Origin of the sequence: Corynebacterium sp. KPL2680 (genome assembly GCF_040225675.1) — a bacterium.
Classification (GTDB): domain Bacteria; phylum Actinomycetota; class Actinomycetes; order Mycobacteriales; family Mycobacteriaceae; genus Corynebacterium; species Corynebacterium rhinophilum.
Genome location: NZ_JBEHFM010000003.1, coordinates 114379 through 164817, shown reverse-complemented (window position 1 = coordinate 164817; position 50439 = coordinate 114379). Strand labels below are relative to the sequence as shown.

Here is a 50439-nt window from a genome sequence, read left to right as displayed (position 1 = left end):
GCAACACGACGATTGGATCCAACAAAAACGCTACATGTCACTGACCGCACTCGAACACACCAAACACCTCATGCACCGCACAGGAGACGCCAATGGTGACCACAACCAGCTAACCGCCTGACCTCAAACACAGAACTGAATACCGAGCCGAAAGCACAAACGGCTACACCACTACACGGGACTTGACCGGAGTTCTGCTTCCAGTGTGTCTATGACCACCGAACCGAGTTCTCGGTCAAGCGGATGTGCCACGTGTTGAAGCTGAATCGTTCCTCGTTCTATAAATGGGTACAAACCCGTAAAAATCGCAGGATACAATGATGTATTCTGACGGTCTTATTGGTGCGAGGATCGCAACCATCTTTGATGATGAGCTTGGTCTTTACGGCGCTAAACGCATCGCTGCGAGCCTTAAAGCCGATACGAGCTTTGGCCCGACGAATCACAAGAAAGTCGCACGAATTATGAAAGCCATGGGGCTTAGAGACTTTACCACACGTCGCCGATGTACCACCACTAGGCGTAAGCCTGGCCACCGAGTCATGCCGGATTTGCTAGGCCGCAAATTCGCAGCTAACGAGCCGAACCGCGTTTATGTCGGCGATATTACCTACTTGCCATGTAAAGGAGGAAAAACATGTATGTGGCCACTGTCATTGACACTTCATTCACGCAAACGTGCAGGTCATGCACTCGCAGACCACATGCGTGTCTTACTGGTCGTCGATGCTCTATCCCACGCGCATGGTGTGCGTGGCAGTCGTGACGGGGCTATATTCCATTCCGATCACGGCAGCGTGTACACCTCACAGGCCTTTAGGAACTATTGCTCGTCGTTGGGGGTGCGCCAGTCTATGGGGGCGGTAGAAACGAGTGCTGATAACGCTCTGGCAGAATCGTTTAACGCTACTTTAAAGCGGGAAGTGCTGCGTGATAGGAAAGTCTTTGACAATCCGATCGCCTGCCGCCGGGAAGTCTTTAGGTGGTGCATGCGCTACAACACGCGCCGGCGGCACTGCGGGTGCAATCTTGTAGCGCCTGATGTCTTTGAAGCCGAGACTTCAGCTACACTGACCAAAGCAGCATAGCTAACCCCCGATGTGTCCACTTTCCGGGGGTCGGGCCCGTGCGCATCCATCTCTGCCTGTAGACCAGCGTTGATCGACACCTGTAGCAAGCCTTTGACCAGCTCGCTTGCATCATCAGCAGAAGCCGACAGCTCGCTGATCAAGCTGGCGAGCTTAAGGATTTTCCATCAGCTTCTCGCTGATCTCGTTGACCCTCGCCGGGTCATGGCTTTTCTTTGGTGACACCGTAGTCATTATCGGTGAAACTCCTTCTAGATCAGAGCCTCACACACAAACTTCCTGACCCCTCGCAGTTCACCAACGATGAATCCGCGCTGAAAACGCTGTGGTTGATGATCTGCACTATTGAAGACAAACGAGCCGCCAAAAGAGCAAAGCAAGGCGAACGAGTCTCCGCGACAGCCGGCAGACTCATGGAAGGAGCCCGAGTTTCCGGCTGGAAACAAGCCATCAACCAAATGGCCGTGGCCTTTCCCGACCGCTTCGACAAATACCTATAAACCTAGCCCCACACACAAACAACTTGACACGCTCGATTGCGCTGCCACAAGCCAAGCTCAATACCAATGCGGTACACAACGCTGGTTCCTACATTAAGCCGCGTTGAAATATCTGACGGCTTCACACCCTGCTTCCATAGCGCTTCAATGCTTTCTGTAACCGAAGCAGAAGTCGACTTCTGAACACGCACAGGAAGTTGATACTCACGAGCCAGCCGATACGCAACACTCAAGCTAAGCCCCAGTTCCAACGCCGCACTACGAACACTACGACCGCCTGAAACCAAGCAACACAGCTGCTCCACCACATCCGGCGAAGGATCCCAACGACTCGACACCACAAACACCACCAATCAAGGTCAGGTGTTTCCACGATCCTTAGAATCCGGGCTTAACCCAAAAAATAAAACCCCCCTCACCAGCGTTTTTGCTGATAGAGGGGGACGTGGAAAAGCTTCCCCACCAGGACTCGAACCTAGAATGGCGGTACCAAAAACCGCAGTGTTGCCGATTACACCATGGGGAACCACAGCGATCGCTGTAGCTATAGCGTACCTGATGCCCCCGGGTAAATAACAAATTACTAGGTAAGGGTGGGGCAAAGGATAGGGTAGAAGGCATGGTTCGACAGAGAATGACCGGACGCGAGCGCCGCGAGCAATTGATTTCCATTGGACGCGCCGCTTTTGCGGAATTGGGGTTTGAAGGCACCAGCGTTGAAGAGATTGCGTCGCGCGCCGGAGTATCGAAGCCGGTGGTCTACGAGCATTTTGGGGGCAAAGAAGGCCTGTATGCGGTGGTCGTGGATCGGGAGATGCTGGCGCTAGAAAAAGTCATCAAGGATTCTTTAGAAGAGGGCAGCTGGCGCGAGCGCATTGAGCAGGCCGTGATGGCACTGCTGAATTACGTCGAGGAAGAAACCGATGGTTTCATCATTCTGGTACGCGATTCGAAGCCGGGCGAGGAGCGCAGTTTTTCTACGCTGCTCAATGCAGCGGTGGGGCAGGTGGCCTATATCTTGGGTGAGGCCTTTGAGCACCGCGGTATTAATCCGGAGCTGGCCAATATTTACGGGCAGGCCCTCGTGGGCATGGTCTCTACTACGGCGCAGTGGTGGTTGGATGAGCGCAGCCCGGAGAAACCGGATAAGGAAGTCGTCGCTACGCATATAGTCAATCTATGCTGGAATGGTTTGTCCGGTATGGAAATTAAGCCCAAATTAGGAGGCAGGAAGTAAATGGCGACGCCAATGCTGGCAGGTCTGCTTAAGGTCGCGGCCACGGACCCGAAGCTCAAGGGGCTTGTGGCCAATGTGGGCCAGGACCTGCACATTACGGGTATCGATCAGGCGCGCCCTTGGGCTCTTGGAACTTTGGCCCACCACGCGCCGGTGCTGGCGGTCACGGCCACCAGCCGCGAGGCCGAGGATCTCACCGCGGAGCTTACCGCGATGATGGGCGATAAGGTCGCGATGTTTCCCTCGTGGGAGACGCTGCCGCACGAGCGCCTGAGCCCAGGCGTGGATATCATCGGCAAGCGCGCGCAGGTGCTGCACAACATTGATGACCTGCGCATTATTGTCACGGCCGCGCGCGGGCTGTCCCAGCCCATCCTGCAGGACATCGAGGGCCGTGCCCCGGTGCATCTGGAAGAAGACCACGAATATAACTTCGATGATGTGGTGCGCAGCCTGGAATTTCGGGCGTATAAGCACGTGGACATGGTGGCCAAGCGCGGTGAGTTTGCCACCCGCGGTGGCATTATCGATGTCTTTCCCACCACTTTGGATTACCCAGTGCGCGTGGAATTTTGGGGCGATGAGGTCACCGATATCCGCCAGTTCTCTGTTGCTGACCAGCGCACCATCCCGGAAATCGAGGTCGGCCGCGTCGATATCTTTACCGCCCGCGAGCTGCCGATTACGGATGCGGTAGCGCAGCGCGCGGCCACATTGGCGGCGACGCACACCGGCAACCCAGCGCTGGTGGAGCTGCTCACCAAAGTCAGCGAGCATATTCCGGCAGAGGGCATGGAAGCAGTATTGCCCGTGCTTTCCGATGCCCCACTGATCACCCTTTCCGAGTTCCTCCCCGCCGCCACGCACGTGGTGATGGTGGCACCGGAAAAGATCAGGCGCCGCGTGGAAGACCTGGAAAAGACCGACGCGGAATTCCTCGCTGCCGGCTGGGAGGCTGCTGCCATGGGTGCGGATGGACCCTTGTCCACGGAAGGGCTCGATACTGAGGGATCGAGCTACCGCTCCTTTGAGTCTTTGGAGGTCTCCATTCGCGAGGCCGGTCAGCCGCTGTGGACATTTTCCCCACCGGGCATGTTGGCCGGGCCAGAGGAGGAAACCCTGCCGCTCGAGTTTGAGCCTGGGCCCACCCCGCGCGGTGATATCAAAGAGATCGATGCCATGATGGCCCAGCTGCTGGCGCATACAAACGCTGGCGGGCGTGCGGCATTTATCGCGCCTGCCCAGGGTGCTATCAAGCGCATGGTGGAGCGTTTTGCCGAGCAGGGCATTCGCACCAAGGTGGCCACCCCCGGCTGGGAACCCAGCGCGGGCGAGGTCACCCTGTATCAGGCCCTCAGCCATGCGGGCTTGGTCTTTCCCAAGGTGCGCAAGCTCAAAGACGCCGAGGCACTGCCGCTCGTCGTGGTGACGGAAACGGACCTGACCGGTAACCGCGTCGGCGATATTGCGGACGCCAAGCGGCGGCCGGCCAAGCGCCGCAATAAGGTGGACCCGCTGGCGCTCAAGCAGGGCGATTTTGTGGTGCATGAAACGCACGGCATCGGCAAGTTTTTGAAGATGGCCGAGCGCACCATCCAATCCGGCGATGAGACCAGCCGGCGCGAATATATCGTGCTGGAATATGCGCCCTCCAAGCGCGGGCAGCCGGCGGACCAACTGTGGGTGCCGATGGATTCGCTGGATCTGCTCAGCAAATACACCGGCGGCGAATCGCCCCACCTATCCAAGATGGGCGGCTCGGACTGGAAGAACACCAAAAAGAAGGCGCGCGCCGCCGTGCGCGAGATCGCCGGCGAATTGGTGGATCTCTATGCCAAGCGCCAGGCCGCACCGGGACACCAGTTCGCGCCCGATAATCCCTGGCAGGCGGAGATGGAGGACAATTTCCCCTTCGTCGAAACCGAGGACCAGATGCTGGCCATCGACGCAGTGAAAGAGGATATGGAATCCACGGTGCCGATGGACCGCGTGGTCGTCGGTGACGTGGGCTATGGCAAGACCGAGGTCGCCATTCGCGCCGCCTTCAAGGCCGTGCAAGATGGTACCCAGGTCGCCGTCCTAGTACCCACCACACTGCTGGCGCAGCAGCACTACGATACCTTTAGCGAGCGCATGGCCGGGTTCCCCGTCAAGATGGCGGTCCTATCGCGCTTTACCTCAAAGAAGGAAGCCACGGAGATCTTTAAGGGGCTTGCCGATGGCTCGATTGACATCGTCGTTGGCACGCACCGCCTGCTGCAAACCGGCGTGCACTGGAAGAACTTGGGTCTCATCGTGGTCGATGAGGAGCAGCGCTTCGGCGTGGAGCACAAGGAACACATCAAGGCGCTGAAAGCCAGCGTCGACGTGCTAACCATGTCCGCGACGCCGATTCCCCGCACGCTGGAGATGTCCATGGCCGGCATCCGTGAAATGTCGACCATCCTCACCCCGCCAGAGGATCGCCACCCGGTGCTGACCTATGTCGGCGCCTACGAGGATAAGCAGGTCGCGGCCGCCATTCGGCGCGAGCTTTTGCGCGATGGTCAGACCTTCTTTATCCACAATAAGGTTTCCGATATTGAAAAGAAGGCGCGCGAACTGCGCGACTTGGTGCCAGAAGCACGCATCGTCGTTGCCCACGGCCAGATGAATGAGGACCTGCTAGAAAAGACCGTCCAGGGATTCTGGGACCGCGAGTATGACGTTTTGGTGTGTACCACCATCGTGGAAACCGGACTGGATATCGCCAATGCGAATACGCTCATTGTGGAAAATGCCCACCACATGGGCTTGTCGCAGCTACACCAGCTGCGCGGGCGCGTGGGCCGCTCCCGCGAGCGCGGTTACGCCTACTTCCTGTACCCCAAGGGCGCCACGCTGACTGAGACCTCCTATGACCGCCTGGCTACCATCGCCCAGAATAATGATCTGGGCGCAGGCATGGCCGTGGCCATGAAAGACCTAGAGATGCGCGGTGCTGGCAACGTGTTGGGCGCCCAGCAATCCGGTCACATTGCAGGCGTGGGCTTCGATCTCTACGTGCGCTTGGTCGGCGAGGCCGTCGAGGCCTTCAAGTCTTTGGCCCGCGGCGAGGCACCCGCGGTGACGGACGAGGGGCCGAAGGAAATCCGCATCGATCTTCCCGTGGATGCCCACATCCCAGAGTCCTATATCGATTCCGAGCGCCTGCGCCTCGAGGTCTACCGCAAGCTAGCGGCCTCGCAGGATAATAAGGATCTCGCGGCGGCGCGGGAAGAAATGGAAGACCGCTTCGGCCCCTTGCCCAAGGAGGTCGAGCGCTTGCTCGCCGTGGCGCGCCTGCGCCACCAAGCCCGCCGCGCCGGGGTGGCAGACATTACCGTGCAGGGAACCCGCGTGAAATTCCACCCGGTCGAGCTGCCGGATTCCAAGCAGGTGCGCCTGAAGCGCCTGTACCCGGGTTCGAGCTTCCGGGCCGCGGCCAAGGCCATCAACGTGCCTTTCCCCAAGGCTGGGCGCAATGTCACCTCACCCAAGCTGCGCGATGAGGAGCTTATCCAGTGGGCCGCGGACTTCTTAAGCGCGCTTTTTGATGTCCAACCCATCAACGTCTCCGGCGAGAAAGCCGGCGCCGGATCAGTCATCAGCGTAGGCGAGTAGCCGATGGGCGCGTAGCCCCTCGGCACATAGCCGATCGGCGCTTAGGAGAAGTCCAGGCCGATATCCAGCACGCGCACCGAGTGGGTGAGGGCGCCGACGGCGATATAGTCCACGCCCGAGGTGCCGTACTCACCGGCGTTCTCCAGCTGCAACCCACCGGAGGCCTCCAGCGCCGTGGTTGGGCTGAGGGCTTGCCGGCGATGGACGGCGGTGTGGACATCGGCAAGCGCGAAGTTATCCAGCAGCACCATATCCGGATGCAGCGGGAGCACTTCGTCGAGCTGATCCAAGGTATCGACCTCGACCTCGCAGGCGATGTCCGGGGCATGTTCGCGCACGCGACGCAGGGCCGTGGCCACGCTGCCGCCCACGGCGAGCACGTGATTGTCCTTAATCATGGCGGCATCGCCCAAGCCCATCCGGTGGTTCGCCCCGCCGCCGGCGCGGACGGCGTATTTCTGCAGCGCGCGCAGGCCAGGCAGGGTCTTGCGGGTATCGCGCACCTGGGCCTGTTTAACGCTGCCCGGCGTCCCCGTGTCCTCTGCTGCTGCTGCGATGGCATCGACCCAACGCCGCGTCTGCGTCGCAATGGCGCTTGCGTGCGAGACCATATTGAGCATGGTGCGCTCAGCGGCTAGCACGAGGAGGGTAGGTGCCTGCACCGTGGCGGTGACCTGGCCTGGGGTAACGCGGTCGCCGTCGGTGGAGTGGAGGGTGATGGTGGGGGTCGGGGCATCGGCAAGCGTGGGGCCTGTAACCACGCCCCACTGGCTTAAGCGCTGGGCGGTAGCGTCAAGAACCTGTTCGATAAGGCCCAAGCCTGCGATGGTGCCGGCCTCGCGCGCGGTGAACTCCGCCGTGCAACGCGCCTCACCCGGCACCGTGGCAAGCGAGGTGTAATCCGGCCCGTAAGCGAAATCCTCATCCAAGCCCGTGGAAATGAGCGCGGAGCAATCCGGCAGGTGCAGGTCTTCCATTTACTCGCCCCCGCCGGGGTTGCCAATGGAAATCATGGCCTCGAGGGACTTGCGCGCCGCGTTTGCGATGTCTTCTGGCACCGTAACCTCATCGGTTTCTTCTATCAGGCAGCGCTCCAGGGTCTCTGGGGTGATCATCTTCATGTACTTGCACTCGGCGTGGTCATTGACGGCCTGGAAATCGATGTCCGGCGCGGCCTGGCGCAGCTGGTGCAGCATGCCGGTCTCCGTGGCAACGAGCACCTTGTTCTGCGGCTGCTTCTGGGATTGGGTGATCATCTGTCCGGTAGAGAGCATGTGCACGCGTTCTTGCGGCACCAAGCCCTCGTTGGCTAGGTACAACGCGGAATTGGAGCAGCCGCACTCCGGGTGGATATATAAGTCCGCGTCCGGGTTATCTTGGGTTTGTTGGGTTAGCTGCTGGGCGCTAATGCCGGCGTGCACGTGGCACTCACCGGCCCAAATGCGGATATTTTCCCGGCCGGTCTCGCGCTTGACGTAGGCGCCCAAGAACTGGTCGGGGCAGAAGAGGATTTCTTTATCCGCCGGCAGCGAATTGACCACGTCGACGGCATTGGAGGACGTACAGCAGACATCGGTCAGCGCCTTGACCTCGGCGGTGGTGTTGACGTAGCTGACCACCAGGGCATCGGGGTGCTCGGCCTTCCATGCGCGCAGCTCATCGGCGGTGATGGAATCTGCCAGGGAACACCCAGCGCGCTCATCGGGGATGAGGACCTTCTTATTCGGAGAAAGAATCTTCGCGGATTCCGCCATGAAGTGCACGCCGCAAAAGACGATGATATCTGCATCAGTTTCCGCTGCCTTGCGGGACAGCGCCAGGGAATCGCCAGTGTGGTGGGCAACGTCTTGGATCTCCGGGATCTGGTAATTATGCGCCAGGATCACCGCATTGCGCTGTTCCGCCAATTCTTTGATCCGCTCCGCCCAGGCCTTTCCTGCCGCGGGGTCCGAACCAGCAGGAGTGGCAGAGGGCATGGCGCTAACATTGGTTTGAGTCACAAGTGCTCCAAAGGTGATAGTCACAGAAATTAGTGGGGTGTTATAACCGTACTAAACTGTCTGTGTTCAAGACCACTTGCGATGCCAGGTGAGTGCACCGACCCAGCCCTTTTGGTGGGGTAGGGAGGACTAGAGCTCCAGCGATCCTTGGGCGAGGCCGACCGCGGCGATGGTGGCGGCCACCAGTACCACGATGACGATTGACCACTCAAATCCATTAAAAAGCTTTTCGCGGCGCGATAGGCGGGTGAGCACGTACGGGATAAGCCCTGGCACTACGGCAAGAGCGCCAAAGAGAATATAAACCGGGTCGGCGGCATAAATTAGCCACAGAGAGTACACAAAGGCCACTAGCGCGATGCCAAAGTGGCGCCGGTTTTCGCGTCTGGGAATATCCGGCCCGGATAGATCGAACCGCGTTCCGGCGTGCGGGTGGGTCACGCCCTTTCCCCGTATCGCTAGCAGCAATAGGTACAGCGAGGAGAAGATATAGGGCAGGAGGTACATGATGGTGGCGAGCTGCACCATCGCGGCATAAGAAGCTTCATTGACGTAAAAGACGACGATGAAGATCTGGATGGCAGTTGTAGAAATCAGCTGGGCTACCCACGGGGCGCCGGCCACATTGATGGTGCCGATGCGGCGGGGGATAAGGCCATCGATGGCCATCATGACGATGGGCTCAGCACACAACATTTGCCAGGAAACGTAGGCGCCGAGGACCGAAAGGCACAGACCGATGGAAATCAGCGCCCCGCCCCACGGGCCGACGACCTCCGTGAGCACCGAGGCCATGGAATTATCCGGCAGCGCGGCTAGCTCTTCTTTCGTCATCACACCAAAACTCAAGGTGGAGACGGAAACCAAGAGTGCAAGCACGGAGAAGAAACCAATGACGGTGGCGCGGCCAACATCGGTGCGCTTAGTGGCCTGCTTGGAATAGACGGAGGCGCCTTCTACGCCGATAAAGACCCAGACGGTAAAGAGCATGATGCCCTGGACCTGCTCAAAGACGCTGGCATTGGAATTTCGGCCCCAGAAATCCAAGGTGAATTTATCCCAGCTAAAGCCGATGAACGCGACTAAGACGATGAAGGCCAAGATGGGGACGATCTTGGCAATCGTGGTCACCAGGTTCATGAATGCGGCTTGCTGCACCCCGCGGGCCAAAACGGCGAAGATGCCCCACGATAGAAGGGAGACGGCGATGGCAGACGGCCATTGGTGGTCGGCATCGAAAAGCGGCAGGTAATGCCCAATCGTATTGAAAAATAAGGTGGCATAGCCCACCTGCGCCATCACCGAGCCCAGCCAATAGCCCCAACCTGAGGTAAAGCCGATGAAATCGCCCAAGCCGGCGCGTACGTAGGAATAGACGCCGGAATCCAAGTGGGGCTTGCGATACGCCAAAATCTGGAAGACAAAGGCAACCGACAGCATGCCGATTCCCGCCACCAACCAACCGATGAGCATGGCACCTGGGCCCGCCACGGAGGAAATATTTTGGGGTAGCGAAAAGATGCCCGCGCCGACGGTGGATCCGATAATCAGCGCGACAAGCGTCCACAATGACACCGAGTGGGACTTATTTTGGCTGGAGGTCATTGGCCTAAAGTACCGCGCCCGCCCCGTTAAAGGGAACTTGAGAAAATACACGGGATAGACTTTGTAGCTATGACAGTCCTGTTGCTCGATGAACGCTGGCCCACCATGATTCCCATGCGCGCCTATGGCAGGTTATACGGACCCGTTCAGTTCACCGGGGAAGTGCCGGTATCAGTGCGGTGGAACTTCTCGGATCTACTTAGCGGCGATGATGCCACCGGCACCTTGGTGACCACCGATGAACACGATCCAGAAACCCAGGCGCGCATTGCCACCGGCGAGCAGGTCATTAGGGCTGAGTCGCTTGACGATCCCGTGATGCAGGCGCGAAGCGCTATGGCAACGGCCCGCCGCATCGGCGAATGGGAACGCGAACAGACCCATGAATCCCTCCTGCCGTACTTAGAAGAGGAGGCAGGTGAATTTGCGGCGGCCGTGCGCCAGCGCGCGCCCGAGGAGGAATTGCTCAAAGAGCTAGGGGATATCTTCCTGCAGGTGCTTTTTCACGCCGAGATTTCCACTTTCTCGCTAGACGATGTCGCCGACAGCTTCGTGCGCAAGATGCGCTCCCGCGCACCATATCTCTTTGACGGAACGGCGGACATAGTAGGCGTAGAAGAACAAAACCGCCTCTGGGCGGAGGGGAAATCGCGGGAGTAAAAGCGACGTCAAAGTCTCAGGGACTTTTACGCTTGGCGGGCGCGTGTAGTTATCCGGCGGGGTGAATTTCACTTAGTAGGATGGCTACTCATGAACAGGCTGCTGCGAACAATCGGGGGCTGCGGACTAGCCGTAGTAATCATCATTGCGCTGGTAATGGGGCTATTTGTGTCAAATTCCGCCGATGATTCTTCGGTTCCCAATGCCACCCCGCCCGTGGGTGGAAAAGAGGTGGCAAATATCGATGTCAACGCGCCGGGACGCACGGCCGATAAGCTAACGCACTGGGCATCGGATTTGGCAGAAAAGACCGATATTCCGCCGCAAGCGCTGCGCGCCTATGGCAACGCGGAACTTATCGCACGGCAGCAGCACCCGGGCTGCAATTTGCGGTGGAATACCCTTGCGGGTCTGGGCTTTGTAGAAACCCGGCACGGTACCTATAACGGCAACTGGTTTAAGTCCTCCAAGTTGGATGACAACGGCTACCCGCAGCCGCCGATCGTCGGCATTACCCTGGATGGCACGAATAACACCGCGCACACCCCGGATACCGATAACGGCGAAATCGACGGGGATACGGAATTTGACCGCGCGGTGGGGCCATTGCAGTTCATCCCTACCTCGTGGGAGTCCGTGGGCGGCGATGCCAATGGCGATGGCAAGGCCGACCCGAACCAGATCGACGACGCCGCCCTGGGCGCGGCGAACCTCTTGTGCTTTGGTGATAGGGATCTCAGTGACCCGGATCAGTGGGAAGAGGCCATCTTAAATTACAACCAGTCCAGGGAATATCTGGACAAGGTAGCCCACGCGGCCAATGCCTACTCGGTACCGCAACCGGCTCGGTAGCATCACGCGTGGCGGTTTTCTGGAACAATTGGGCGTGTAACTGAACTAAGTGGCTCAGCGACGAACATCATCTATAAGGAGTGAGTTACAGCATGGCTGGTATCATCCACGCATTTGGACGCGAGATTCTGGATTCCCGCGGTAACCCGACCGTAGAGGCCGAGGTCTTCTTGGAGGACGGCGCCCACGGCGTTGCCGGCGTTCCTTCCGGCGCATCGACCGGTGTGCACGAGGCGCACGAGCTGCGCGACGGCGGCGACCGCTACCTGGGCAAGGGCGTGCAGAAGGCCGTAGAGAACATCAACGAGGAAATCGGCGATGAAATCGCTGGCCTCGAAGCCGATGACCAGCGCCTCATTGACCAGGCGCTCATCAAGCTGGACGGCACGGATAATAAGTCCCGCCTCGGCGCCAATGCCATCCTCGGTGTTTCCATCGCTACCGCTAAGGCTGCGGCCGAGTCCGCCGCGCTGCCGCTCTACCGCTACATCGGCGGCCCAAACGCTCACGTTCTTCCCGTTCCCATGATGAACATCCTGAACGGCGGTTCCCACGCTGACTCTGGCGTGGACGTGCAGGAGTTCATGATTGCTCCCATCGGCGCAGAGACCTTCACCGAGGCGCTCAGCGTTGGTGCTGGCGTGTACCACTCCCTGAAGGCCGTGCTCAAGGACAAGGGTCTGTCCACCGGTTTGGGCGATGAGGGCGGCTTTGCTCCATCCGTTGATTCCACCCGCGCTGCGCTTGACCTCATCGTTGAGGCCATCAAGAAGGCCGGATTCGAGCCGGGCAAGGACGTTGCCCTGGCCCTTGACGTCGCTTCTTCCGAGTTCTACGAGGACGGCAAGTACCACTTCGAAGGCGGCGAGCACACCGCCGAGGAGATGTCCAAGGTCTACGAGGAGCTCATCAACGAGTACCCCATCGTTTCCATCGAGGATCCGCTGCAGGAAGATGACTGGGAAGGCTACACCACCCTGACCGCCGCCATTGGCGATAAGGTCCAGATCGTCGGCGATGACTTCTTCGTCACCAACCCGGCTCGCCTGCAGGAGGGCATCGACAAGAAGGCAGCCAACGCGCTGCTGGTAAAGGTTAACCAGATTGGTACCTTGACCGAGACCTTCGATGCCGTAGAGCTCGCGCACCGCAACGGCTACCGCACCATGATGTCCCACCGCTCCGGCGAGACCGAGGACACCACCATTGCGGACCTAGCTGTCGCCCTTAACTGCGGCCAGATCAAGACCGGTGCCCCGGCCCGCTCCGAGCGCGTGGCTAAGTACAACCAGCTGCTGCGCATTGAGCAGGAGCTTGGCGATGCCGCCGTCTACGCCGGCCGCTCCGCCTTCCCACGCTTCAACGCTTAAGGCCTTGGGATCTAGCCTAGAAGCTGGACTCCGTTAGAAAGTTAGTCCCCGCGGCACCCCGGGAAGGTGTGGCGGGGACTTCCTCGTTGTGCCACTATTTTCTGCGCAGTGTGGCCGCGAAAAGCCTATTGCGCAGCACATGTTCCGAACGCTGAAACCGCCTGAGAAAGTTGGTGAATTTCCGCGCGTGCCACGCCCGTGTTACTGGTGTGGCGGCGCTAGGATAGTAATCCTATGGCACGTGAGAAGAAGACGGAGCGCCGCCGGAGCCGCACCAGGGTTCCGGTGGCCTCGCGTGCTGCGGATATCCGCAAATCCCAGCGGGCGCAGGAAAAGAAGAACCGCAAGCCCGATCGCATGAGCATCGTTGGCATGACCGTCATCGTTGTTTTCGTGCTGGTGGTGCTCGTCATCATTGCGGTGCCGCTGCGCAATTACTACCACGGCCGCTCTGAAATCGCCCGGCTGAATGAATCGATTGCGGCGAAGCAGGATGAAAAAGACGCCCTATTAGAAGAGATCGATAAATATAAATCCGAGGACTATATCAAGCAGGAAGCCCGGCGGCGCTTCGGCGTGGTAGAGCAGGGCGAGACCGCGTACCGCATCCTCGATCCTAATATTCAGCCCGATAACCAGGTCACTACCGATAGTCAGGCGCAGGAAGATTCGCGCCCGTGGTTTGAGGTGCTGTGGGATTCGGTGGCGCAGCCGCCGGAAGAAGAAGCCCCAGCGGGCGAGTCGCAGCACCTGCCGATCGAGCCAGCGCCTGAGGAAAGCGGCGATATGCGATAATTGTTCGCATGACCGTCACTGATGCAGATTTAGCCATCGTCTCCGAGCAATTGGGCCGCACCCCACGCGGCGTGCTGGAGGTATCTTTCCGCACGCCGGATGGCCAACCGGCCGTGATTAAAACCTCTCCCAAGTTGCCGGATGGCACCCCATTTCCCACGCTGTATTACCTCACCGATCCCCGATTGACCGCAGAGGCCTCACGGTTGGAGGTCGCCCACGTAATGAAGTGGATGGAGTCCCGCCTGGCCGAGGACAAGGAGCTCGCCGCGGACTATCACCAAGCCCACGAGCATTTCTTAGCCAAGCGCAATGAGATTGAGGACCTGGGCACGGACTTTTCCGGCGGCGGCATGCCGGAGCGAGTGAAGTGCCTGCACGTGCTCATTGCCTATGCGCTTGCCGAAGGCCCCCAACACTTCCGCCTCGGCACCGAGGCCGTGGCCATGGCGGCCGACCACGGTAAGCTGCGCGGTACGGCGATTCCACAGGATTGGCCCACGGTGGAAGAGCTGGGCATTGACCTGGCGGAGTTCGATTTTTCCAACGCGGAATAGGAGTAAGACATGACTCGCGTGGCAGCGATTGACTGCGGTACCAATTCCATTCGTCTGCTCATTTCTGAGATTGATGAAGACGGCAAGGTGCGCGATATCACCCGCACCATGGAAATCATTCGCCTGGGCCAAGGTGTGGATGCAACGGGTGAAATCGCGCCCGATGCCTTAGAGCGCGCCCGTGTGGCCTTGGAAGGCTATGTGCGCCAGATGAAGTTCGAAAAGGTCACCCGCGTGCGCATGGTGGCAACCAGTGCCACCCGCGATGCAAAGAATCAGCAGGAATTTTTCGATATGACTGCTGAACTTTTGGGCCAGATTGAATCCGGTGCCAAGGCGGAGGTTATCTCCGGCGAAGAAGAAGCACTCCTGTCTTTCAACGGCGCGGTAGCCGATATGGAGCCTGACTGCGGCCCCTTCTGCGTCATTGACTTGGGCGGCGGTTCTACCGAATTCGTCGTGGGTACCGCGGATGAAGAGATTCTAGGTTCGCACTCTGCGTACATGGGCTGTGTGCGCCTGACAGAACGCATCATGCGCACCGACCCGCCCACGGAATCAGAGGTTGAAATCGCCTCTGAATACGTAGCAGAGCGCATGGGCGAGGTAGAAAAGATCGTCCCCATGTCCAAGGCGCGCACCATTGTGGGCTGTGCCGGCACGTTCACCACGCTATCCGCCTTGGCACAGGGCCTAGAGCGCTATGATGCCGATGCGATCCATGGCTCGGAGCTGCGTTTCGATGCCCTGCGGGTGCTGCTCAAGCAACTCGTCAGCATCCCTTCCGAGGAACGCGCCCTGAATCCCGTCATTCACCCTGGCCGCGCCGATGTCATCGGCGGTGGGGCAGTAGCCGTTGAGGGAATCATGCAGCTTATCGAGCGAACCAGCGATGCACGCAGCTTCTTTATCAGCGAAAAAGACATCCTGGACGGCATCATTGCTGGTCTGGTTAGTGAATCTACCCCTCATTAACTCTTTTTAGGAATAGTGTTCTACACTATTCCTTGCACCCCGCCCCCATAGCCCAATCGGCAGAGGCAGTCGACTTAAAATCGATTCAGTGTGGGTTCGAGTCCCACTGGGGGCACCGTGTGAAGTCTCGAGACATCGTTCCTATGGTGTCTCGAGATTTTTCTTTTTTGCGGTGCCCAAAAATGTTCAAAACTTTAGGATCTTTGTGGCTTAATTTCCCGATTCATGGATCGTCGACGCCCGATGGAATCTGCCCGGGCGAAGGACTGTTCGGTGCGGAATGTGTAAGGCTTTGATGCAGGTTCTGCGGGCGCCAGAACTTTGCGACGAGGCACTTTTGGGCCTCTCGCGTGCCTGCTATCTTCGGTGGAAGCTGAGCTTAAGGTACGTGTAACTATCTGCTTGACGTTTACGCCCTATGACCTTGTTGGAACGATGTCTCGAGACATTCCTTTTTGCCCAGTTGGGGCATTTTTCATCCATGGGTTGTCTGCCGGATCGATGTGGTGAGACATTCTTGCAGGACGAACCGGAACGATCTCATGAGACATGCGGAACGATGTCATGGAACCAGACACCACTGGGGGCACCGTGTGAAGTCTCGAGACATCGCTCCTATGGTGTTTCGAGACTTTTCGTATGGCTGAGCCCAGCATTTGAACTGGCTGGGAGAGCCCAGCCTGTTCGCATGCCATTCTTGCACCTCATCTGCGAGCCAAAGACGTGTGCAGCCCAATCCCCGGCGGCTCACAGCTCCTTGTCTGGACCTGCGTCAGTAATTTTAGGCTGTACGGTTTTTCCTTTGTTGAGCGGTCGCTGTGGCTAGGTTGTAGCCGGATAGTGCAGCGAGCCCCACGACCAGGAGCCAGATGGGTGAATCAGCAATTATCGAGTACGCGGTGGCGACAACGATGCCTGCGACGGCGGAGGCCTGTTTCAATGTCACTGTAATGTCACTGTAATGTGTCCTTTCGGTAAATTTGGTGTGCCCCAGGGTGCTAGATAATAGGTCTATCCAGCGCTTTAGGAGTAATTTGTGGTGTTTCCCACCAATTTTACTGAGGCTATCCGATGGTTTGTGTATAGGCTCCAGACCTGTATAAGGAAATAAGCCAGCATGACTAGTATGACACGACGGAGTCTCGCTGATAATGCCAAATTGGCGCGGTCCGCTTGGACCATCCAATTTTCGCAGTTTGATTAGATATTCTCGGCACCTTCCAGGTTTTCCAATCCACGCAAACGGAAAAACCTGTGACGCTCCAGCTGCCCGAGCTACTGGGGTGTCCAAAAACTGTCCAAGTAAAGAACGCTTGCGTGTGCCTGCCCGGGGAATGGACACCCACTGTATAAATTTCCGAGAATCTTGAACAAATTATTCTAAATGAGGAACTTTGTGAGGCGTGATGACGTTGATCTAGATGAGAAAGATGATTCGTACATCACTGAGAAAGGACAACCGTGCGTTCAAGCAATCCGGTTATGACCTCGCTAACTGAAACTAGCCAGCAGCAGAACCCCGGCTCCGGCTACGCGAGCGAAGCCCCTCGCCCCATGACCGTGGATGACGTCGTCACCAAGACGGGCATCACCCTCGGCATCATTATCGTGGCCGCTGCTATCAACTTCTACCTAGGCACCATGAACCCAAGCACCGCCATGATGCTTATGCTGGTCGGTGGTATCGGCGGATTCATCACCGTACTCGTGGCCTCCTTTGGCCGTAAGTGGGGTTCTCCGGCTGCGACCCTCATCTACGCAGTATTCGAAGGCTTTTTCGTTGGTGGCTTCTCCTTCGTCTTCGCCAACAGCACCATCGGTGGTTCTAATGGCATGGCACTGATTGGTCAGGCAATCGTCGGCACCATCGGTGTATTCATCGGGATGCTTATTGTCTACAAGACTGGTGCAGTAAAGGTCACTCCAAAGTTCACTAAGATTTTGGTCGGCCTCATTGCAGGTGTCGCGGTAATGGCTCTCGCTAACTTCTTGGGTGCCATCTTCTTCGACTTCAACCCGCTGCGCGATGGTGGCCCCCTCGCCATCATCTTCTCCTTGGTCTGCATTGTCTTGGCTGCTCTGTCCTTCCTGACCGATTTTGACCAAGCAGACCGCCTTATCCGTGCCGGCGCTCCTGCCAAGCAGGCATGGGGCGTAGCCCTCGGCTTGGCCGTGACCTTGGTCTGGCTCTACACCGAAATCCTTCGGCTGTTGAGCTACGTTCAGCGCAACTAAGCCTCTCCGTGCTTTCGGCCCGCACTACGGTGCGGGCCATTTTTGTGTCCGCGTTTGGCTTACAGGCCTGTAATTATTGGGGTAATTCAGGGGGTATTAAGCCGTTCTTTAGCCTTTAAGCGGGTAGGAGAGGACATTCAGGCTTAAGACAGCTAATGAGCAGCAAATTTCACCATTTGGAAAGTTATAAATGTGGTGTGTGAGATAAATGAAATAGTTAAATAGTGATTAATTTGCGGGCTCGGCAAGAAATTTTTACGCGATTCATGCATGCTATGTGGCGGGAACGGGAAACCGGAAGGTAGAGAGTTCTCTCCTCTATTTTTCTCCTCGTTCCAGCTCGTCTAGAAGGAGTAACCGAGGGATTGTTGTGAAACGTCAGGCAACCGTAGCAGCGCTGGTAGTCAGCTCGGTCGCGCTGAGTGGCTGCGCTGCGGAAGTCGGCTCGAAGAGCGCATCAGAAGATGCCGCGATGACGGCAGAAACTGATGGCACTAGTTCGGTCGATGGCGCGGGTAATGCCAACGGGAGCCAGGGGGATGATGTGGAAGACAATCCGGGGGATTCGGAGCACTCCGAAGACGAGAATTCGAAGGCCGGCGCCGGTCTTCGGGGGGAGACCGGCGCCACGGGAGATGAGGATTCCGGGGTACTACCGCCTCCGGGAGAATTTGATCCTGCTGATCCAGATTTCGAGCTATTCGATCCATGTACGGAGATTCCACCGGACAGGCTGGAGGAAATTGGTTTAGAACCACGAATACTCGATTATCGAAAAGAATCGGGGCACTATTTTTGCAATTTTGCATCGAATGGGAGGAATTTTTCTGAAAGCATTCTAGTCTCTGCAGCTAGTGATTCAACTGCTATTGATGGGCTAGAGTTAAATGAAGATCTTCGACAAAAAGATGAAACAGCAGATATCGAAGGTATTCACCTATTTAACTCTGAGCTTTTTAAAGATTCCCAGTGTAATGGATATCTTTCTACCAGCCGAGGAACGATTACCGTCGGCATAAATGATGTCACACCACAGTCAAGTGCAATGAAGAGATGTCAATTGGCTGCTGAACTCATTACTAATCTCAAACAATAGTCGTGTTTTTGGGGGAAACATGCTTGTTAGTGTCAAAAATCTACAACGAAATACCAGCATAATATCTGATCTATACCGTCGAGCTCAGTCACTAAAGGACCGAGTAAATAGCCCGCTTAATTCGGGCTTTTCGAATGTGTCGGGAATTGATCACGTAGGGGGTGTGCACGAAAGGGCACTTACCACCGACCCAGGTTCGGCTAAAGGGACGCTCCTGGACTATGCCTCGCAAGTCGAATGGTTGTCGCAGGCTCTTTCCCGAGAAGCTCGAGGCTTTGAAGCCCAAGAAACTGCAAATAGTAGGGCGATGGATATCGCTGATGCGGGTGGTGAGATTGGTGTTGAATCGATGCCGATTATGGACCAGCCTGAGCCGGGGTATAGCCCCTTCGCCTTTACTCCTCCGGTAGTTAACGTCGGTACATCGATTACCAAGTTGGCGACGGACTTGATGTCAACGCAGATTTGGAGCGTGTCTGAAGCTAATGCACGCTGGGCGTCGTTAGGTTCTGAGGTTCGGGAGATCGTGAGTGGGCTTGAACAAGCCGCGGGGTCTTTGGAAAGTGAGAATGACAGCGAAACCACGTCCCGGGCGGCAGCGAAGATTAGGGAAGTGGCAGCCTCGGGGAAGCACTTTGTGGCCAATGCCGCAGCAATGGGAGAAAAGCTTACTGGGTTCCACTCGCGGTTGATGATGATTCAGCCTTCGGCGATGGCCATGGCGATGGATATTATGAAAATCCCTGACCCAGCAAAGCGAAAAGTCGCAGAGAAGGCGGCGTTGGCAAAGCTCCAACCGGATCTTCAGAGGTTTGCTATCGACGCAATGCCTAATCAACATCCGCTGATGGAACAGTCGCCGGCCTCTGGAGGAGGCGGCGTAGATGCTGGTTTGTCAGGCGTAGAGGGCGATGGCCAGAAATATAACACCGACAACGTCGTGTGGCCGCGTGCAATTCAGGAAGCTATTGCTCGCGGCGATGTGGGACCGGGAAACTTTGACGTGGCTAATGGTACGGTCCATGATTTGGAATCCGTCGGCATAACTCCGGAGGAAACTGCCGCGTTCCAGGAGCAATTGCATGCAGATGGCAGAAGGGCGCTTTCTGAGCTAGGTGTGGGCGACGGTATAGATATCAGCGGTCGCGATATCGCAACCAGTGGGGCCTCACTTCCTGGGGCGACGGCATCGCATGGCCACTTAGGATCTATGCCAACGGCAGGTGCCGCTCCCGGTACCGCGGGTATTGGCGCTGGAGCTGGCAGTGGTAGCGGTGGACTCGGTTCTACCGGGATGGGAGCACCGCTTGGTGCTGGACGTGGAACAGGTTCTGGTACCGGAGCCGGATCCGGGGTAGGCACAGGAACCGGTATTGCCGGTGCAGCGGGTGGTCCTGGCCTCGGCGGGCGAGCTGGAAGTGGAAATCCTGGCGCGCTCCGCGGTGGCGGATTCAATCCAACGGCCGGGCTCGGTAGCGGGGCCTTGGGCACGGGTGGAAGGCCTGGTTCTGGCGTAGGCGGAAACATGGGTGCACTCGTAAATTCCGCCCCAGGACTAGGTGCTGGCGGAACCACTGCGCGCGGCGGAGCAGCTTTGCGTGGTGGCTCCGGTGAGAGCGTCGGCGCTCGCGGTGTGGGAGGCGCGCTTCCTCGCGGGGCAGGCGAATCTGCTGGCAATAGCAGCGGTGGTAACGGTAGCCGGGGACACCTTGAAAGGGGAGCTGTGCGCGAAGCTGTGGTGCGCGGGGGAGGCGCCATCAATAACCCCGGTGCCAAATCTGGCGCCGCAAGGCCAGCAGCAGGTATGCGAGCCTTTGCGCCAATGATGGGAACCCGGGGTCAGGGAAATGACAAGAACCGGGTGAAGGCGGTAACGACTCAAGTTGAGCGCGATCCTAATAAGCGAGATCTGTTGGGAGAACCACCGGCTGTTGTGCCTGGGGTTATCGGCAATTGGGCGCGAGAATCCTAGGCAGCGAATCGGGAAAGGAAAGGCTGAAGGATAGTATCCTTCAGCCCATTTCTTTTATTGTGGCAGTTGCGTCGCGGTGGCGTTTGGCTGCTGCACAGGTTCCTCGACCCCGTTCTGCAGGCCCTCCGAATCCACCCCGGGTTCGGTGGTGACAGCAGATGAAGTCGTCTCGTCATTCTTCTGTGCCGGCGCCTCGCCGGTGAAGGTCGATGCGTTGTCGATCTTGCCGGATTCAGAATCCTGTTCGTTCGGCGGGTGGCATGCGGCCAAGGAAAGGCCGGCGGTAAAAACTAAACCAGCGGTGGCGAAACGGGAGAATTTCTTCATGGGGATGTGCTCTTTCTCCAGAGTAGTGAAGGCGGTAATGAGGTGGGAGGAGGAAATTAGGATTCGCGCGGGGTGGCGGCCTTGGCGGAATCGTATGGGGCAGCCGATTCGATGGTTACCGAAATGGTCTTTCCGTTTGGTGCGGAGTACTCGCGGGTTTCACCCTCCTGTGCACCGATGATGGCGGCGCCCAGCGGGGACTGCTCGGAGTAGGTCTCTAGGTCCTTGTTATCGGTCGCAGCGGCGCGGGTACCGATGAGGAAGGTTTCCTTATCGTTCTTGTCGCCGTTGTAGTACACGTGAACAACGCTGCCGGTGTAGGCAACGCCTTCCTGCATGGTGCCACGCTCGGTGGTGGAGTTGGCCAGCAGCTCAGAAATCTGCTTGATGCGGGCCTCTTCCTGGTCCTGCATCTCGCGGGCGGCGTCGTAGCCGGCGTTTTCTTTCAGGTCGCCCTCTTCGCGGCGCTCATTGATTTCCGCTGCCACCTCTGGGCGGTGATCGATGAGTTCCTGCAGCTCGGTCTCGAGCTTTGCCTTGGTTTCTGGGGTGATGTACTGCTTTTGCTGCTCAGCCATTCTAAAACCTTCCGTGCTGTGGAATAGTGGTCAAAGTCCTGCGATGATGGCGGGACCGAAGTTAAGTATGCAACCAGGCAATTGCCCAGTTCTAGGCTGTACAAATCCTAGCACATGGGGCTAGCGACTTTCCGCGTAGTCGGGATTGTCTATATCCAGGTAATCCGGGATATTGCCGGAGCAACCATAGGCTCCACCGGCGACGGCGCGGGCATTGGTGGGGACATCGACGGCAATGCGATGCGTCTCATTTCCGCCAGCGGGAACGGCAAATTCGCGGCGGCCTACCTCGGATTTGGAATAATCGTAAGCCTGCACGATGCAGTAAGCATCCTCATCGGTGTGATTGCGGGTTACGTCGACCCAGACGCGCGTGGTGTCATCGCTCAGAACCTCTTGAGTGACCATAGAAATCTGAGCATTGACGGATTCTTTTTCCCGAAAATACTGGAAGCCGTAGTAGAGAAGGGTGACGAGCATGGCGGCGAAAATTAACACCAGCGCCTTATTGGCCCAGCTACCAGAGTTCTTTTGTGATTTATCGCGCGAGCCGTAGCGCGCGGCGGAGCGAGAATTTCCGGCGGAAGTCATAGCCCTACTTTAACCGAGGAGTACCATTTTCCCATTATCTACTAAGATAGTGGTCTGTTCTAAAAGCTAGTTTTAAAGGGGATGGATTTTCAGTGAGCGACTTTCGCCTCCTAGCAATCCACGCACACCCGGATGATGAATCCTCCAAGGGTGCTGCGACAACGGCCCGTTACGCAGCAGAAGGTGCGGATGTAATGGTGCTGACCTGCACCGGTGGTGAACGCGGTGACATTATTAACCCGGCTATGGACCGTCCTGGCGTCAAGGAAAACATGGCTGAGGTGCGCCGCGAGGAAATGGCTAAGGCAGCCCGCGCGCTTGGGGTCCAACACCAGTGGTTAGGCCACGTTGATTCCGGCCTGCCAGATCCTGAGGAAGGCAAGAGCATGGAAGAGCTCTTGCCGGAAGGCTGCTTTGCCCTGATGGGCGATGATGCAGCGGCCCAGGAAATGGTGCGCGTTATCCGTTCATTCCGCCCGCAGGTCATCATTACCTATGACGAAAATGGCGGCTACCCGCACCCAGACCACCTCATGGTTCACCGAGCCTCCATGATTGCGTGGGAAAAGGCCGGTGACGCCTCTTACCACCCAGAACTGGGCGAGCCCTTCGAGCCGCTGAAGCTGTATTATTCGCATGGCTTTGTGTACCAGCGTATGAAGATGTTCCACGATCTTCTCCTTGAGGAGGGTAAGCCCAGCCCGTACGGTCCTATGCTGGCGCGTTGGGACACGGCTTTCGGCGATATTATGGCCCGCGTTACCACGCAGGTGGAGTGTGCCGATTACTTCCAAAACCGTGATGATGCGCTGCGGGCGCACGCGACGCAGATCGATCCTGCGGGCGCATTCTTGGCTACCTCCGTGGAGGTCCAACAGCGCTTGTGGCCAACGGAGGAGTTTGAATTAGCCAAGACCAGGGTATCGACCTCGCTGCCAGAAAATGATTTATTTGCGGGCATTGAAAAGAACGAGGAGACTTAAAGCATGAGCGTCTATGACTCCCTTTTCTTGGCTGCGCACAATGTCACTGTTCTTGCGCAAGGCACAGAAGGTGCAGAGGGCGGGCCGATGGGTCCCGAGTTTGGTAAAGCCTCGCCCATCGGGCTGCTTATCTTGGCCATCTTGGGCGTTGCCGTGCTGGTAGCGGGTTGGAATTTCCACCGTCGCTTTTCGCGCTTCCGTCGGCGCACTATGTTCGCTGAAGACCACGGAATCGATCCATTCGACGAAGAGGCAGTGGATGCGGCGCTCAAGGAAGCTGGCCTTTACGATAACCGCAAGAAGTCGATTTTCTAGCCGGTTGGAGTAATCAACGTGACATTTCTCAAGCGGCTGATGTACCCCTTGTATGAAGCACGCCTCGTGCGGCTTATCAAGGGCAGACCGCAGCCGAAGCACGTGGCGATCATGGCTGACGGCAACCGCCGCTGGGCGCGGGAAGCCGGTTTTACGGATATCAGCCACGGTCACCGCCAGGGGGCGAAGAAAATTGGGGAGATGATCGCGTGGTGCCGTGATACCGATATTGAGGTAGTCACCATCTACCTCTTGTCCACGGAGAACTTGAAGCGCAGCCAGCAGGAAGTGCAGCTGCTTTTTAACATCATCTCTGATGTGGTCACGCATTTGTCCCAGGGGGATTTGGATTGCCAGGTGCGCCTTGTGGGTAACTTAGATTTATTGCCCGCGCCGGTAACCCAGCGCATGGTTGACGCCGCTGAGGAAACCAAGGATAACCAAGGCGTCATCGTCAATGTGGCCGTGGGCTACGGTGGGCGCCAAGAAATCGTCGATGCCGTTCAGAAGCTGGTGCGCAGCGAGGCCGAAAAGGGCACGAGCGCGGCCGAGATGGCGGACCGAGTCACCGCGGATTCGATTACGGAACACCTTTATACCAAGGGCCTGCCGGACCCGGACTTGGTGATCCGCACCTCCGGTGAGCAGCGACTCTCCGGATTCCTCCTGTGGCAAGCAGCCTATTCAGAAATTTGGTTCACCGATACCTATTGGCCGGCGTTCCGGAAGGTAGATTTCCTGCGCGCGCTGCGTGATTATTCGCAGCGTTCGCGCCGCTTTGGCAAATAGCGGCTAGATTTTTCGCATCCGCACCTTTTCGACGAGGTGATGCGATCCCTTCTTCAATACCAGGGATGCGCGCACGCGGGTGGGCAGGATATTTTCCACCAAATTTGGCAGGTTAATGGATTGCCAAATCTCGCGGGCTTGGGCGCGCGCCTGCTCATCGTTCATATCGGCATAAGCAGCGAAGTGAGCATTGGGCCTGCGGAATTCGGTGTGGCGCAGCGTGAGGAAGCGGTCGATGTACCACTGCTCAATATCGTCCGTGCGGGCATCGACGTAGACGGAGAAATCAAAAAGATCCGCGATGGTTAAGGTGGGGCTGGTTTGGAGGACGTTGAGGCCTTCCAAGATTAAGATATCCGGCTGGTTGACCTCTTGATAGCGATCTTTGACGATGTCATAGGTGATATGCGAATACAGCGGTGCTTTAACCACGGGTTTTCCGGATTTGACGTCGGTAACAAAGCGCATAAGTGCGCGGCGGTCGTAGGATTCGGGGAAGCCCTTGCGCTTCATCAGTCCGCGGTCTTTAAGCGTTTGGGTGGGAAAGAGGAACCCGTCCGTGGTCACCAGGTCCACCTTCGGGTGAGAGTCCCAGCGCTGTAGGAGCACTTGGAGGAGGCGGGCGGTGGTGGATTTACCAACGGCCACGGAACCGCCTACGCCGATGACGAAAGGCACGTGCGTGGGAGGGTTGCCCAAGAAGGCTTCGGTGGCGGCGGTGAGTTGCTGCCGGGCGGTGACCTGCATGTGGATAAGGCGGGAGAGGGGGAGGTAGACGTCTGCCACCTCGTCCAAATCAATGCGATCGCCGATGCCGCGTAGCTCTTCTAGTTCGTTTTCTGTCAACACCTGTGGCATGGATTTGCGAAGATCACGCCAGGTTTCGCGGTCAAAGTCGAGGTAGGGGCTTGAATCCAGGTTGCGCGCCATAGCTTAATTGTCGCACGCGATGATAAGGGAATTAAAAATTTGCCCCCTGTAAGGTAGCCGAAAGGTTATGATATGTAATAGTTCATACTGCTTCCTACCGAGAAGAGGACTAGTCTTATATGGCTTCTTTCAATACTGACCTGCGCGATCTTGACCCCGATGTTTTCGGCGCTATCCAGGGAGAAATTTCCCGCCAGCGCGAAACTCTAGAAATGATTGCTTCTGAAAACTTCGTGCCGCGCGCCGTCTTGCAGGCACAGGGTTCTGTCCTGACCAATAAGTACGCCGAGGGATACCCAGGGCGTCGTTACTACGGCGGCTGTGAGCACGTCGATATTGTTGAGGATCTCGCCCGCGACCGTGCGAAGGCGCTCTTCAACGCGGAATTTGCCAACGTGCAGCCACATTCCGGCGCGCAGGCTAATGCCGCAGTCCTGGCCAGCATCGCGGAACCGGGCGATAAAATCCTCGGCCTGTCCTTGGCGCATGGTGGACACCTGACCCACGGGATGAAGTTGAACTTCTCCGGCAAGCTTTACGATGTCGCGGCGTATGGTGTGGACCCAGAGACCATGCGCGTGGACATGGATAAGCTGCGCGAACAGGCGCTAAAGGAGAAGCCAAAGGTCATCATCGGCGGTTGGTCCGCGTACCCGCGCACCCTGGATTTCGCGGCCTTCCGCGAGATTGCAGATGAGGTGGGCGCTTACCTGTGGGTTGACATGGCCCACTTCGCGGGTCTGGTTGCCGCAGGCCTGCACCCGAACCCAGTGGAGCACGCCGATATCGTCTCCACCACCGTGCACAAGACCCTGGGCGGTCCGCGATCCGGCATGATCTTGGCCAAGCAGGAATATGCAAAGAAGCTGAACTCCAATGTCTTCCCAGGCCAGCAGGGTGGACCGTTGATGCACGCGGTCGCTGCAAAGGCTATTTCTATGAAGATTGCGGCCAGCGAGGAATTCAAGGAGCGCCAGGAGCGCACCCTTGAGGGCGCCCGCATTCTGGCTGATCGCCTCTTGGCGGAAGATACGCAGGCAGCTGGCGTGGACGTTGTATCCGGTGGCACTGATGTCCACCTCGTCCTGGTTGATCTGCGCAATTCGCAGCTCGATGGTCAGCAGGCAGAAGACCTGTTGCACCAGGTAGGAATCACCGTCAACCGCAATGCGGTCCCGAACGATCCTCGCCCGCCGATGGTCACCTCGGGCCTGCGCATCGGCACCTCCGCCCTGGCCACCCGCGGCCTTGATGCGGAAGCCTTTACCGAGGTTGCCGATGTCATCGGCACCGCCTTGGCACAGGGCAATAGCGCCGATGTTGAGGCACTTCGCCGTCGCGTCGATAAAATCGCCGAGCACTACCCGCTGTATGAAGGCCTCGAGGACTGGAAGCTGGTTTAGGCCTTATCCTCTGCGGCGTCCTCGTTGACGTCGTGCCCGCGAGCCTGCGCCAGCGTGGCGCGGGCTTGCTGCAGCCACTCCGGCTGTTTTTCCAAAAGCTCGCTGATTTCCGCAGTGGTCAGCGGCTTATCCATGTCATTCTTCTTTAATGCGGTGACAGAAATGCCCAGCTTGTGGGCAACTTCCTGCCGGGGGTGGGGGCCTTCGCGGCGCAGCGTTTGCAGCCACTGTGGGGGATTGTGCTGCAATTCGCGCAGTTCTTCGTGGCTTACCGCGCTATTTTGAAATTCTTCGGGCGCGGCGGGCAGATAGATATTCAGCTTTTTAGCGGCGGTCTGCGCGCGCATTGCGGTACCGGACGGTTGCTGTTGGTTATGTTGTTCACTCACGGTTTAACCGTAGCACTTTCAGTAGACTGTGCTCCATGCTGCGCTTAGCCTTTGTGACCGGTACGGAACCTGGAAAATGGTTTCAGAGATTTCAGGACAATACTGCGCACGGCGGTTTATCTACCATCGATGCGGATGACGGCATGGCGGAATTGCTCGCAGGTCGCGTGGATCTGGCGTTAACGCGCCTGCCGGATGCGCGCGTGGATGACTCCTTCCACGTGGTCCGCCTTTATGAGGAGGCCCCCGGCATCGCGGTTCCAAAAGACTCCGTTTATGCGGAGGTGGGTGAGGAGCTGGCGCTTGCCGATGTCTCCGATGAGCACCTCAACTACCGCCTCACCGAGGCAGGTGAGGTCGATATCGCCGCCGTACGCGAAGCCCTGCAGGTGGTTGCAGCCAATGTGGGGATCGCCATCGCACCGCTGCCGCTATTAAAAATCCTCAGCAAGAAACAGGTGGTTCCGCTTGCGCTGAAGGGCAGCGAGGTACCGGTCACCGAGATCGCCTTGGTCTGGCGAAAGGCGGAGGATAGCGAGGCCATTCAGGATTTTGTGGGCATCGCTAAGGGCCGCACCGCCCGCTCCTCCAGGCAGGAAAAACCGAAGCGCACAGCCCGCGAAAAAGCTAAAGCCAAACAGTCTCGAAGGATTGTTAACAATCCGTTACAAAAGCAGAAGAAGCGCCCTAAGCAGCGCAAACGGCGATGAACTGAAAGCTGATCCGCTCAATCCCCGGTGCACACAGTGGCGCGGCAGTGCAGATCGCTATACGGTTGGTTGCGCTCGCCACAATGGCGGCTGAAAACTACAGTGAACTAGTTTTTCGGCTGAAAAGCGAAAGGTAGATTTAGAAATGCGCAAGATTACTCGTCGTATTGCAGGTGGCTTCGCGGCCGCAACCCTCTCCGTTGCTCTCGTTGCATGCTCGGACGCAGAGGATACCGTTGATGACGCCAAGGATACCGCTGGCTCCGTAGCCGCAGACGCATCGGATGCTGCCGGCTCTGCCGCAGCCGATGCCACCGACGCCGCAGGTTCCGCTGCCGCAGAGGCAACTGGCTCCAAGGACGATAATGCAGAGGGCGCCAAGGGCGATACCCAGACCGTCACTACTGCAAATGGCGAGGAAGAAGTTCCCGCTGACCTTGCAGCCGCCATCGAGGAAAAGCAGGCAGAGTGGGGCGACGTGCAGAGCGTAGAGTCCTCCGATAAGGGCACCTTGGCTACCTTCGAGGGCGGCAAGCACCTGGTCTACTCTGAGGAGACTGGTGCACAGCCGGTCATCGGCAAGATTGCTGAAACCTGGGTAAACGAGGGTGGCCTCGACTCTTCCGTTGGCCTGCCTACCAAGCCAGAGGCTGACGCAACTGAGGCAAACGGCTGGACCCAAGAGTTTAGCAACGGCACCATCTCCTGGACTGAGGGTGAAGACGGCCAATTCAAGGCTGATATCGAGGCCTAAAGGCTAAAATTCGGCGGCCGCATAAGCGGCACGCCGAACACTCTCGACACTTTCCCTGCGGGTTGTTCCGCAGGGATTTGTCGTTTTCTTAAAGTTCATCTTCCACCCATGTGATTTCAACCTTGGGTGCTTAGGTTGGGTGGCAGCCCCCAAGAGATCGCAGCACTAGCGGTATTGGGGGACAGACAAGGAAGAACAGCTTTCTACCGTTTCACAAAGGAAGATTCCTGCCATCATGACTCGCCCCTCTGTACTTTCTACTCCACCAGGCACCACCGATAATGACATCGCCACCAAGACCTATGTCCTCGATACTTCGGTCTTATTATCTGACCCGTGGGCGTTGCGAAAATTCGCTGAACACGAGGTCGTCCTTCCCGTCGTGGTTATCTCTGAATTAGAAGGAAAACGTCATCACCCGGAGCTTGGCTGGTTCGCCCGCCAAGCTCTTCGCTTTTTGGAAGAGCTGCGCGCTACCTATGAGGCGCTCGACCAACCCGTTCCGGTAAATGTAGCTGGCGGAACTTTGCGGGTAGAGCTTAACCACCAAGACCAGTCGCTCTTGCCGGCCGCATTCCGCGGGCCGGAAGGGGACCACCGCATCTTGGCCTGCACCTTGAACCTGGCGCACGAGGGCAAGGACACGGTCTTAGTCACCAAAGACGTGCCGCTGCGCGTCAAAGCCGGCGCCGTGGGCGTGCAGGCCGATGAATACCACGCCCAAGACGTCATTTTGACCGGGTACTCCGGTATGGCTACCGCCTATACCACCACAGATGTCATCGACGCCCTCTACAGCGATGGGGAAGTGCTGCTAGACGGGGTTGTCACGGACGATGACACCCCGGTTGAAGACTTGCCGGTGCATTGCGGCATCACCTTGATTGCCGGCGCGCAATCTGCCTTGGGGCGTATCATGCCGGACGGGGCGGTGCGCTTGGTGCGCGGCGATCGCAATACCTTCGGCGTGCAGGGGCGTTCGGCGGAACAACGCATTGCCTTGGATCTGCTGCTGGATCCGGAGGTTGGCATCGTTTCCATCGGCGGTAGGGCCGGTACTGGTAAATCAGCGTTGGCATTGTGCGCAGGCTTGGAGGCTGTCTTGGAACGCGGGGAGCACCGCCGCATTGTGGTCTTCCGGCCCATGTACGCCGTCGGCGGGCAGTCGCTGGGGTACCTGCCGGGCTCTGAATCAGAGAAGATGAACCCATGGGCTCAAGCGGTCTATGACACCTTGGAAGGCCTAGTATCTGACAACGTCCTAGAAGAGATTCATCAGCGTGGGCTCATCGAGGTCCTGCCACTGACCCATATCCGCGGCCGGTCCCTGCACGATGCCTTCGTTATCGTGGACGAGGCGCAGTCATTGGAGCGCAATGTTTTGCTCACCGTGCTCTCGCGCTTGGGGGAAGGCTCGCGAGTAGTGCTCACCCACGACGTTGCCCAGCGCGATAACCTGCGGGTGGGCCGCCACGATGGGGTACAGGCGGTCATCGAAAAGCTCAAGGGCCACGAGCTCTTCTCGCACATTACCCTTAAGCGTTCGGAGCGCTCCGCCATTGCGGAACTGGTAACCGATCTATTAGAAGGCAACGACTAAGTGAGGGCGGGATGAAAGCGATTTCGCAGACAGCGAATTTAATGAATTCTTTATAGAAAAAATCACCCAAGACCAGTAATAATGGTGCTTATGAGCGAGAACGCCAAGAAGACGTCTGCGGACGATAAGAAAAAGGATTTCCGTATTCGGCCCTTCACTTCGGCCGATTACCCGCAGATGCGGGAAATCTACGAGCAGGGCCTGCAAACCGGCCATGCCACCTATGAAACCCGATCCTTGACCTACGAGGAGTTTACGAGCTCCAAGATCATGGCCTCGGTGCACGTAGCCGTTGAGGCGGACGATGATTCCAAGGTATTGGGGTGGGTTTCGGCCGCCCCGATTTCCTCGCGCACCGTCTTCCACGGCGTCGTGGAGGATTCCATTTACTTGGGATCTGATGCCCAAGGCCGTGGCATTGCAGGGGCCTTGCTCGATTGCCTCATTGAAGTGTGCAAGGACCTGCACAAGTGGGCCATCCACTCTTGGATCTTCCCGGAAAATGAAGGTTCTGCGGGCCTTCACAAGTCCCGCGGTTTTGAAAAGGTCGGCACCTACTCACACATGGCCAAGATGACCTATGGTGAGTTGGCCGGTCAGTGGCGCGATACCGATGTCTACGAGCTCCTGCTTCCCAAGCCGGAGGAAAAGAACAGTTAAAGGGCACTCAGCCTTTTCGTCACGAAGGCCGTAGCGCTGCCGGGGGAATAAATCATCCTGGCGGCGCTACGGCCTTTATTTGTTTTCCCAAGCTAGGCGATCAACCAGTTGGGGAGAATAGAGCGCTCCTAGACTGCGGGTAGCTCCCAGCGCCCAAACCACTTCTGTGCCTGTGGGCGCATGAAATCGCTCAGGCGGCTAAACGGCGGCACCTCGATGCCTTGGCGCTCTGCCAAGGCCACGAGGTAATCGCGGGTGTGCCATACCTCGATGGGGCTTGCCTCAATATCGAGCACCTCCGCGAGGCCGCCAGCCTGGTAGCCGAGGGAGGAGTTGATGGGGGCATCGGCAAGCGGCAGGCTACCGCGCAGCGCATGGAGCTCCCTACTGGTGGCGGCGGTTTCTGCGGGGTTGAGCGACATTAATCGATCGTCTCCTTCAGGCGCTCTTCACGCAGGGGAAGCAGGACCAAGAGGGCGACGATGACGAGCGGGACCATCAGCGCGATGACCGGGGTGAGTCCGTCATTATAGGAATTTAATACTGCCTGCCTGAGCGGCTCTGGCAGGGAAGACACCAAGTCCGGGGTCAGGCTATTGGCATTGCCCTCGCCATTGCCAAACTTCTCGGCATAGGCCGCGCCCTCAGGTCCCAGCTGCTGGATGGCCTGCGGCAGGCGGTTGGCCATCTCATCCTGCATGTTGTTAATGAACATGGAACCGACCAAGGAAGCACCTAGGGCAGAACCGATCTGGCGGAAGAAGTTATTCGCCGCGGTTGCCGTACCCACCTGGGAGAGCGGGAAGGAGTTCTGGACGATGAGAACGAGCACCTGCATGACCATGCCCAGGCCGATGCCGAAGGCGAGGAACTCGAAGCCGAGTTGCGTGAGCGATGTGTCTACCGACAAGCGGGACATCCAAAAGAGTGCACCGGCGGTAATGGCCAAGCCGATAACGGGGTAGATTTTGTAGCGGCCGGTGCGGGCGATGATGAAACCGACGCCGGTGGAGGTGCCGATAAGGCCAATCATCATCGGAATCATCATCAGGCCTGCGTTGGTGGGTGAGAGGGTGTGGACCATTTGCAGGTAGGTGGGCATATAGCCCAGCACCCCGAACATGGCCAGGCCCAAGATGACGCCGGATAGGGTAGTCAGGGCCATGTTGCGGTTCTTGAAGAGGCGAACCGGGATAAGCGGTTCGGCAGCCCGCAATTCCACGATGGTGGTAATGATCGCGCCGACGAGGGTAATGGCGCCGAGAGTGAGGATCATGGTGGAATCCCAGTCGTACTCGGTGCCGCCCCAAGTGGTCATGAGGATAAGGGAAGCGGTAGTAATGGCGATGAAGGTGGCACCGAGCCAGTCAAAGCGCTTCATATCGGCCTGGCCCACGCGCAGGTTGAGCACCAAGATGCAGACCACCATGGCCAGCAGGCCGAGTGGAATATTCATCCACATGCCCCAACGCCAGCCAGGGCCATCAGTAAACCAGCCACCCAAGACGGGGCCGAGGACGGAGGACAGGCCGAAGACGCCGCCCATGATGCCCATGAACTTGCCACGCTCGCGGGAGGAGGTGACCTCGGCGATGATGGACTGCGAGGAGATCATCATAAACCCGGCGCCGAAGCCTTGCACGGCGCGGGCGATGATGAGAACTGTCATGGAATCGGCGAAACCGCCGATGGCGGAGCCCACGACGAAGACGGCGATGCCGCCAATGTAGAGCCACTTGCGGCCCAGCATGTCACCCAGCTTGCCGGAAATCGGCATGGCGATGGTCATGGTGACCAGGAATGCGGAAATTACCCAGCTCATGTGGTCAACGCCGCCAAGCTCACCAACAATCGTTGGCAAAGCGGAAGAGAAAATCATCTGGCCCAGGGAGCTCATCAACATGGTGAGCACCAGCGCAGAGAAAATGAGCCCCAGGTTATCCGCCCGCGACTGGCCCTGCGCAGGAGCCTTTTCGGCTGTATCTACCATCGGATTCCTTTCATAACATCATTAATCAACATCAGTGAATCATTCAGACGCGAACTCAGGGCGTCGCTGCAATCGCTATCAGGGGCGGCGATGGAAAGCCACAGGGCCTCGCGGACTACACCGGCGATGACCATGGCCTCCGTTGCCGCTGAATGGCCCTCGAGGATGCGCAATTCCGGTTCTTGGTTAAGGCGCTCCTCAATGAGCCCAATAAGCTCGATGGATTTCGCCCGCTTGCGGCTAATGGAGGCGGCGGCCGCCTCTGGGTCATTAGCAATGCGCTTGCGTCTCTCCCGAATCGTGGGATTAACGTGATGGCCCTCCATGTGCTGTTCCACCAGGTTAAGGACTAATTCCATGATGTTGATGGTGGGTTCATGGAGGAAATACTCGCGCATTTCCGCGGTGAAGTCAGCACTTGGTGCCCCAAGCACGGCGGATTCCTTCGAATCAAAATAGTTAAAAAACGTGCGCCGAGAAATACCGGCTAGTTCGCAGATCTCTTCAATAGTGACCTCGCCAAAGGAATGCTTGTCCACCAACTCGGTGGCAGCATCTTCGATGCGTAGCCGCGTTTCTAGGCGTTTCTGCTCGCGTAGTGATAGTTCTTCTTGCACAGAATGCAACTTTACACTCGGTGCAAACTTGCACCAAGTGCAAAATGGGTGATTTTGTAGATGTGTACGCCGAATCTATGTTGTAGGTCACAGCATACGCTTGCCGATGTCCCCTTTCTTTACCCGCGCTTACCATGCCTGGCAAGCGCGTCGAGGCATGCGAAAACCCCCGCTCAGAGGCGATTTCCGAGCGGGGGTCGTAGCGTTAAACGCGGACTAGATTAAATATTGTCGCGGTCGCGGTTGGTCATGCTCAATACGTCCAAGCGCTTGTCCAGCTCTTCCTCAGTGAGGTTCTCGCCGTCAACAAAGCCCAAGTCGATAACGGCCTGGCGGACTGTGATCTTCTCATTGAGGGCGTGCTTTGCGGCTTTGGCGGCGTTCTCGTAGCCGATGGCGGAGTTCAGCGGGGTCACGATGGAAGTGGAGGACTCCGCGAAGTGCTTCATGCGCTCCTCGTTGGCCTCGATGTGGTAGACGCACTTCTCGGCAAAGACGCGGGCGGAGTTAGCCAGTAGGCGAGCGGACTCGAGCACGTTGCGCGCCATCATCGGGATGAAGACGTTGAGCTCGAACTGGCCCTGCGCGCCGCCGAAGGCAACGGCAGCGTCATTGCCCACAACCTGGCCGGCCACCATGGTGACTGCCTCAGGGATAACCGGGTTGACCTTGCCCGGCATGATGGAAGAACCAGGCTGCAGGTCCTTCAGGTGGATTTCTGCCAGGCCGGTCAGTGGGCCGGAGCCCAGCATGCGCAGGTCATTGGCAATCTTGTTGAAGGATACAGCCACCGAGCGCATGGCTCCGGAGAACTCTACAAGGCCGTCGCGGTTAGCCTGTGCCTCGAAGTGGTTTTCAGCTTCCTTCAGGTTCTCAACGCCGGTGAGCTTCTTGAGCTCCTCGGTTACCTTGCCGCCGAAATCAGCGGAGGTGTTCAGGCCGGTGCCGGTGGCGGTACCACCGATGGCGAGTTCGCCCAAGCGCGGGAGGGTAGCCTCGATGCGCTCGATGCCGAGCTCCACCTGGCGGGCGTAGCCGCTGAACTCCTGGCCCAGGGTGATTGGGGTGGCGTCCATGAGGTGGGTGCGGCCGGCCTTGACAACGTCCGCGAATTCCTTCGCCTTCTTGGACAAGGACTCGTGCAGCACCTTCAGGCCCGGAATGAGGTCATTGACGGCTGCTTCCGTGGCCGCCACGTGGGTAGCGGTGGGGAAGGTGTCATTGGAGGACTGGCCCATGTTGACGTCATCGTTCGGGTGAACCTCTACGCCCTGCTTCTGTGCCAAGGAGGCGATGACCTCGTTGGTGTTCATATTGGAGGAGGTACCGGAGCCGGTCTGGAACACATCGATGGGGAAGGCATCGTTGTGCTTGCCTTCCGCGATTTCCTTCGCAGCGGCGATAATGGCGTCTGCCTTTTCCGCATCTAGGCTGCCGGAGTCCTTGTTGACCTGTGCGCATGCCGCCTTGAGCAGGCCGAGTGCGCGGATTTGCGCATCTTCTAGGCCGCGGCCGGAGATGGGGAAGTTGTCTACCGCGCGCTGGGTCTGTGCGCGCCACAGGGCATCAGCGGGAACTTTAACCTCGCCCATAGTGTCATGTTCGGTACGGTATTCGGTCATGAAAATCACCTCGGTTAATTGATTGTGTGCGTCTACCCCCAGTATGGCGAAAAGCTAAAAACTAGAGCACGAAAAGCCCGAGCCCGCCCCGCCATTTGGGGGTGAGGTTTAGTTCTTGGTGGGGTCCGAGTAGTCCACGACGGAGTATTCCTGCAGCTTTGCCAGCTTGTGGAAGGAATCGACGTAGCGGATGGTGCCGGACTTGGAACGCATGACCAGCGAACGGGTGGAGGCGCCATTATTGCGGTAGGAGACACCTCGCAGCATGTCGCCGTTGGTCACGCCGGTGGCAGCGAAGTAGCAGTTCTTGGAGGAGACCAAGTCATTGGTGCCTAAGACCTTGTCCAAGTCGTGGCCGGCGGCGCGGGCCTTTTCTGCTTCCTCTTCATCCTTTGGCCACAGCTTGCCCTGGATTTCGCCACCCATGCACCGCATGGCGCAGGCGGTGATGATGCCCTCAGGGGTACCGCCGATGCCCATCATCATGTCGATGGAATTGGAATCCTGGCAGGTGGCGATGGCACCTGCCACATCGCCGTCCATGATGAGGCGTACCTTGGCGCCTGCCTCACGGATCTCTTGGATGAGCTTATCGTGGCGCGGACGGTCCAATACCACCACGGTGATATCGGCGGTGCGCAGGCCCTTTGCCTTGGCAACAGATTCGATATTCCACTGCACGGACTGGTTGATATCGATGGATCCGACGGCTTCAGGTCCAACGGCGATCTTTTCCATGTAGAAGACTGCGGATGGGTCATACATGGTGCCGCGCTCTGCAGCGGCGATTACGGAAATGGCATTGGGGCGGCCTTCGGCCATCAGCCGCGTGCCATCTACGGGGTCTACGGCAATGTCCATCGCCGCACCCTCGCCGGTGCCGACCTCTTCGCCGTTGAAGAGCATTGGGGCCTCATCCTTTTCGCCCTCACCAATGACAACAACGCCCTTCATCGCCACGGAGTTAATCAGCTTGCGCATGGCATCGACTGCCGCGCCATCGCCCTCATTCTTCATGCCACGACCTACCCAGCGGCCAGAGGCCAGGGCGGCGGCTTCGGTCACGCGCACCAGCTCCATGGCCAAGTTACGGTCGGGCAAATAAGAAGTATTTTCGGACATGTGTAGTGGTTGCCTTCCATGTTTTCTCACCGTGGGGGTAATTCCCACGCGCTTAGTGTTCTACTTTTCCTATTCTGGCACTTTTTGGTGTCAATAGGTCCGATTTGGGGCCCCTTTTGTGGGGATTTTCCTCTCTCGGGGGAGCATTATCGGCGCGAATGTGCGCACGCGGGAGGCATGTGGCACTTTCACGGCGGCTCATGCGATACTAAGGCGCGTGGCAGCAGAACAAAGACCGAAGATTTTCGAAGGCGCTCGCGACATCATTTTGTCCCTTTCCATAGTGGTCCTCATGATGTTGCTTGTGGTGGGCGCAACCGGGCTTTGCTCGGTGAATCCGGAAACAGCGCAAGGCCCAGTCCAAGAGGTAGACGAGGAGACCTTCCTGGATACGCAGGCCCGCGCCGGTGTTGGCGCCATCCGAGATCCCCAGATGCCCGAAGGCTGGCAGGCCAATGCGGCCCGACGTTCGCAGCTAGGAGGCGAGACAGCCACCGTCGTCAGCTGGCTTACCGCGGATGGAAACTACGTGGAATCCACCCAAACCCAGGTGTCTGCAGAAGACGCGGGCGAAAAATACGACGCTAACTATCGCGGGCTGAACTCCACGCGCGAGGTAGCCGGCCACCAAGTGCGCGTGCTGGCAAGCGACGACGATTCGGTGCGCCGATTGTGGATCGCCGACTTGGGCGATGCCCGCCTCATCATCTCCGGCGCAGCCCCCGATGAAGAATTCGCCGCCGCCACCGAGGCCTTCATCAAGGCCAAGCCTATAAGCGGAAAGTAACCTCGCTGAGCCCCTCATCGTCTGCTTTCACCGTGATTCCCTCAGTATCACCGGCGGCTTCTTCCAAGGCAGCCGCATCTAGCCCGCTCAGGCGCGTCTTTTCTAGGTAGACGTCCACGCGCTCGCGCTGGGAACGCTGCGGGTAGATGGAAACTTGGACCACTTTGGCATCGGCAAGCAGCAGCACGATGGACTGGGAGAAGTAACTCAGTTCCTCCTCGGTGGCTGAAACCTGAGTGCTGGTATGCGCCGGCCCGAAAAATTCCTCCACCAACGCGCGGGAATCGCCGCCCATGATGGAGCCTGCCGATGCCGATTTGGATACGAAATCAATCCGCTTTCCCGGGTAACCATAAATCTGCATTACTCTTCCCCCTCTTCGGCCTGCTGCTCGTTGTTTTCCGCCTTTTCGAGGGCATCTTCCACGCGCTTGGAGGCGCCATCCAAGTGGGATTCGCACGTGCGAGCAAGTGCCTCGCCGCGCTCCCAGTACTTCAGGGACTCGTCCAAGCCCATTTGGCCGAGCTCTAGAATCTTGACGGTTTCAATGAGCTCATCGCGCGCCTGTTCGTAGCTCAATTCCTCTACGGGAGTAAAGGCATCCTGGCCCGGCTGGCCGGAACCAATGGTTTCATCTGACATCAGCAATTCTCCTACTATTTCTGGCTAATCGGCGGCCTGGGAGGCCATGGATACGGCGGTGATGGAACCATCGCCCACGCGAATGCGCAATTGCGCGCCGGGCGGTGATTGCTCATAGGAGCTAACTACCTCCGGATCGCTGCTATCTTTGGGCAAGACTTGAACAATAGAATACCCACGGGCAAGCGTCGCCGAAGGGCCTAAAGCAGAAACCCGTGCGCGAAGGGACTCCACGTGCCGAGTCTCGCGGTCTAACAACACCCGCAATTCGCGGCGCATACTCGTGCGCATGCGCTCGACTTCTTCACGCCGAGCGCGGATCGGGGTCATCGGATCGGCCAATACCGGCCGGGAACGGATATTATCTAATCCACGGCGCTCGCGTTCTACCCAGCCGCGCAACGCCGCTGCCATGCGGGAACGCGCCTCTGCGATAACCGCCCGTTCCTCTGCCACCGAAGGGACCACGCGCTTGGCGGCGTCCGTGGGTGTAGCCGCGCGTAAGTCTGCGACATTATCCAGCACCGGGCTATCCGGCTCGTGGCCAATCGCGGAGACCACCGGCGTGCTGGCGGCCACGACGGCACGTTGCAGGGCTTCTTCAGAAAAAGGCAAAAGGTCTTCGACAGAACCGCCGCCACGGGCGATGATGATGACATCGATCTCCGCATCGGCGTCGAGCTCCTGCAGGGCCGAAACCACTTCGGGGACGGTATTTGCCCCCTGAACAGCGGTATTGATGACGCGGAATTGCACGGCCGGCCACCGGTCGCGGGCGACCGCCATGACATCGCGCTCGGCGGCAGAACCGCGGCCAGTAATCAGGCCGATCTTCTGCGGGAGATAGGGAAGTGGGCGCTTGCGCGCGGGATCAAAGAGGCCTTCTGCGGCGAGCTGTGCGCGCAGCTTTTCAATGCGCGCCAATAAATCGCCGATGCCCACGTGCCGGATCTCCGTGGTCCACAAGGAAAAGGATCCGCGGCCGGCATAAAACGCGGGCTTGCCGTGCACGATGACGCGGTCGCCATCTTTTAGCGGCGTGGGCAAGTTGTGCAGCATTGAGGACGAGCAGGTCAATTGCACCGACTTTTCCTGCTGCACATCGCGTAGGGTGAGATAAGACAGCTTCCACGTGGGCTTGTAATTGATCTGCGTTAATTGGCCTTCCACCCACAGATATCCAAGGCGCTCGATCCACCCCTTCACCTGGTCATTGACCTGGCCTACAGGCCACGGGGTCTCTGGAGTATTTGCCGGTTGGTTCACGCACCCACCCTTTCCATCTACAGCACCATACGGTGCCTTTTAGTGTAGGTGCTCCGGACAAGCACCGCCCCGCTTGGGTGGCCTAGATGGGCGCTTTTGCTGCTGGATAGCCCTTACTATTGTTTTGCTTTACCTTTCGATACTCTGGGAGGCATGACTGATGGTAAAAATGTTCTCCTCGCGGCACCGCGCGGTTACTGCGCTGGAGTGGACCGCGCCGTCGAGACTGTAGAAAAGGCGCTAGAAAAATACGGCGCACCCATTTATGTGCGCAAGCAAATCGTCCACAACCGTTATGTCGTTGAATCTCTGGCCAAGCGCGGAGTCATCTTCGTTGAAGAGGCATCCGAAGCCCCAGAGGGTGCTCACCTCGTATTCTCTGCCCACGGCATCTCCCCGGCGGTGCGCAATCAGGCGCAAGAGCGCAAGCAATTGACCCTGGATGCCACCTGCCCCTTGGTTACCAAGGTGCACAAGGAGGCCCAGCGCTTCGAGCGCGATGGTTACCACATCCTCCTCGTGGGTCATGAAGGCCACGAAGAGGTAGAGGGCACCGCGGGAGAGGCCCCCGATGTCACACACCTGGTCGATGGCGTCGACGGCGTGGACAAGCTGCCAGATTACTTGCAGGATGAAAAACTCATCTGGCTTTCGCAGACCACGCTCTCGGTGGATGAGACCGTCGTCATCGTTAATAAACTGCGCGAGCGTTTCCCGCACCTGGAAAACCCGCCATCAGATGATATTTGCTACGCCACCCAAAACCGGCAAGAGTCCGTCAAGGCCATCGCGCCGAAGTGCGATCTGATGATCGTGGTGGGGTCAAAAAACTCGTCCAACTCGGTGCGCCTCGTAGAAGTCGCACTCGAGGCAGGCGCGCGCGACTCCCACTTGGTGGACTTCGCCGCAGAAATCGATGAATCGTGGTTAGACGGCGTAGAGACCGTTGGTGTGACCTGTGGCGCCTCCGTGCCGGAACTCTTGGTGCGCGAAGTACTCGAATACTTGGATGATCGCGGCTTTAACGACGTGGAGCAAGTAACCACCTCTACGGAATCCATTACCTTTGCGCTGCCGCGTGATCTGCGTCCCGCGCGCACCTAGCGCTGCAACGCCTAAAACAACGATAACCGTGAGCCTGGTGGCCTCTTAAAGAGTGCCGAGGGCTCACGGTTTAGTTTATTCGTAGAGGTTATCGTCCCAACGCTGCTTCTTGGCAGTGTCTTTTATCGAGGAAGTGGGACCTGTTTCGGGGGCCGGTGGTATCACGTCCCCCGCGCGCCGGTTCGGATCGGGTTGCAAGCGATTTTCGCGTTCCGCCTGTTGCTCGCGACGACGCTCTTCTCGGTCGCGGCCGCGGATGCGGTCCTGCGGCTTCTGCGGAGGTTGCGCCTGTGCATGCGATCTGCGGCGAGAGGCGCGTGGGGATGAGGCCTGCGGGTTTTCGGATCTATTACGCGCCATGAGTTCCGCCACGGAAAGCCGCTCAGCGCGGTTCTGACGATCCCGCTTCATGTCCGCGCGCCGCGAGACTCTTTGCTGATTCACAGCGCGCTGTGCGGCCTTGCGGAAGCGAATCCAGCGCAAAACGCCGATTGCCGTCGCGCCAAGAACCGCGATAAGCAACCACACGAAGTTCTGGACCAGCGGATACACCGAGGTGAGCAGCGACGTTTTAGAAAAACTGGTGCCTTCTGGAGCATTGGACTTGGTGATGAAGATTCCCGCCGTCACCACGGTTACCGCGTACAAAATGGGGATGGACGCGATGGACAGGAATAATCCCCGCTCCTCAACGATGAGCGCTATGAGCAGCGAGCTGATGATGAGGAAGGCAAAGTACATCCAGCCTATAGAGCCGGCAAGAATGGAAATCAATGCGCCGGTGAGCAAAAGTGCCGCCAATAGCCCAAGGCCCTTCAGCAGCGAGATGTTCGGCATGCTCAGGCCTTGCGCGGCGGTTGGCTTTCGTTGTTTGGCTAGTGACACGTCGCAAAATCCTACCGTCTGGCGCGGGCCAATGGCTATATCCACGCAGTAAAACTGCCTAGAATTTATGAAGAATTTGTCCCGCGCGGCCACGTATCAATGGGGGAGGGCTCGCGCGGTGCCCTGTTCGTGCGGCAGGGGATCTCCATTTCGTGCAGCTTGCGGGCGGTCACGCCCACGCGCGAATCCAGCGAGGAGAGCGTGGAATTATAGGCTTCTACTGCCTTTTCGAGGTTTTGACCCACCTTGCCGTAGTGCTCCGAAAGGGTATTGAGCCGCGAATAGAGCTCGCGTCCCAAGCGTTGGACTTCTTTTGCCTTGGTGGAAATAACTTCTTGGTGCCAACCCATAGCTACCGTGCGCAAAAGCGCGAAGAGTGAGCTCGGGGTGGCGATGACGACGTTGCGCTCAAAACCGAACTCGATGAGCTCAGGATCGACCGATAACGCAGCATCGAGGAAGGGATCCGCTGGCACGAAGAGCACCACGAATTCCGGGGTGGGTTGGAAGGCCTCAATATAGTCCTTGTGGGACAACGCCTGGATGTGGCTGCGCAGCTGATGCGCGTGGCGGCGCAGGTAGCCGGCGTGTTCTTCTGGATCCTCGGTTTCTAGCGCATCGAGGTAAGAAGAAAATGGGACCTTGGCATCGACGATGATATGCCTGCCACCGGCCAAGTTGATGAGCATGTCTGGGCGCACGATGCGGCCGTTTAAGGGGGCAGAGACTTGAGAATCGAAGTCTACGTGCCGTCTCATGCCGCCGAGTTCGACGACGCGCTCTAGCTGAATCTCGCCCCACCGCCCGCGCACATTGGGTGAGCGGAGGGCCGTAACGAGCTGATCTGTGCGCTCTGTTAGCCGGGACGAGGTGCGGGTCACCGCCTGCACTTGGCTGGACAGGGAGGCCAAGTGGGCGGTGCGATCTTCTTCCAATTCTTGGAGCTGGAATCCAAGCCTATCCATGGCCTTTTCCAGCGGTTGCAGCTCGGCCTGGCGGCGCTGGGATTCTTGCAGCGCCCGGTGCTCCTCGCTCGGCGCGGAGCGGGAAGCGGAATGAGAGTGGGCCAACCATCCCAGAACGGCGCCCAATAGGAGACCGATAAACAGCAGCAGCACGGGCAAAGTGGATGTCATGGAATCCACTATGACACGTGCTGCCGACACAGCACACTATTTTTTCGAATCTCCGTTCCAAAGATTTTCAAAGGCATCCCGCGCCCGGCGCAGGTTGGAGCGCATGCTCGGTTCGTCATAGTCCTCCGGGGTGGAATCGACGTCGACGGAGGCATCGAGCGTGGTGGAATCGCCATCGGAAGCCGCGTCGGCGCCGGCGATATCGGGGTTGGCGTGTTCTGGGACCTTGCGCCATTGCTCGCGCTTGTACTGCGCTTGCTCTTCGGTATAGCGGCCGATGAGATAGCCCGCGACGGTGGAGTAGTTGAGCTCGGAGGAGTGCTTTTCCCCGGACTGCAGCTTCATCATGTCTTGGACGTAGCGATAAGCCACCGCGATCATGGCGGCGGTCGGCACGGCCAAGAATCCACCAATGAGTCCAAAGAGCGCGGAGCCGACGATGACCGAGACCAAAACAATGACTGGGTGCAGGTTCATGGCCTTAGCCTGCAGCCACGGCGAGAGGACATTGCCTTCAAGCTGCTGGACCAAAAGAACGAGACCCAAGACCAACAGTGCTTGGGTAAAGCCCAAAGACACTAAGGCGATAACCACCGCGAGCGCGCCGGAGACAATGGCGCCGACGAACGGGATGAAGCCGGCGATGAAGGTGATGATTGCCAGGGCCATCGCCAAGGGCACGCCGATAAGCACGAGGCCGAGGCCGATAAAGATGGCATCGATAAGCGAGACCACCGCCTGTGCCCGAATGAATCCGCCCAGGGTATTCCAGGCGCGCGTGAGCAATTCCGTGAGGTGCCAGCCGGCACGTCGCCCGGTGGCATCGCGCAGCCACGGCAGGAATTTGGTGCCGTCCTTGAGGAAGAAGAAGGTGAGCACCAAGACAATGAACACCGTGACGAAAAATGAGGTGGCATTGCCGATGCCCGTAAATACAGACCCGGCGATAACGCCCGCACGCTCCTGCAACCAGCCTGCGGCCTCGTCGATATAGGTGCTCATATCGTCGCTATCGAGGTTCAAGGGTGGGCCCTGGGCCCAAACCTGGAGCTGCTGGATGCCCGAGACCGTTTGTAAGTAGAGCGACTGGGATTGCCGCATGAAGTCCGGTGCCACCGAGGCGATGAGCCCACCGACGGCGGCTGAAGAGAGCAGGATTGTCACAATCGCTGCCAGGCCCGCGGGTAGTCCCTTTGTTCGCATCCAACGCGCCATGGGGTTAAGCACGGTACAGATAATAAGAGCCAAGAGCACTGGAAGGATGCCCTGCCAGAAGCTACCCAGGACCTGATAGACAGCAAAAAGGAAAACGCCGATTATCAGCAGGCGCACGGCCCACAGGGAGGTCGATTTCACCATCTCGCCCGCGATGACGGAGCGATCGACCTGATTGCCCGGGGGATGCGGCGATACGTCGTCCAATTGGTTGGTGTCGAAGTCACCGTCCATCTTATCGCCCGGGCTCGCCTGTGGCTTTTCGGGTGTTGGTTGCTTATCAGAACTCACCCCACCATCTTGCCTCATAACGCGGTAGGTGCGTTAGGATTAGCCCCGTGAGTCTTACACTAGGAATCGTCGGCTTGCCCAATGTGGGCAAGTCCACTTTGTTTAATGCCCTGACCCGTTCCGAAATCTTGGCGGCTAATTACCCATTCGCCACCATCGAGCCCAACGTGGGCTTGGTGGAGCTGCCGGATCCCCGTTTGGACGCCCTCGCCAAGATGTTCAACTCCGAGCGTATCTTGCCGGCGACCGTGTCCTTCGTGGATATTGCCGGCATCGTCGCAGGTGCCTCGCAGGGCGAGGGTATGGGAAACGCCTTCCTAGCCAATATCCGCGAGGCCGACGCTATCTGCCAGGTGGTCCGCGCCTTTTCTGATGACAATGTCATCCACGTCGATGGCCAGGTAGATCCCGGCAATGACATTTCCGTTATTAATACAGAGCTGATTCTGGCGGATCTGCAGACCATCGAGAAGGCCCTGCCGCGCCTAGAAAAGGATGCCCGGAAGAATAAGGACTTGGCGCCTGTTGTGGAGGCCACCAAGAAGGCGCAGGAAATCCTAGAGGATGACCGCACCCTCTTCGCCGCCGCCAAGACCGGCGAGATTGATCTTTCCCTCGTACGCGAGCTGCACCTGATGACGGCTAAGCCCTTCCTCTATGTCTTTAACTCGGACGAGGCTGTGCTTACCGATGCCACCAAGAAGGACGAACTGCGCCAGCTCGTCGCCCCAGCAGATTGCGTCTTCCTCGATGCACAAACCGAGTCCGAGCTCTTGGAGCTGGATGAGGACGAGGCAAGCGAGCTGCTCGAGGCAGTAGGCCAAGAAGAGCCCGGCTTGGCTACCTTGGCCAAGGCTGGTTTCTCCACCTTGGGCCTGCAAACCTACCTCACCGCTGGTGAAAAGGAAGCCCGCGCGTGGACCATTAAGCAAGGCGCTGCCGCACCCCAGGCCGCTGGCGTAATCCACACCGATTTTGAAAAGAAGTTCATCAAGGCAGAAATCGTCTCCTTCGACGATCTTGTTGCTGCTGGCTCAATGGCCGAAGCGCGAGCCAACGGCAAGGTCCGCCAAGAAGGCAAGGACTACATCATGCACGATGGCGACGTGTGTGACTTCAAAATCGGCGGCTAAAACCTAGCTTGTTGCAGGTCGCGGTAGTGAACGTGGCGAGCGCGCGAATGTAGAGTTATCCTATCTGCGTACCCGACAACAATAAGGAGGCCATAATAATGGCTGAGCTAGAAAACAAGACGATCGCAATCATTGCTACGAATGACTTTGAAGACTCCGAGCTGACCTCTCCGCTAGAGGCCGTGCAGAAGGCCGGCGCTACCGTAAAGGTTCTGGCGCCTAAGGCCGGCACCATTACGGGCAAGAACGGTACCGAGATCAACGTTGATGCTACGACCAAGGACTCCGAGGGTGAGACCTTCGACGGCATCATCTTGCCTGGTGGCACCAATAACGCCGACCTCATCCGCCTGGATGAGGCAGCCGTTAGCATCGTGCGCAAGCACATGGGCGAGGACCGCCCCTTGGGCGCTATCTGCCACGGCGGTTGGATTCTAGCCGATGCAGAGGCCCTCAAGGGCCGCACCCTGACGTCCTTCCCGTCCCTGCAGACCGATCTCCGCAACGCAGGTGCTACCTGGGTTGACGAAGAGGTCCACTGCGACCAGGGCTTGGTCTCCTCCCGTACCCCGGACGACCTGCCTGCATTCAACGCTAAGTTGGTCGAAGAGTTTGCAGAGGGTCAGCACTAAACTAGGCAAAAGCCTCAATTACTCCCTACGAGCCAGATGGTGAGAAACCTTCTGGTTCGTAGGGAGATTTTTCGTCTATATGGGCTCCTCGCGTTCGCTAGGGTGGATCAAGGATTTGGTTGAATGTTTAAGGATTCTCGCCGTCTGCTAACCTGTGAACCTAGAAGGGGAGTAGTTCCTACGGCGCTTACTGCGCCGCGATGACTGGTCGACACACTGGCTTAAAGGCCCGGCCACTCAGCATCGAGGCATTCGATGCGAACGAGACCTTCGGACTGATTCTGGTTGCCGAAGGGAGAGTAGTAGACCTTGTCTTCTTTAAGTTCTGAGCAGCGTATTTTAGAGCGCTTTATGATGTTGTCCATCGCCGCGGCGGTGGCGACAATTGTCCTGAAATCCTTGGCGGCGTGGCTGACGGGCTCGGTTGGTTTCTTCTCTGATGCCCTCGAATCCCTCGTGAACCTCGTGGCCGCCATCGCGGGTTATTGCGCCTTGCGTATTGCCGCTAAGCCTGCCGATGATAATCACCACTTTGGCCACGGTAAGGCGGAGTATATTTCCGCGTTGGTAGAAGGGGCGATGATTTTCATTGCGGCAGGAGCCATCATCTACACCGCAGTCCAACGCCTTTTTACTCCCCAGCCCGTTGAAGAAGGCGGTTGGGGCTTAGCGCTGTCGCTATTGTCCTCGATACTTAATTTGGGCGTCGGTTTGGCCCTGATTAAGGCGGGCAAGCGCTACCGGTCTGCGACGCTAAATGCGGATGGGCACCACCTGATTACGGATGTGTGGACCTCCGCCGGCGTTCTCGTCGGCATGGCTGCGGTGTATCTTACGGGCTGGTTGTGGCTTGATGCGCTTGTGGCCTTGGCCATTGGCATCAATATCTTGTGGACGGGATTTAAGATTTTGCGCGATTCCGTCAGCAGCCTGCTTTCTGAGGCCCTTCCGCAAGAAGAACAAGATCAAATTTGGGATCTCTTAGCTGAACTGGAAAAAGAAAAGTCCGTGACTTTCACGGATTGGCGTACGGTAGCCTCCGGCAGGCAAAGAATGGTCTACCTGACCATGGAGGTGCCAGCGGACTGGAGCGTGCTCTACTCACACGAGATTGCCGATGACGTCGAAGTCGCCCTCGACGAGCTTTTCGCCGGATGCAGCGTATTTATCCACGTGGAGCCGGCTGGTGTTGCGCATCGCCGCCCACTTCCATTCCGGCAATAAATAAAGGCCCAAGGCCCAAGGCGCTGTGCCCTGGGCCTTTATTTTCGTTTATTAAGCCTTGACGCTTACTTCCTCGTCGGAGTCTTCCTCCATGATGTGCTTGACGCCATTTTCGGCTTCATCCCAGACCTCTTGGTTCTGGATGCCCGCGCGCTTGGCGACGACCGTCGCGCACAATGCCTGACCCGTGACGTTGAGTGCCGTACGGCCCATGTCAATGATGGGCTCAATGGCCAGCAGCAAGCCAACGCCGGCCAAAGGGAGGCCCAGCGTGGACAGAGTCAGCGTGAGCATGACTGTCGCGCCAGTGGTACCCGCGGTAGCCGCGGAACCAATAACGGAGACGAAAATGATGAGCAGGTATTGCGTGAAGTCTAGGTCCACGCCATAGAATTGCGCGACGAAAATCGCAGCAACAGCAGGGTAGACAGAGGCGCAGCCATCCATCTTCGTAGTAGCGCCGAGTGGCACTGCGAAGGACGCGTACTCGGTGGGAACGCCTAAGGCGCGTTCGCTGAAGCGTTGCGTTGCGGGCATAACACCCATAGAGGAGCGGGTGACAAAGCCCAAGGACGTTACCGGCCAAATGCGCTTGTAGAAGCCCGTGACCGAGATATTGTTGAACTTCAGTACCGCTGGGTAGACCACGGCGAAGACGATTGCCAGGCCCACATACATTGCCAAGACGAATTTGCCCAGGGAGCCAAGTGCGTCCCAGCCGTAGGTAGCAACTGCCTTACCAATGAGCGCTGCGGTACCAATCGGTGCCAGGCGGATAATCCACCACAGGACCTTCTGGATGACCTTGAGGAAGGACTCCGTAAAGTGCAGGAAGGGATCGGCTGCCTTACCGGTCTGTACGGCGGCAATGCCAATGGCCAAGGAGATAACCAGCAGCTGAAGCGCACCGAAGTTCAGCGATATTTCGCCATCGCTGGCAGAGGCGGTAAGGCCAAAGAAGTTTTGTGGCAGGAGCTGCTCAAAGAAGGCAGTCCACGAACCAACGCTTGACGGATCCTCTGCAGCGGATGCATCGACGCTCGTGCCAGCACCGGGCTTCATGACTAATGCCACGACGATGCCCACGATGACGGAGAAGAACGCCGTAATGGCGAACCACACCAACGTAGAAATGGCCAAGGATGCGGCATTGGCAACCTTGCGCAGGTTAGCTACAGAGGTGACCACCGCGGCGAAGATAAGCGGCGGAACCATGACCTTCAATAGCTGGACATAGGCGCCACCGACTCCGCTGAGTAGGTTGGTCAACCACCCTGGATTGTCAGGGTCGGTATCCATCCCAGATGCAATCAGTCCCAGGATGAGGCCGATAATAAGGCCCGCAATGACTTGCGCGCCAAACCCCGTTGCCCAGCTAGGAAGTTTGGAGTGAGAGGAAACTTTTTGTGTCATAGAACGTCCTTTAGAAATAAAATGAACAGGTCTGACTATTTGTTGAGTACGGTTCTGTTCAACTTCAACTAGTTTCACTTTATTCCACGCGTCAAACCGCAAAGAAAAAGGGTCTCGTTTGCAGCAGGAGAATTGCTATGATCGCTTTGTAGATAAAGCGGTTCAGTAACCACTCGTGCTTTCACCTTCAGCTGCGACCTCCATCCCGCCCTTTATCTCCTCCTCCTGCAACGCCGCCCTTCGCGCTCACCGCGAGCATCAGCTCGGTTGGCTCGCCTATCTCCCGTGAGCGCGAAGGGAGGGGTAGGGGAGATGAATGGTCGCCCTCGATTTAATACACTGCCCGTCCGCTCGAATTCGTCTTCCTCACCTTCGCGCTCACCGATAGCGCAGCGCCCCGGTGAAAGCCGCTGCCGGTGAGCGCGAAGGGCGGTTGGGTACTACGCGCAAACTAAGAGAACAGCGCTTAATCAAAGCAGCGGGGTACCGTTAGCTGCCATACTGGAATGATGAAGATTCTGGTAACTGCTTTTGATGCCTTTGGCGGCGAAGAGATTAACCCTACAGAACGTGCGCTGGATAGGCTGCCGGATGAAATCGGCGGCGCGCAGATTATTAAGCACCCTGTGCCAACGGTATTCGGTGAAGCACTGAAACAGGCAATTGCTGCGGCCGAGGAAGAAGATGTGGACGCGGTGGTCTGCCTGGGGCAGGCCGGCGGGCGCGGGCATATCACTCCGGAGCGGGTAGGCATCAACTTGGCGGATGCTTCTATTCCGGATAATGCGGGCAACCAGCCAATCGATGAACCAGTGGTTGAAGGTGGCCCAGTCGCATACTTTTCCACTCTGCCGGTGAAGGCGATGGTCGCAGCGATTCAGGAGGCGGAGATTCCGGCACGGGTCTCGACCACCGCGGGAACGTTTGTGTGCAACCACCTGCTTTATGGCCTGCTGCACCATTTCAAAGATACGCAGGTAAAAGCAGGCTTTATCCACGTGCCGTTTATTAAGGAGCAGAATAAAGAAAACAGCCCGCTGCTGGAGCTCGCGGACGTCGTGCAGGGCGTGGAATGCGCGATCAGCGCAGTTGCGAAAAACGCTTAGGGTCACCTTGCTAGAGAAATTTTCCGCCCAAATATAGATTTAAAGTCATGTCTCGCTTAAGTCCTCTCAACTGGCCGGTGGTGCGCCAGCTGCGTAGCGGCGATCCCTTTGGCAGGGATATCAATACGCAGTCTTCTAAGAGTAAGGAAAAGCACGGGCGCACGGTGGAAGCTGACCGCGTGGTGCAATCCGTGTGCCCATACTGCGCCGTCGGTTGTGCCCAGCGCGTATACGTCAAAGATGACCGGGTCATCCAGATTGAGGGCGATCCAGATTCGCCGATTTCGCGCGGGCGTTTGTGCCCCAAGGGCTCGGCGTCGGAGCAGTTGGTCAACTCCGCAACGCGTTTGACCAAGATTAAATATCGCGCACCGCACTCCACCGAGTGGCAGGAGCTGGATGAAGACACCGCGATGGACATGATCGCGGATCGTTTCTTGGAAGCGCGCCGGAAGGGCTGGCAAGACACCGACGACTCGGGGCGGACGTTGAACCGCACGATGGGTGTCGCTGGCCTTGGTGGCGCGACCTTGGATAACGAGGAAAACTACCTCATCAAGAAGCTTTTTACCGCTGCCGGTGCGGTGCAGCTCGAAAACCAGGCGCGCATATGACACTCCGCCACAGTTCCTAGTTTAGGAACTTCGTTTGGCCGCGGCGGCGCAACCCAACCGCTGCAGGATATGGCGAATGCTGATTGCATCGTCATTGAGGGTTCGAATATGGCCGAGTGCCACCCGGTGGGATTCCAGTGGGTCGTAGAAGCTAAAAAGCGTGGTGCCCGCATTATTCACGTGGATCCGCGGTATACGCGTACCTCTGCGTTCTCCAACCGTCACATTGGTATTCGCGGCGGTACCGACGTGGTGCTGTTGGGTGCGGTCATTAATTACATGCTCCAGAATGAACTGTACTTCCGCGATTATGTCGTGGCATATACCAATGCGCCGATGATCATCTCGGAGGACTACCAGGACACCGAGGAATTGGACGGACTGTTTTCTGGCTATGACCCGGAAACCGGCACGTACGTGACCGATTCGTGGCAGTACGTGCAAAAGCCGGAAGGTTCTTCCTGGAATGTGGAGCGAGATGACACCCTGGAGCACCCGAATTCGGTCTTCCAGATTCTCAAGCGCCACTATGCGCGCTATACCCCTGAGCTGGTAGAAGAAACCTGCGGCATCGCGCAGGAAGACTTCTACTACCTGGCGGATTCCATTGCGCAGAATTCGGATCCGGAACACACCACGTGTTTCGCTTATGCCTTGGGCTTCACCCAGCACACCTTGGGCGCGCAGTTCATCCGTACCGCTGCCATTTTGCAGCTCTTGATGGGCAATGTGGGCCGTCCGGGCTCCGGAATCATGGCCCTGCGCGGGCATGCCTCCATTCAGGGATCCACGGACATCCCGACGCTCTTCCACTCCCTGCCCGGCTACCTGCCCATGCCGAGCGTGGAAAAGCAGACGTGGCCGGAATTCGTGGATGAGATCCGGGATGAGTCCCAAAAGGGCTTCTGGCAGATCGGCGAAAATTACGCCGTGTCCTTGATGAAGTCCTACTGGGGAGACGCGGCGACCAAGGAAAATAACTGGGGCTATGACCTCATGCCGCGCATTTCCGGCGCGCATTCCACCT

At 57.9% G+C, this 50439-nt stretch carries 48 protein-coding genes, 1 tRNA gene and 2 pseudogenes (1 of these 51 only partly in view); 29 read left to right on the top strand and 22 right to left on the bottom strand.

Annotation, left to right across the window (positions count from 1 at the left end):
• Nucleotides 1–317: 317 nt before the first annotated feature.
• The gene (locus ABRP66_RS02960) at nucleotides 318–1088 is read left to right on the top strand and encodes an IS3 family transposase (RefSeq protein ID WP_284796953.1); all 771 of its coding nucleotides are present in this window, start codon (nucleotides 318–320) and stop codon (nucleotides 1086–1088) included.
• A gap of 38 nt (nucleotides 1089–1126) precedes the next feature.
• On the opposite strand, the pseudogene ABRP66_RS02955 reads toward ABRP66_RS02960, so the two are convergent.
• Nucleotides 1127–1322 (bottom strand): annotated as a pseudogene (locus ABRP66_RS02955) (IS256 family transposase); the annotation flags it as partial.
• A gap of 56 nt (nucleotides 1323–1378) precedes the next feature.
• Between ABRP66_RS02955 and ABRP66_RS02950 the strand changes: the two are divergent.
• The 3 genes and pseudogenes from ABRP66_RS02950 to mfd all read left to right on the top strand — a co-directional run.
• A pseudogene (locus tag ABRP66_RS02950) lies at nucleotides 1379–1588 on the top strand (IS256 family transposase); the annotation flags it as partial.
• Between the two features lie 619 nt (nucleotides 1589–2207).
• Nucleotides 2208–2825: a TetR/AcrR family transcriptional regulator gene (locus tag ABRP66_RS02945; RefSeq protein WP_284769966.1), complete on the top strand. Its 618-nt coding sequence runs from the start codon at nucleotides 2208–2210 to the stop codon at nucleotides 2823–2825.
• The gene (gene mfd, locus ABRP66_RS02940; protein WP_284782431.1) at nucleotides 2826–6467 is read left to right on the top strand and encodes a transcription-repair coupling factor; all 3642 of its coding nucleotides are present in this window, start codon (nucleotides 2826–2828) and stop codon (nucleotides 6465–6467) included.
• 41 nt (nucleotides 6468–6508) lie between these two features.
• Here the strand turns inward: mfd and nadC are convergent, their stop codons facing one another.
• The 3 genes from nadC to ABRP66_RS02925 form a co-directional block, all read right to left on the bottom strand.
• Nucleotides 6509–7444 carry a carboxylating nicotinate-nucleotide diphosphorylase gene (gene nadC, locus ABRP66_RS02935; protein WP_284782433.1) on the bottom strand — a complete coding sequence of 312 codons (936 nt, stop codon included), beginning with the start codon at nucleotides 7442–7444 and terminating at the stop codon, nucleotides 6509–6511.
• On the bottom strand, nucleotides 7445–8467 hold the full coding sequence (gene nadA, locus ABRP66_RS02930; protein ID WP_410756088.1) for a quinolinate synthase NadA: 1023 nt from the start codon (nucleotides 8465–8467) through the stop codon (nucleotides 7445–7447). It lies immediately after the preceding gene.
• A gap of 129 nt (nucleotides 8468–8596) precedes the next feature.
• A complete protein-coding gene (locus tag ABRP66_RS02925; protein ID WP_284769963.1) occupies nucleotides 8597–10072 on the bottom strand; it encodes an amino acid permease in 1476 nt (491 codons plus the stop codon).
• Nucleotides 10073–10141: 69 nt separating this feature from the next.
• Between ABRP66_RS02925 and ABRP66_RS02920 the strand changes: the two genes are divergently transcribed.
• The 7 genes from ABRP66_RS02920 to ABRP66_RS02890 all read left to right on the top strand — a co-directional run bounded on the left by ABRP66_RS02920 (nucleotide 10142) and on the right by ABRP66_RS02890 (nucleotide 15396).
• Nucleotides 10142–10732 (top strand): MazG nucleotide pyrophosphohydrolase domain-containing protein, encoded by a 591-nt coding sequence (locus tag ABRP66_RS02920; protein ID WP_284782435.1) that lies wholly within the window; start codon nucleotides 10142–10144, stop codon nucleotides 10730–10732.
• 90 nt (nucleotides 10733–10822) lie between these two features.
• On the top strand, nucleotides 10823–11584 hold the full coding sequence (locus tag ABRP66_RS02915) for a lytic transglycosylase domain-containing protein (RefSeq protein ID WP_284852207.1): 762 nt from the start codon (nucleotides 10823–10825) through the stop codon (nucleotides 11582–11584).
• A gap of 92 nt (nucleotides 11585–11676) precedes the next feature.
• The gene (gene eno, locus ABRP66_RS02910; protein ID WP_284782438.1) at nucleotides 11677–12954 is read left to right on the top strand and encodes a phosphopyruvate hydratase; all 1278 of its coding nucleotides are present in this window, start codon (nucleotides 11677–11679) and stop codon (nucleotides 12952–12954) included.
• Nucleotides 12955–13188: 234 nt separating this feature from the next.
• The gene (locus ABRP66_RS02905; RefSeq protein WP_284769959.1) at nucleotides 13189–13749 is read left to right on the top strand and encodes a septum formation initiator family protein; all 561 of its coding nucleotides are present in this window, start codon (nucleotides 13189–13191) and stop codon (nucleotides 13747–13749) included.
• A gap of 8 nt (nucleotides 13750–13757) precedes the next feature.
• Entirely contained in the window at nucleotides 13758–14306 is a 549-nt protein-coding gene (locus ABRP66_RS02900) for a DUF501 domain-containing protein (protein ID WP_023026136.1), read from the top strand.
• A gap of 9 nt (nucleotides 14307–14315) precedes the next feature.
• Nucleotides 14316–15281: a Ppx/GppA phosphatase family protein gene (locus ABRP66_RS02895; protein ID WP_284850497.1), complete on the top strand. Its 966-nt coding sequence runs from the start codon at nucleotides 14316–14318 to the stop codon at nucleotides 15279–15281.
• A gap of 41 nt (nucleotides 15282–15322) precedes the next feature.
• A tRNA-Leu gene (locus ABRP66_RS02890) sits at nucleotides 15323–15396 on the top strand.
• A 666-nt stretch (nucleotides 15397–16062) separates the two neighbouring features.
• On the opposite strand, the gene ABRP66_RS02885 is transcribed toward ABRP66_RS02890, so the two are convergent.
• Entirely contained in the window at nucleotides 16063–16227 is a 165-nt protein-coding gene (locus tag ABRP66_RS02885) for a hypothetical protein (protein ID WP_284782443.1), read from the bottom strand.
• Between the two features lie 515 nt (nucleotides 16228–16742).
• Here ABRP66_RS02885 and ABRP66_RS02880 point away from each other — a divergent pair.
• The 3 genes from ABRP66_RS02880 (at nucleotide 16743) to ABRP66_RS02870 (ending at nucleotide 20584) form a co-directional block, all read left to right on the top strand.
• Nucleotides 16743–17516, top strand: coding sequence for a Bax inhibitor-1/YccA family protein (locus ABRP66_RS02880; RefSeq protein WP_284782445.1), 774 nt, complete (start codon nucleotides 16743–16745; stop codon nucleotides 17514–17516).
• A 370-nt stretch (nucleotides 17517–17886) separates the two neighbouring features.
• Nucleotides 17887–18612: a DUF3558 family protein gene (locus tag ABRP66_RS02875; RefSeq protein WP_284782447.1), complete on the top strand. Its 726-nt coding sequence runs from the start codon at nucleotides 17887–17889 to the stop codon at nucleotides 18610–18612.
• A gap of 307 nt (nucleotides 18613–18919) precedes the next feature.
• Nucleotides 18920–20584, top strand: a complete 1665-nt coding sequence (locus ABRP66_RS02870) for a hypothetical protein (protein WP_284782449.1) — start codon at nucleotides 18920–18922, stop codon at nucleotides 20582–20584.
• Nucleotides 20585–20638: 54 nt separating this feature from the next.
• On the opposite strand, the gene ABRP66_RS02865 is transcribed toward ABRP66_RS02870, so the two are convergent.
• The 3 genes from ABRP66_RS02865 to ABRP66_RS02855 form a co-directional block, all read right to left on the bottom strand.
• Complete coding sequence (locus tag ABRP66_RS02865; protein WP_284769953.1) at nucleotides 20639–20911, bottom strand: thiamine biosynthesis protein X; 273 nt, start codon at nucleotides 20909–20911, stop codon at nucleotides 20639–20641.
• Between the two features lie 56 nt (nucleotides 20912–20967).
• The gene (greA, locus tag ABRP66_RS02860; RefSeq protein ID WP_284769952.1) at nucleotides 20968–21489 is read right to left on the bottom strand and encodes a transcription elongation factor GreA; all 522 of its coding nucleotides are present in this window, start codon (nucleotides 21487–21489) and stop codon (nucleotides 20968–20970) included.
• Nucleotides 21490–21609: 120 nt separating this feature from the next.
• On the bottom strand, nucleotides 21610–22080 hold the full coding sequence (locus tag ABRP66_RS02855; protein WP_284782450.1) for a DUF4307 domain-containing protein: 471 nt from the start codon (nucleotides 22078–22080) through the stop codon (nucleotides 21610–21612).
• Nucleotides 22081–22172: 92 nt separating this feature from the next.
• On the opposite strand from ABRP66_RS02855, the gene mca reads away from it, so the two are divergent.
• Genes mca through ABRP66_RS02840 form a run of 3 tightly spaced genes read left to right on the top strand, consistent with a single transcriptional unit; the run spans nucleotide 22173 to nucleotide 24167 of the window.
• Complete coding sequence (gene mca, locus ABRP66_RS02850; RefSeq protein WP_284782451.1) at nucleotides 22173–23063, top strand: mycothiol conjugate amidase Mca; 891 nt, start codon at nucleotides 22173–22175, stop codon at nucleotides 23061–23063.
• A gap of 3 nt (nucleotides 23064–23066) precedes the next feature.
• Nucleotides 23067–23378 carry a hypothetical protein gene (locus ABRP66_RS02845; RefSeq protein WP_284782453.1) on the top strand — a complete coding sequence of 104 codons (312 nt, stop codon included), beginning with the start codon at nucleotides 23067–23069 and terminating at the stop codon, nucleotides 23376–23378.
• Between the two features lie 18 nt (nucleotides 23379–23396).
• Complete coding sequence (locus tag ABRP66_RS02840; protein ID WP_284782455.1) at nucleotides 23397–24167, top strand: isoprenyl transferase; 771 nt, start codon at nucleotides 23397–23399, stop codon at nucleotides 24165–24167.
• A 3-nt stretch (nucleotides 24168–24170) separates the two neighbouring features.
• Here ABRP66_RS02840 and coaA read toward each other — a convergent pair whose 3' ends face one another.
• Nucleotides 24171–25097 (bottom strand): type I pantothenate kinase, encoded by a 927-nt coding sequence (gene coaA / locus ABRP66_RS02835; RefSeq protein WP_284769949.1) that lies wholly within the window; start codon nucleotides 25095–25097, stop codon nucleotides 24171–24173.
• Between the two features lie 119 nt (nucleotides 25098–25216).
• Here coaA and glyA point away from each other — a divergent pair, with 119 nt between their 5' ends.
• Nucleotides 25217–26500 (top strand): serine hydroxymethyltransferase, encoded by a 1284-nt coding sequence (gene glyA, locus ABRP66_RS02830; protein ID WP_284782456.1) that lies wholly within the window; start codon nucleotides 25217–25219, stop codon nucleotides 26498–26500.
• Here glyA and ABRP66_RS02825 read toward each other — a convergent pair.
• On the bottom strand, nucleotides 26497–26889 hold the full coding sequence (locus ABRP66_RS02825; RefSeq protein WP_458773836.1) for a DUF5997 family protein: 393 nt from the start codon (nucleotides 26887–26889) through the stop codon (nucleotides 26497–26499). The two genes, glyA and ABRP66_RS02825, sit on opposite strands and share 4 nt — an antisense overlap.
• A 35-nt stretch (nucleotides 26890–26924) precedes the next feature.
• Here ABRP66_RS02825 and ABRP66_RS02820 point away from each other — a divergent pair, with 35 nt between their 5' ends.
• The 4 genes from ABRP66_RS02820 (at nucleotide 26925) to ABRP66_RS02805 (ending at nucleotide 30613) form a co-directional block, all read left to right on the top strand.
• Complete coding sequence (locus ABRP66_RS02820; protein ID WP_284782458.1) at nucleotides 26925–27599, top strand: LysR family transcriptional regulator substrate-binding protein; 675 nt, start codon at nucleotides 26925–26927, stop codon at nucleotides 27597–27599.
• A 145-nt stretch (nucleotides 27600–27744) separates the two neighbouring features.
• The gene (locus ABRP66_RS02815; RefSeq protein WP_284769948.1) at nucleotides 27745–28353 is read left to right on the top strand and encodes an LGFP repeat-containing protein; all 609 of its coding nucleotides are present in this window, start codon (nucleotides 27745–27747) and stop codon (nucleotides 28351–28353) included.
• A 235-nt stretch (nucleotides 28354–28588) separates the two neighbouring features.
• Nucleotides 28589–29953, top strand: a complete 1365-nt coding sequence (gene phoH2, locus ABRP66_RS02810) for an RNA 5'-3' helicase PhoH2 (protein WP_349838314.1) — start codon at nucleotides 28589–28591, stop codon at nucleotides 29951–29953.
• Nucleotides 29954–30034: 81 nt separating this feature from the next.
• Entirely contained in the window at nucleotides 30035–30613 is a 579-nt protein-coding gene (locus ABRP66_RS02805; RefSeq protein ID WP_284851583.1) for a GNAT family N-acetyltransferase, read from the top strand.
• Nucleotides 30614–30741: 128 nt separating this feature from the next.
• Here ABRP66_RS02805 and ABRP66_RS02800 read toward each other — a convergent pair whose 3' ends face one another.
• From ABRP66_RS02800 to glpX, 5 genes are all read right to left on the bottom strand, one after another.
• The gene (locus ABRP66_RS02800; RefSeq protein WP_284850335.1) at nucleotides 30742–31035 is read right to left on the bottom strand and encodes a DUF2316 family protein; all 294 of its coding nucleotides are present in this window, start codon (nucleotides 31033–31035) and stop codon (nucleotides 30742–30744) included.
• On the bottom strand, nucleotides 31035–32603 hold the full coding sequence (locus ABRP66_RS02795; RefSeq protein WP_284850336.1) for an MDR family MFS transporter: 1569 nt from the start codon (nucleotides 32601–32603) through the stop codon (nucleotides 31035–31037). Before ABRP66_RS02795 ends, ABRP66_RS02800 begins: the two co-directional genes overlap by 1 nt.
• Complete coding sequence (locus tag ABRP66_RS02790) at nucleotides 32597–33220, bottom strand: TetR/AcrR family transcriptional regulator (protein WP_284850337.1); 624 nt, start codon at nucleotides 33218–33220, stop codon at nucleotides 32597–32599. Before ABRP66_RS02790 ends, ABRP66_RS02795 begins: the two co-directional genes overlap by 7 nt.
• 221 nt (nucleotides 33221–33441) lie before the next feature.
• On the bottom strand, nucleotides 33442–34842 hold the full coding sequence (locus ABRP66_RS02785) for a class II fumarate hydratase (RefSeq protein ID WP_284850338.1): 1401 nt from the start codon (nucleotides 34840–34842) through the stop codon (nucleotides 33442–33444).
• Nucleotides 34843–34950: 108 nt separating this feature from the next.
• A complete protein-coding gene (gene glpX / locus ABRP66_RS02780; RefSeq protein WP_284769941.1) occupies nucleotides 34951–35964 on the bottom strand; it encodes a class II fructose-bisphosphatase in 1014 nt (337 codons plus the stop codon).
• Between the two features lie 217 nt (nucleotides 35965–36181).
• On the opposite strand from glpX, the gene ABRP66_RS02775 reads away from it, so the two are divergent.
• On the top strand, nucleotides 36182–36751 hold the full coding sequence (locus ABRP66_RS02775; protein ID WP_284769940.1) for a DUF4245 domain-containing protein: 570 nt from the start codon (nucleotides 36182–36184) through the stop codon (nucleotides 36749–36751).
• Here ABRP66_RS02775 and ABRP66_RS02770 read toward each other — a convergent pair.
• The 3 genes from ABRP66_RS02770 to xseA are packed head-to-tail and all read right to left on the bottom strand — an operon-like array spanning nucleotide 36735 to nucleotide 38659.
• A complete protein-coding gene (locus ABRP66_RS02770; RefSeq protein WP_296089930.1) occupies nucleotides 36735–37115 on the bottom strand; it encodes a hypothetical protein in 381 nt (126 codons plus the stop codon). The genes ABRP66_RS02775 and ABRP66_RS02770 overlap by 17 nt on opposite strands.
• Nucleotides 37115–37393 (bottom strand): exodeoxyribonuclease VII small subunit, encoded by a 279-nt coding sequence (locus tag ABRP66_RS02765; RefSeq protein ID WP_005280052.1) that lies wholly within the window; start codon nucleotides 37391–37393, stop codon nucleotides 37115–37117. The genes ABRP66_RS02770 and ABRP66_RS02765 overlap by 1 nt, the downstream gene beginning before the upstream one ends.
• Nucleotides 37394–37417: 24 nt before the next feature.
• The gene (gene xseA / locus ABRP66_RS02760; protein ID WP_284796295.1) at nucleotides 37418–38659 is read right to left on the bottom strand and encodes an exodeoxyribonuclease VII large subunit; all 1242 of its coding nucleotides are present in this window, start codon (nucleotides 38657–38659) and stop codon (nucleotides 37418–37420) included.
• A gap of 153 nt (nucleotides 38660–38812) precedes the next feature.
• Between xseA and ABRP66_RS02755 the strand changes: the two genes are divergently transcribed.
• Nucleotides 38813–39763: a 4-hydroxy-3-methylbut-2-enyl diphosphate reductase gene (locus ABRP66_RS02755; protein WP_284850342.1), complete on the top strand. Its 951-nt coding sequence runs from the start codon at nucleotides 38813–38815 to the stop codon at nucleotides 39761–39763.
• Between the two features lie 75 nt (nucleotides 39764–39838).
• Here the strand turns inward: ABRP66_RS02755 and ABRP66_RS02750 are convergent, their stop codons facing one another.
• From ABRP66_RS02750 to ABRP66_RS02740, 3 genes are all read right to left on the bottom strand, one after another.
• Complete coding sequence (locus ABRP66_RS02750) at nucleotides 39839–40648, bottom strand: DUF6542 domain-containing protein (protein ID WP_284796297.1); 810 nt, start codon at nucleotides 40646–40648, stop codon at nucleotides 39839–39841.
• Nucleotides 40649–40713: 65 nt separating this feature from the next.
• A complete protein-coding gene (locus ABRP66_RS02745; protein ID WP_349838313.1) occupies nucleotides 40714–41784 on the bottom strand; it encodes a DNA recombination protein RmuC in 1071 nt (356 codons plus the stop codon).
• Between the two features lie 36 nt (nucleotides 41785–41820).
• A complete protein-coding gene (locus ABRP66_RS02740) occupies nucleotides 41821–43308 on the bottom strand; it encodes an AI-2E family transporter (protein ID WP_296089924.1) in 1488 nt (495 codons plus the stop codon).
• Nucleotides 43309–43337: 29 nt separating this feature from the next.
• Between ABRP66_RS02740 and ychF the strand changes: the two genes are divergently transcribed.
• From ychF to ABRP66_RS02725, 3 genes are all read left to right on the top strand, one after another.
• Nucleotides 43338–44423 carry a redox-regulated ATPase YchF gene (gene ychF / locus ABRP66_RS02735; RefSeq protein WP_284769933.1) on the top strand — a complete coding sequence of 362 codons (1086 nt, stop codon included), beginning with the start codon at nucleotides 43338–43340 and terminating at the stop codon, nucleotides 44421–44423.
• A gap of 98 nt (nucleotides 44424–44521) precedes the next feature.
• A complete protein-coding gene (locus ABRP66_RS02730) occupies nucleotides 44522–45055 on the top strand; it encodes a type 1 glutamine amidotransferase domain-containing protein (RefSeq protein ID WP_005282146.1) in 534 nt (177 codons plus the stop codon).
• Nucleotides 45056–45364: 309 nt separating this feature from the next.
• Nucleotides 45365–46279, top strand: coding sequence for a cation diffusion facilitator family transporter (locus ABRP66_RS02725; protein ID WP_458773877.1), 915 nt, complete (start codon nucleotides 45365–45367; stop codon nucleotides 46277–46279).
• A gap of 51 nt (nucleotides 46280–46330) precedes the next feature.
• Here ABRP66_RS02725 and ABRP66_RS02720 read toward each other — a convergent pair whose 3' ends face one another.
• Nucleotides 46331–47692: a dicarboxylate/amino acid:cation symporter gene (locus tag ABRP66_RS02720; protein WP_284769931.1), complete on the bottom strand. Its 1362-nt coding sequence runs from the start codon at nucleotides 47690–47692 to the stop codon at nucleotides 46331–46333.
• A 509-nt stretch (nucleotides 47693–48201) separates the two neighbouring features.
• On the opposite strand from ABRP66_RS02720, the gene pcp reads away from it, so the two are divergent.
• A complete protein-coding gene (gene pcp / locus ABRP66_RS02715; RefSeq protein ID WP_349838312.1) occupies nucleotides 48202–48798 on the top strand; it encodes a pyroglutamyl-peptidase I in 597 nt (198 codons plus the stop codon).
• A gap of 47 nt (nucleotides 48799–48845) precedes the next feature.
• A protein-coding gene (gene fdnG, locus ABRP66_RS02710; protein ID WP_349838311.1) for a formate dehydrogenase-N subunit alpha crosses the window boundary here: on the top strand, nucleotides 48846–50439 show its 5' end (the start). 1682 nt of this gene lie beyond the right edge of the window; only the first 1594 of its 3276 coding nucleotides appear in the window; its start codon is at nucleotides 48846–48848; its stop codon lies beyond the right edge, outside the window.

Coding starts and splice junctions, on each gene's coding strand:
- ABRP66_RS02870 (WP_284782449.1), top strand. CDS start 18,920: ATGGATATCGCTGATGCGGGTGGTGAGATTGGTGTTGAATCGATGCCG.
- coaA (WP_284769949.1), bottom strand. CDS start 25,097: ATGGCGCGCAACCTGGATTCAAGCCCCTACCTCGACTTTGACCGCGAA.
- ABRP66_RS02960 (WP_284796953.1), top strand. CDS start 318: ATGATGTATTCTGACGGTCTTATTGGTGCGAGGATCGCAACCATCTTT.
- phoH2 (WP_349838314.1), top strand. CDS start 28,589: ATGACTCGCCCCTCTGTACTTTCTACTCCACCAGGCACCACCGATAAT.
- ABRP66_RS02820 (WP_284782458.1), top strand. CDS start 26,925: ATGCTGCGCTTAGCCTTTGTGACCGGTACGGAACCTGGAAAATGGTTT.
- nadC (WP_284782433.1), bottom strand. CDS start 7,444: ATGGAAGACCTGCACCTGCCGGATTGCTCCGCGCTCATTTCCACGGGC.
- pcp (WP_349838312.1), top strand. CDS start 48,202: ATGAAGATTCTGGTAACTGCTTTTGATGCCTTTGGCGGCGAAGAGATT.
- ABRP66_RS02865 (WP_284769953.1), bottom strand. CDS start 20,911: ATGAAGAAATTCTCCCGTTTCGCCACCGCTGGTTTAGTTTTTACCGCC.
- glpX (WP_284769941.1), bottom strand. CDS start 35,964: ATGTCCGAAAATACTTCTTATTTGCCCGACCGTAACTTGGCCATGGAG.
- ABRP66_RS02945 (WP_284769966.1), top strand. CDS start 2,208: ATGGTTCGACAGAGAATGACCGGACGCGAGCGCCGCGAGCAATTGATT.
- ABRP66_RS02905 (WP_284769959.1), top strand. CDS start 13,189: ATGGCACGTGAGAAGAAGACGGAGCGCCGCCGGAGCCGCACCAGGGTT.
- ABRP66_RS02895 (WP_284850497.1), top strand. CDS start 14,316: ATGACTCGCGTGGCAGCGATTGACTGCGGTACCAATTCCATTCGTCTG.
- ABRP66_RS02770 (WP_296089930.1), bottom strand. CDS start 37,115: ATGCAGATTTATGGTTACCCGGGAAAGCGGATTGATTTCGTATCCAAA.
- ABRP66_RS02815 (WP_284769948.1), top strand. CDS start 27,745: ATGCGCAAGATTACTCGTCGTATTGCAGGTGGCTTCGCGGCCGCAACC.
- ABRP66_RS02800 (WP_284850335.1), bottom strand. CDS start 31,035: ATGTCGCTCAACCCCGCAGAAACCGCCGCCACCAGTAGGGAGCTCCAT.
- ABRP66_RS02845 (WP_284782453.1), top strand. CDS start 23,067: ATGAGCGTCTATGACTCCCTTTTCTTGGCTGCGCACAATGTCACTGTT.
- ABRP66_RS02805 (WP_284851583.1), top strand. CDS start 30,035: ATGGTGCTTATGAGCGAGAACGCCAAGAAGACGTCTGCGGACGATAAG.
- ABRP66_RS02795 (WP_284850336.1), bottom strand. CDS start 32,603: ATGGTAGATACAGCCGAAAAGGCTCCTGCGCAGGGCCAGTCGCGGGCG.
- ABRP66_RS02915 (WP_284852207.1), top strand. CDS start 10,823: ATGAACAGGCTGCTGCGAACAATCGGGGGCTGCGGACTAGCCGTAGTA.
- ABRP66_RS02900 (WP_023026136.1), top strand. CDS start 13,758: ATGACCGTCACTGATGCAGATTTAGCCATCGTCTCCGAGCAATTGGGC.
- glyA (WP_284782456.1), top strand. CDS start 25,217: ATGGCTTCTTTCAATACTGACCTGCGCGATCTTGACCCCGATGTTTTC.
- ABRP66_RS02925 (WP_284769963.1), bottom strand. CDS start 10,072: ATGACCTCCAGCCAAAATAAGTCCCACTCGGTGTCATTGTGGACGCTT.
- ABRP66_RS02855 (WP_284782450.1), bottom strand. CDS start 22,080: ATGACTTCCGCCGGAAATTCTCGCTCCGCCGCGCGCTACGGCTCGCGC.
- ABRP66_RS02745 (WP_349838313.1), bottom strand. CDS start 41,784: ATGACATCCACTTTGCCCGTGCTGCTGCTGTTTATCGGTCTCCTATTG.
- ABRP66_RS02785 (WP_284850338.1), bottom strand. CDS start 34,842: ATGACCGAATACCGTACCGAACATGACACTATGGGCGAGGTTAAAGTT.
- ABRP66_RS02755 (WP_284850342.1), top strand. CDS start 38,813: ATGACTGATGGTAAAAATGTTCTCCTCGCGGCACCGCGCGGTTACTGC.
- ABRP66_RS02920 (WP_284782435.1), top strand. CDS start 10,142: ATGACAGTCCTGTTGCTCGATGAACGCTGGCCCACCATGATTCCCATG.
- eno (WP_284782438.1), top strand. CDS start 11,677: ATGGCTGGTATCATCCACGCATTTGGACGCGAGATTCTGGATTCCCGC.
- ABRP66_RS02765 (WP_005280052.1), bottom strand. CDS start 37,393: ATGTCAGATGAAACCATTGGTTCCGGCCAGCCGGGCCAGGATGCCTTT.
- greA (WP_284769952.1), bottom strand. CDS start 21,489: ATGGCTGAGCAGCAAAAGCAGTACATCACCCCAGAAACCAAGGCAAAG.
- ABRP66_RS02730 (WP_005282146.1), top strand. CDS start 44,522: ATGGCTGAGCTAGAAAACAAGACGATCGCAATCATTGCTACGAATGAC.
- mfd (WP_284782431.1), top strand. CDS start 2,826: ATGGCGACGCCAATGCTGGCAGGTCTGCTTAAGGTCGCGGCCACGGAC.
- ABRP66_RS02740 (WP_296089924.1), bottom strand. CDS start 43,308: ATGAGGCAAGATGGTGGGGTGAGTTCTGATAAGCAACCAACACCCGAA.
- ABRP66_RS02720 (WP_284769931.1), bottom strand. CDS start 47,692: ATGACACAAAAAGTTTCCTCTCACTCCAAACTTCCTAGCTGGGCAACG.